Origin of the sequence: Litorilinea aerophila (genome assembly GCF_006569185.2) — a bacterium.
Classification (GTDB): Bacteria; Chloroflexota; Anaerolineae; order Caldilineales; family Caldilineaceae; genus Litorilinea; species Litorilinea aerophila.
Map to the genome: position 1 here is coordinate 1 of NZ_VIGC02000010.1, position 57,671 is coordinate 57,671.

Annotated in this window: 45 protein-coding genes (1 of these 45 running past the window's edge); 17 read left to right on the forward strand and 28 right to left on the reverse strand. The window is 66.4% G+C overall.

All coding sequences use genetic code 11. The features are described 5' to 3' along the window. Positions 1-714: 714 nt before the first annotated feature. The 3 genes from FKZ61_RS09255 to FKZ61_RS09265 form a co-directional block, all read right to left on the reverse strand. A complete protein-coding gene (locus FKZ61_RS09255) occupies positions 715-1,740 on the reverse strand; it encodes a carbon-nitrogen hydrolase family protein (RefSeq protein WP_141609822.1) in 1,026 nt (341 codons plus the stop codon). Between the two features lie 18 nt (positions 1,741-1,758). Continuing rightward, positions 1,759-3,180 (reverse strand): FAD-binding oxidoreductase, encoded by a 1,422-nt coding sequence (locus FKZ61_RS09260; RefSeq protein ID WP_141609823.1) that lies wholly within the window; start codon positions 3,178-3,180, stop codon positions 1,759-1,761. Between the two features lie 165 nt (positions 3,181-3,345). Next, on the reverse strand, positions 3,346-5,844 hold the full coding sequence (locus FKZ61_RS09265; RefSeq protein WP_141609825.1) for a tetratricopeptide repeat protein: 2,499 nt from the start codon (positions 5,842-5,844) through the stop codon (positions 3,346-3,348). Between the two features lie 322 nt (positions 5,845-6,166). Between FKZ61_RS09265 and FKZ61_RS09270 the strand changes: the two genes are divergently transcribed. The 4 genes from FKZ61_RS09270 to FKZ61_RS09285 all read left to right on the forward strand — a co-directional run bounded on the left by FKZ61_RS09270 (position 6,167) and on the right by FKZ61_RS09285 (position 10,523). Next, positions 6,167-7,534, forward strand: coding sequence for an extracellular solute-binding protein (locus FKZ61_RS09270; RefSeq protein WP_141609826.1), 1,368 nt, complete (start codon positions 6,167-6,169; stop codon positions 7,532-7,534). Between the two features lie 92 nt (positions 7,535-7,626). Then, a complete protein-coding gene (locus FKZ61_RS09275; protein ID WP_141609827.1) occupies positions 7,627-8,601 on the forward strand; it encodes a carbohydrate ABC transporter permease in 975 nt (324 codons plus the stop codon). A gap of 1 nt (position 8,602) precedes the next feature. Continuing rightward, complete coding sequence (locus FKZ61_RS09280) at positions 8,603-9,481, forward strand: carbohydrate ABC transporter permease (protein ID WP_141609828.1); 879 nt, start codon at positions 8,603-8,605, stop codon at positions 9,479-9,481. A gap of 250 nt (positions 9,482-9,731) precedes the next feature. Further along, positions 9,732-10,523 carry a DeoR/GlpR family DNA-binding transcription regulator gene (locus FKZ61_RS09285; protein ID WP_141609830.1) on the forward strand — a complete coding sequence of 264 codons (792 nt, stop codon included), beginning with the start codon at positions 9,732-9,734 and terminating at the stop codon, positions 10,521-10,523. A 69-nt stretch (positions 10,524-10,592) separates the two neighbouring features. On the opposite strand, the gene FKZ61_RS09290 is transcribed toward FKZ61_RS09285, so the two are convergent. After that, complete coding sequence (locus tag FKZ61_RS09290; protein ID WP_170199492.1) at positions 10,593-12,923, reverse strand: aminotransferase class III-fold pyridoxal phosphate-dependent enzyme; 2,331 nt, start codon at positions 12,921-12,923, stop codon at positions 10,593-10,595. 442 nt (positions 12,924-13,365) lie between these two features. Here FKZ61_RS09290 and FKZ61_RS09295 point away from each other — a divergent pair, with 442 nt between their 5' ends. Further along, complete coding sequence (locus tag FKZ61_RS09295) at positions 13,366-14,418, forward strand: zinc-binding dehydrogenase (protein WP_141609834.1); 1,053 nt, start codon at positions 13,366-13,368, stop codon at positions 14,416-14,418. Positions 14,419-14,448: 30 nt separating this feature from the next. Here FKZ61_RS09295 and FKZ61_RS09300 read toward each other — a convergent pair whose 3' ends face one another. From FKZ61_RS09300 to FKZ61_RS23930, 16 genes are all read right to left on the reverse strand, one after another. Beyond that, positions 14,449-14,814 carry a glyoxalase superfamily protein gene (locus FKZ61_RS09300; protein WP_141609835.1) on the reverse strand — a complete coding sequence of 122 codons (366 nt, stop codon included), beginning with the start codon at positions 14,812-14,814 and terminating at the stop codon, positions 14,449-14,451. A gap of 16 nt (positions 14,815-14,830) precedes the next feature. Beyond that, the gene (locus tag FKZ61_RS09305; protein ID WP_141609836.1) at positions 14,831-16,279 is read right to left on the reverse strand and encodes a tetratricopeptide repeat protein; all 1,449 of its coding nucleotides are present in this window, start codon (positions 16,277-16,279) and stop codon (positions 14,831-14,833) included. A gap of 8 nt (positions 16,280-16,287) precedes the next feature. Continuing rightward, positions 16,288-17,811 carry a CHAT domain-containing protein gene (locus tag FKZ61_RS09310; protein WP_141609838.1) on the reverse strand — a complete coding sequence of 508 codons (1,524 nt, stop codon included), beginning with the start codon at positions 17,809-17,811 and terminating at the stop codon, positions 16,288-16,290. Positions 17,812-17,820: 9 nt separating this feature from the next. After that, positions 17,821-18,531: a hypothetical protein gene (locus FKZ61_RS09315; protein ID WP_141609839.1), complete on the reverse strand. Its 711-nt coding sequence runs from the start codon at positions 18,529-18,531 to the stop codon at positions 17,821-17,823. Positions 18,532-18,585: 54 nt separating this feature from the next. Continuing rightward, positions 18,586-19,074 (reverse strand): tetratricopeptide repeat protein, encoded by a 489-nt coding sequence (locus FKZ61_RS09320; protein WP_141609840.1) that lies wholly within the window; start codon positions 19,072-19,074, stop codon positions 18,586-18,588. Positions 19,075-19,375: 301 nt separating this feature from the next. Continuing rightward, the gene (locus FKZ61_RS09325) at positions 19,376-20,119 is read right to left on the reverse strand and encodes a phosphatase PAP2 family protein (protein WP_141609841.1); all 744 of its coding nucleotides are present in this window, start codon (positions 20,117-20,119) and stop codon (positions 19,376-19,378) included. 22 nt (positions 20,120-20,141) lie between these two features. Beyond that, positions 20,142-22,889 carry a UxaA family hydrolase gene (locus FKZ61_RS09330; RefSeq protein ID WP_141609843.1) on the reverse strand — a complete coding sequence of 916 codons (2,748 nt, stop codon included), beginning with the start codon at positions 22,887-22,889 and terminating at the stop codon, positions 20,142-20,144. Positions 22,890-22,909: 20 nt separating this feature from the next. Next, on the reverse strand, positions 22,910-23,860 hold the full coding sequence (locus FKZ61_RS09335) for a sugar phosphate nucleotidyltransferase (protein WP_170199494.1): 951 nt from the start codon (positions 23,858-23,860) through the stop codon (positions 22,910-22,912). Position 23,861: 1 nt separating this feature from the next. Continuing rightward, on the reverse strand, positions 23,862-25,166 hold the full coding sequence (locus tag FKZ61_RS09340; RefSeq protein WP_170199496.1) for a GHMP family kinase ATP-binding protein: 1,305 nt from the start codon (positions 25,164-25,166) through the stop codon (positions 23,862-23,864). Between the two features lie 149 nt (positions 25,167-25,315). After that, positions 25,316-26,863, reverse strand: a complete 1,548-nt coding sequence (locus FKZ61_RS09345; RefSeq protein ID WP_141609846.1) for a DUF4129 domain-containing protein — start codon at positions 26,861-26,863, stop codon at positions 25,316-25,318. After that, on the reverse strand, positions 26,832-28,052 hold the full coding sequence (locus FKZ61_RS09350) for a DUF58 domain-containing protein (protein WP_141609847.1): 1,221 nt from the start codon (positions 28,050-28,052) through the stop codon (positions 26,832-26,834). The genes FKZ61_RS09345 and FKZ61_RS09350 overlap by 32 nt, the downstream gene beginning before the upstream one ends. Further along, entirely contained in the window at positions 28,049-29,026 is a 978-nt protein-coding gene (locus FKZ61_RS23925) for an AAA family ATPase (RefSeq protein WP_268251939.1), read from the reverse strand. The genes FKZ61_RS09350 and FKZ61_RS23925 overlap by 4 nt, the downstream gene beginning before the upstream one ends. A 213-nt stretch (positions 29,027-29,239) precedes the next feature. Then, positions 29,240-30,202 carry an ABC transporter ATP-binding protein gene (locus FKZ61_RS09375; RefSeq protein ID WP_211358493.1) on the reverse strand — a complete coding sequence of 321 codons (963 nt, stop codon included), beginning with the start codon at positions 30,200-30,202 and terminating at the stop codon, positions 29,240-29,242. Beyond that, the gene (locus tag FKZ61_RS09380) at positions 30,199-31,335 is read right to left on the reverse strand and encodes an ABC transporter permease (protein WP_141609849.1); all 1,137 of its coding nucleotides are present in this window, start codon (positions 31,333-31,335) and stop codon (positions 30,199-30,201) included. The genes FKZ61_RS09375 and FKZ61_RS09380 overlap by 4 nt, the downstream gene beginning before the upstream one ends. 12 nt (positions 31,336-31,347) lie before the next feature. Beyond that, entirely contained in the window at positions 31,348-32,199 is an 852-nt protein-coding gene (locus tag FKZ61_RS09385) for an efflux RND transporter periplasmic adaptor subunit (RefSeq protein ID WP_141609851.1), read from the reverse strand. Positions 32,200-32,201: 2 nt separating this feature from the next. Next, positions 32,202-32,336, reverse strand: coding sequence for a hypothetical protein (locus FKZ61_RS23930; protein ID WP_268251940.1), 135 nt, complete (start codon positions 32,334-32,336; stop codon positions 32,202-32,204). 531 nt (positions 32,337-32,867) lie between these two features. On the opposite strand from FKZ61_RS23930, the gene FKZ61_RS09390 reads away from it, so the two are divergent. Next, positions 32,868-34,076, forward strand: coding sequence for an NAD(P)/FAD-dependent oxidoreductase (locus FKZ61_RS09390; RefSeq protein ID WP_170199498.1), 1,209 nt, complete (start codon positions 32,868-32,870; stop codon positions 34,074-34,076). A gap of 13 nt (positions 34,077-34,089) precedes the next feature. On the opposite strand, the gene FKZ61_RS09395 is transcribed toward FKZ61_RS09390, so the two are convergent. From FKZ61_RS09395 to FKZ61_RS09420, 6 genes are all read right to left on the reverse strand, one after another. Then, complete coding sequence (locus FKZ61_RS09395; RefSeq protein WP_170199500.1) at positions 34,090-35,349, reverse strand: glycosyltransferase; 1,260 nt, start codon at positions 35,347-35,349, stop codon at positions 34,090-34,092. A 7-nt stretch (positions 35,350-35,356) separates the two neighbouring features. Continuing rightward, on the reverse strand, positions 35,357-36,031 hold the full coding sequence (locus FKZ61_RS09400; protein ID WP_170199502.1) for a DedA family protein: 675 nt from the start codon (positions 36,029-36,031) through the stop codon (positions 35,357-35,359). A gap of 302 nt (positions 36,032-36,333) precedes the next feature. Further along, complete coding sequence (locus tag FKZ61_RS09405; protein ID WP_211358494.1) at positions 36,334-37,452, reverse strand: Gfo/Idh/MocA family protein; 1,119 nt, start codon at positions 37,450-37,452, stop codon at positions 36,334-36,336. Positions 37,453-37,764: 312 nt separating this feature from the next. Continuing rightward, a complete protein-coding gene (locus tag FKZ61_RS09410; RefSeq protein ID WP_141609858.1) occupies positions 37,765-38,922 on the reverse strand; it encodes a universal stress protein in 1,158 nt (385 codons plus the stop codon). 353 nt (positions 38,923-39,275) lie between these two features. Continuing rightward, positions 39,276-40,793, reverse strand: coding sequence for a glycosyltransferase family 39 protein (locus FKZ61_RS09415; RefSeq protein WP_229964201.1), 1,518 nt, complete (start codon positions 40,791-40,793; stop codon positions 39,276-39,278). 50 nt (positions 40,794-40,843) lie between these two features. After that, positions 40,844-41,779, reverse strand: coding sequence for a TIGR03560 family F420-dependent LLM class oxidoreductase (locus FKZ61_RS09420; RefSeq protein WP_170199506.1), 936 nt, complete (start codon positions 41,777-41,779; stop codon positions 40,844-40,846). A gap of 221 nt (positions 41,780-42,000) precedes the next feature. Here FKZ61_RS09420 and FKZ61_RS09425 point away from each other — a divergent pair, with 221 nt between their 5' ends. The 8 genes from FKZ61_RS09425 (at position 42,001) to FKZ61_RS09460 (ending at position 50,816) form a co-directional block, all read left to right on the forward strand. Beyond that, positions 42,001-42,774 carry a sugar isomerase domain-containing protein gene (locus FKZ61_RS09425; protein WP_141609861.1) on the forward strand — a complete coding sequence of 258 codons (774 nt, stop codon included), beginning with the start codon at positions 42,001-42,003 and terminating at the stop codon, positions 42,772-42,774. Beyond that, entirely contained in the window at positions 42,758-43,744 is a 987-nt protein-coding gene (locus FKZ61_RS09430) for a shikimate dehydrogenase (RefSeq protein WP_211358495.1), read from the forward strand. Before FKZ61_RS09425 ends, FKZ61_RS09430 begins: the two co-directional genes overlap by 17 nt. A gap of 42 nt (positions 43,745-43,786) precedes the next feature. Then, positions 43,787-44,821, forward strand: coding sequence for a methionine synthase (locus FKZ61_RS09435; RefSeq protein WP_141609863.1), 1,035 nt, complete (start codon positions 43,787-43,789; stop codon positions 44,819-44,821). Between the two features lie 5 nt (positions 44,822-44,826). Further along, a complete protein-coding gene (locus FKZ61_RS09440; RefSeq protein ID WP_229964205.1) occupies positions 44,827-45,798 on the forward strand; it encodes a carbohydrate kinase family protein in 972 nt (323 codons plus the stop codon). 206 nt (positions 45,799-46,004) lie between these two features. Continuing rightward, positions 46,005-46,889 carry an SMP-30/gluconolactonase/LRE family protein gene (locus FKZ61_RS09445; protein WP_141609865.1) on the forward strand — a complete coding sequence of 295 codons (885 nt, stop codon included), beginning with the start codon at positions 46,005-46,007 and terminating at the stop codon, positions 46,887-46,889. A 19-nt stretch (positions 46,890-46,908) separates the two neighbouring features. Next, positions 46,909-48,510, forward strand: coding sequence for an apiosidase-like domain-containing protein (locus tag FKZ61_RS09450; protein WP_141609866.1), 1,602 nt, complete (start codon positions 46,909-46,911; stop codon positions 48,508-48,510). Positions 48,511-48,521: 11 nt separating this feature from the next. Next, entirely contained in the window at positions 48,522-49,592 is a 1,071-nt protein-coding gene (locus tag FKZ61_RS09455) for an NAD(P)-dependent oxidoreductase (protein WP_141609867.1), read from the forward strand. A gap of 51 nt (positions 49,593-49,643) precedes the next feature. Next, complete coding sequence (locus FKZ61_RS09460; RefSeq protein ID WP_141609868.1) at positions 49,644-50,816, forward strand: enolase C-terminal domain-like protein; 1,173 nt, start codon at positions 49,644-49,646, stop codon at positions 50,814-50,816. A 727-nt stretch (positions 50,817-51,543) separates the two neighbouring features. On the opposite strand, the gene selD is transcribed toward FKZ61_RS09460, so the two are convergent. After that, positions 51,544-52,656 carry a selenide, water dikinase SelD gene (selD, locus tag FKZ61_RS09465; RefSeq protein WP_141609869.1) on the reverse strand — a complete coding sequence of 371 codons (1,113 nt, stop codon included), beginning with the start codon at positions 52,654-52,656 and terminating at the stop codon, positions 51,544-51,546. Positions 52,657-53,130: 474 nt separating this feature from the next. On the opposite strand from selD, the gene FKZ61_RS09470 reads away from it, so the two are divergent. The 3 genes from FKZ61_RS09470 (at position 53,131) to FKZ61_RS09480 (ending at position 57,125) form a co-directional block, all read left to right on the forward strand. Next, positions 53,131-54,000 carry an SDR family oxidoreductase gene (locus FKZ61_RS09470; RefSeq protein ID WP_141609870.1) on the forward strand — a complete coding sequence of 290 codons (870 nt, stop codon included), beginning with the start codon at positions 53,131-53,133 and terminating at the stop codon, positions 53,998-54,000. Positions 54,001-54,443: 443 nt separating this feature from the next. After that, complete coding sequence (locus FKZ61_RS09475; RefSeq protein ID WP_141609871.1) at positions 54,444-55,214, forward strand: YceI family protein; 771 nt, start codon at positions 54,444-54,446, stop codon at positions 55,212-55,214. A 411-nt stretch (positions 55,215-55,625) separates the two neighbouring features. After that, positions 55,626-57,125, forward strand: coding sequence for a methyltransferase domain-containing protein (locus FKZ61_RS09480; protein WP_170199508.1), 1,500 nt, complete (start codon positions 55,626-55,628; stop codon positions 57,123-57,125). A gap of 301 nt (positions 57,126-57,426) precedes the next feature. Here the strand turns inward: FKZ61_RS09480 and FKZ61_RS09485 are convergent, their stop codons facing one another. Beyond that, positions 57,427-57,671, reverse strand: the 3' end of a protein-coding gene (locus tag FKZ61_RS09485) for an acyl-CoA dehydrogenase family protein (protein ID WP_211358497.1). 946 nt of this gene lie beyond the right edge of the window; the window shows 245 of its 1,191 coding nt (coding positions 947-1,191); its start codon lies off the right edge, out of view — the gene reads right to left on this strand; it ends in the stop codon at positions 57,427-57,429.

A 57,671-nucleotide genomic window follows, 5' to 3' on the forward strand; every position in this document is an offset into this window, starting at 1 on the left:
AGTGGCTGCAGGACAAAGCGTGGCGAGAGGATGAAGAACTGGCCCCGCTCCTGCAGCAATTCCTGGATGAGTACAACGACCGCCCACATCAGGGCTTGGCCATCCCTGGCTTGTCGCCCAATGAGTTTGCCAAGCGTATTTGGCTCATGTAGTCAGTTGTCAATGTCCAGAGTGTCGTTGACTATTACAGTATTTTTGAATTTTTGAACCACAGATTCCACAGATAGCGCTAAAGTAACCATCCCCCCCTCACCCCCAGCCCTTCTCCCCCGCCGGGGGAAGGGGGTTAGGGGGATGGGGGCAGAGTCATCGCAGAACAAAATCATTGTAAATCATTTCCCGATGAAAGGGAAGTGGCATTTGTCGCATTTTGTCGCATGGGAACTTGCCGGGGAGGGGTGGCCACCCTGGGAGGCCGGTGCAGCCGTTCACGCCCTGCCGATTGTCTGACCAGGAGACATCGTAGGTCCGGTTTCCATACCGGACAAGCGGTCACGTATGGAAACCGGACCTACGGAATCATGAACGTCACTTCGTCAAACAATCGGTACGGCTCTACTGCACAAAGGTCAAATGAGGACGCTGACCCACGCAGATGAACGCTGATTCGGGCGATTCTCTCCTGCGTTTCTTGGCGCCTTTGCACCTTGGCGCCTTTGCGTTCAAAAATGCCCTTTTGCAGGGGAGTCAGCGGTAGCAGGGGAGTCAGCGGTATCAATCCGGGACTGAGGCGGCATTGGCATCGAGCTGGGGCTGGATGGCCACGGGCGCGGCGGCCGGCTCCTCTGTGTCCCGGCCCGGCGCGCGATGGCGGAGCAGGGGGTGGGGCGCGGTGTCCAGGGTGAGCTGGAAGACGTCGGGCCGGGCGTAGTGGCCGGCCACGTCCAGATGCCAGCGGGCCCGCTGGACTCGCTCGGGCTGGATTTCGCCGTACAGGATGCCCTGCTCGTTGTGGAGGGGGCCGGCGATGACCCGGCCGAAGGGATCGACGATGGCGCTGTCCCCGCCGTTGATCCATTCGGGCATCTCCTCCCCATAGTGGCGCTTGAAGGCGAGGTCGTCCGGGATGTCCTCCCGGCGCAGGGCGATGGAACAGCCCGCCACGTAGACGCCTCCCTCCCGGGCAATGTGACGCAGGCTGGAAAGCCAGGGCTCCCCCCGGTCCCAGGTAGGGGCCAGGTAGAGCTGGACGCCCCAGGCGTAGAGGCAGTAGCGGGCCAGGGGCATGTAGTTCTCCCAGCAGATAAGGCCGCTGACCCGGGCGAAGGGCGTGTCGTAGGCCGCCAGGGTGCTGCCGTCCCCGGGCGTCCAGACCATGCGCTCCGGGCCGGTGGGGACCAGCTTGCGGTGTCGGCCCAGGATCTCCCCCTGGGCGTCGATGTAGAGCAGGGTGTTGTAGAGGCTGCTGTTGCTGGCGTCCTGGTTGCGTTCGTTGACCCCGATGGCCACGTAGACGCCGGCGTGGCGGGCTGCCTGGCAGATCTGCCCCACCGCCGGCCCGGGGATGGTGACCGATTGGGCCAGGAGGTGGGCGTAGAGCTCGCCCAACAGCCCCCCTTCGCCCGGCGGTACGGCCCAGACCCAGTCGGGGTAGGCGGGGATGAAAGCCTCTGGGAAAAGGACCATCCGGGCGCCCTGGCGGGCCGCTTCCGCGATCAGGTCGCAGGCTCTGGCCACCGTGGCGCTGCGATCCAGGAACACCGGGGCCGCCTGCACGACGGCCAGGGTAAAGGTGGACATGAGGGCTCTCCTTTCCGGTCAAGGTGCAATATTCTGGTTCAGACGGAACAGATTCTGGGGATCGTAGCGCCGTTTGACCTGGACCAGCCGCTCCCACACCGGGGGCGTGTAGGCATCCCGCACCCGGTTGGCCCCTTCGTCGCTCAGGAAATTGACGTAGACGCCCCGGGCAAAGGGGCGGGTGGCCTGGTGGAAGGCCTGCACCCAGGCCAGACAGCGTTCGTCCTCTTCCGGCCGCTGCCAGCGGGTGTGGATGTTCAGGACAAAGGGCGTGCGGCGATGGGCATAGGCCGTGGCCTCCTCCGGCACCCGGGCCGGTGCACCTTCCATGTGGGGAATGAAGATTTCGCATTCGTCGCTGGGCAACTGGGCCCCATAGCGCAGGATTTCCTGAATGCAAGGGTCGGAGAGCTCGGCCAGATGGTGGGACTTCCAATAGTTGCGGGCGCCGTGGCCGACCAGGCCATCGAAGCCGGACTGCCACTCCACCCAGCGGTTCATGCCCACGGCTTCGCCCAGGGAGGGGGTGGCCTGGCGCATGGGCTCGATCAGCCGGGCGCCTTCGGCCTCGGCTCCCAGCCAGACGAAGGGCACCACCAGCACCCGCTGGCCGTGGACCTCGGGCGGCAGGAAGGGCAGGGGCGGCGCATGGCGGATCACCATCCAGGCGGTCATCTCGTCCGGCAGGGTGCGCACATAGTCCCGGTGGAAGCGCATGTAGTTGCCGGCGTCCTCGAAGCGCTTCACCATCAGGCCCGAGTAGACCTCCGGCCCCAGGGGGACACAGCGGAAGGTGAAGCGGGTGACCACGCCGAAGTTGCCGCCGCCGCCCCGCAGGGCCCAGAAGAGATCCGGGTGTCCGTCCGGGCTGGCGTGGCGGACCTGCCCGTCGGCCGTCACCACCTGGGCGGCCAGCAGATTGTCCACGGCCAGCCCGTGCTTCCGGCTGATCCAGCCGAAGCCGCCGCCCAGGGCCAGGCCACCCACCCCCGTGTGGGAGATGATGCCGCCCCCGGAGACGGCCAGCCCGTGGCGTTGGGTTTCCTGGTCCATGTGGGCCAGCAGCGCGCCGCCCTCCACCTGGGCCGTCCGGGCCTGGGGATCCACCTGAACCCGGTTCATGGGCGAGAGGTCGATCATGAGGCCGCCGTCGCAGGAGCCGTTGCCGGCGGAATTGTGGCCGCCGCCCTTGACGGCCAGCAGCACGCCATGTTCCCGGGCAAAGTTCACCCCGTGGACCACATCCTCGGTGGTGGTGCAGCGGGCGATCAGGCCGGGGTGCCGGTCGAAGATGCCGTTCCAGATCTGCCGGGCCTCCTCGTATCCGTCCATGTCCGGCCGCAAGAGTGGGCCGGACAGGTTGGCCGCCAGGGCATCCACCGCGGCGGCAGGTACCAGGCGGCTTTCGCCCGAGAGGCCAGTCAACGTCAGGGTACGCATGCCAATTCTCCTTTCCTTTGCATGGGCCGAACCAGAGGCTGATCCGGTGACAGCGTGGGGTAGACCTGGCCGGCTTCACCCGCCTGCCATCGACCGGGTGTCACCAGTATGGCCCATGGGGCCGCCGCTGTCGTCTAGCAAAGGTTTATGGGGAGGGTTTATGGTTCAAATGAGATGGCGATTGCGGGCCTGCATCACCGCCTCGGTGCGGCTGCGGACGTCCAGCTTGCCGTAGATGTGGTGGGTGTGGGCCTTGACGGTGCCCAGCGAGATGCCCAGGCGGGCGGCAATTTCAGCGTTGGTACAGCCGCCGGCCATCAGCCGCAGGACTTCCAGCTCCCGGGGGGTGAGGGCTTCCAGGGGGGCGGTCGGTGTTGGCGCCGGGGGGTGGGTCGCCGCGGCCAGATCGGCCAGCGCCGTGTGGACCAGCGAGGTCGGCGGCTTCCCCGCCACCGCTTCGGCCGGAGGCGGGTCCTTGCCCACCAGCGCCGCCGCGGCTGCCCGGGTGGAGAGGGGGCTTTGGGGGTGGTGGGCTGCCCAGGCTATCAGGTGCCTGCCCTGGCGGGGCTGGCCGGTCTGGAGCTGGAACTGGCCCACCACCAGCAGAACGGCCAGCATCAGGGGCGTAGATGCCAGGGCTGTGGCTTCCTGGAGGGCCTGGTGAAGCAGCCGGGCGGCATCCGGATGGTCGCCGGCCACCACGGACACCTGCCCCAGCCCGGCCAGCGCCGTGGCCAGCCCGCCCCGGTCGCCCAGGCCCTGGTACAGCTCCAGGCTTTGGTGATAGCAGCGCCGGGCTTCGGCCACGTCCCCGCTTTGCAGGGCCAGCTGGCCCAGGTGCGTGAGGGCCACGGCCATGCCTTGCGGGTCGTTGAACCGTTGGCGGAGGGCATAGCCGGCCTGGAAGTGCTGCCGGGCACCGGCCAGATCGCCTGTGGCCTGGGCGATCTGACCCAGGTCGTTGTGGCAGTAGGCCAGGAACCACTGGTTGCCCGTCTGGCTGGCGATGGCGAAGGCTTCCTGGGCACAGCGCCGGGCGGTGACCAGATCGCCCTGCCCCAGGGCGGCGTTGCATAACACATACCAGGCAAACATCAGGTTCCCCGTATCCTGGCGGGCTGCGCTATCGGCGCGGGCCTGGAGGCCCAGCAGGCGGGCCTCGCCGTACTTGCCCTGGACCAGGGCCAGGACACCCAGGGCCGGGAGGGGATCCGCCTGTCTGTTCCGGATGAGGTCTGCGTCCAGGTCCTCCAGCAGGGTCCGGCTGCGGGTGAGTGCGGCCTGGGCATCGGCCAGCCGGCCCAGGCGGATCAGGAGCCAGCCCTGGTGGGTCAGGAGCTCCGCCAGCAGGCGGGTCGCCTGGGAGGAAGGCGGCCCGTTGTCCAGGGCCTGGATCGCCTGGCCGAAGGCTTCAGCGCCTTCCTGGTAGCGGCCCTGGAACTGGCAGAACAGGGAGAGGGCCACCGCGGCCTGATCCAGGACGTCCACGTCGGCCTGGGCAGCGGCCCATCGCCAGGCGTGGCGCACGTTCTCCCGCTCAGCCGCGATGGCCCGGGTAGCGCCGGGCTGATCGCCACCCCGCATGGCCGCCGCGTGGTTGGCCAGGAGCTGGCAGTAGAAGCGGGCGTGGGCGGTCTGGGCTTCCCGCACCGCGTGGGGCTGGGCTGCCAGTTTTTCGGCTGCGTACTGTTGCACCAGCAGGTGGAGCTGGCACCGGCCCTGGCCATCGGCGGCCAGTAGGGACTTGTCCACCAGCGCGGCCAGGTGTTGGGGCGTGGCGTGGGCCACCTGTTGGGCTGCCTGGAAGTCGAAGGAGGCGGGAAAGACCGAGAGGCGGGCCAGGACGGCCTGGAGATGGGGGGAGAGGTGGCGCCAGCTCTGGTCGAAGAGGGCCTGCATGCTGCGGTGTCGGGGCGGCAGCTCCTGCCGGGTGGTGCTGAGGAAGTGGAGGCTGCGCTGGATTTCCGCCAGGATGGCGGCGCAGGGGAGCATGTGGGTCCAGCCGGCGGCCAGCTCCAGGGCCAGGGGGTTGCCCTCCAGCAGGCGACAGATGCGCACCACGTCGGCCCCTTCCCGCGCCAGGGAGAAGTCCCAGCGCATGCGCCGGGCCCGCTCTACAAAGAGCTGCACCGCGCTGAAGGTTTCTGGGCGGGGGGTGTGGTCGTGGGGTGGGTAGTCCAGCCCGTGGACCGGGAACCGCCATTCTGCCTGGCTGTGGAGCGGCTCCCGGGCCGTTACCAGGAGCTGGAGGCGAGGGGCATGGCGGAGGAGGTCCAGGAGCGCGGGGCCGCTCTCCGCCAGGTGTTCCATGTTGTCCAGCACCAGGAGCATCTGTCGGTGTTGCAGGTATTCCTGGAGTTGTTGCCAGGGGGTATCGTGGTGGCTGGTGGGCGGCAGGCCCAGGGCATCCACCAGGGCATGGCCCAGGGCCTGGGGCGTCTGGATGGACTGGGCTGCCACAAAGGCGAGCCCCTGGGCGAAGCGGGGCGCGACCCGCCGGGCGGCCTCCAGGGCCAGCCGGGTCTTGCCGATGCCGCCGGGCCCGACCAGGGTGAGGAGACGGCAGCCTGGCTCGGCCAGCCGGGCCTCCAGCTCATCCAGTTCCTGGTGGCGACCGACCAGGGGTGTGGGTTGCCGGGGGAAGGTGGGTGGTAGCCTGTCCACGGCAGAGGGATCCTGGTGAAACGGTGGGCCGATACCGGGGAGCTTTTCTGGGGATACTATACCCCATCGGCCCGTCTATGACAAGGGGGAAGATGGGTAAAACCCAAAAATTGGGCGTTGACAATCCATCATAAAGGCGCTATATTGGCAGAGTAATCCGTCAAATTTTCCTCGAAAACCTGCAAAATCCTGCAGAAAACGTTCGTTTTTCCTGTCTGATTCATCGATCTGGCCGAGAAAGGACCGGGATTTCGCCACCGCTTTGGACAGATCCGGCAACGGTCCTCATCCATTCCTCTGTAGCCCTGAAGGAGAAAGGCATATGCGACTTCGATTCTGGCTTTCCACCCTGGTGATCCTGAGCTGGCTGCTCGGCGCCTGTGCCGGCGGCGCCACGCCGGCAGCCCCGACCGGTGGCGGTGAAACGGCCGGGTCCGAGGCCCCGAGCAGCGGTACCGAGAAGATCACCCTGCGCTTCTGGTCCCACCAGAACCCGGCCTTCATTGCCGCCAACGAGACCCTGATCCAGCTCTTCGAGGAAGCCCACCCGGACGTGGACATCGTCTATGAACAGTTCCCCTACGATGTCTTCATCCAGACCCTGCAGACCTCCATGCCGGCCGGCACCGAGGCCGACGTCATCGAAATGTTCGGCACCTGGGTCTGTACCTACGCCAACGGAGGGCGCCTGGCCCAGCTCCCGGAGGACATCGTGGCGGCCGCGGAACTGCGCGACCTGATGTACGAAGCGCCCCTGGGCGGATATACCTGCAACGGCAATCTGTATGGCCTGCCCAACGAGTTCAATCTGGAAGTGGGCGGGGCCCTGGTCAACCCCAAGTTGTTCGAAGAAGCCGGGCTGCCCTATCCGCCCCAGTGGCAGACCATGGACGACCTGATCGCGGATGCCGTGGCGCTGACCAAGGTGGAGAACGGCCAGATGACCCAGGCCGGCTTCCACTTTGTCACAGGCGATGGCATCCCCTTCCTCCTCTTTGAGGGGATCCTGGAGCAGGGCGGGCAGTATATCAACGGGCCGGAAACGCCCGGCGACTACTTCAACCTGGACAGCCCGGAAGCGCTGGATACCGTCCGCTGGATGGTCAACGTGGTGCAGGACCGGGGGGTGATCGACCCGGTCCTCTTCAACGGGGAATCCAACTGGGTGGGGGACGCCTTCTTCAACGGCCAGGTGGCCATCGGCTTCGTGGGCTCTTGGGCCGCGGCGGAAGGGCTGATCAACTACCCGGACATGGAGTTCGACTATGTGCGGGTGCCACCCCTCTTCGGCGACACCTACCACTTTGCCGCCGACTCGGGCTGGGGCAAGGTGGTCTCGGTCAACACCCAACACCCGGATCTGGCCTGGGAATTCGCCCGCTTCATGACCCTGGAGCGGGACAACGCGGAGACCTGGAACAAGATGACCGGCACCATCCCTGCCCTGAAGGCGCCGGTGGAGGAGCGGACCATCCTGGACAAGGTGCCCTGGATCGAGGCGGTGCTGCCCATCCTGGGCGGCGGCGAATTCCTGGGGCCGGTGCTGGATCGGGATCAGCTCTTTGGCGACATCATCTATCCCCACGTGCTCTCCGCCCTCCAGGGCGTGGAGACGGCGGAGGAGGCCGTGCAGGCCATTGACGACGAAGCCGACGAGATGGCCGAGCAAATCCTGAGTACGCAGCAGTAACGGCTGCGCCCTGGGGAGACGCGGCCATGGCACGGCGTCTCCCCAGGGCGGGCACCGAAAGATAGGCCTGGCAGATCCAGAGGAGATGCGGCATGGGTACGTGGAATCTGGGGCGAAGGGGTGGAAGAGGGGCCGTGCGCCGCTACCAGAATCGGTTTGTGGCAGCCACCCTGACCCCCATCATGCTGTACATGATGGTGTTTACCCTCTTCCCCATGGCCTGGGGAATCATCCTGAGTTTCTTCAACTACAGCGCCACCCGACAGGGCAGTGGCTTCCTGGACCTGGGCGGCGCCAATCCCTTTGTGGGGCTGGCCAATTTTCAGGCCATGTTCGCCGAGACCAAACAGGCCACCCAATTCCGCACCAGCGTGATCAACACCCTGATCTTTGCCTTTGTGGTGCTGCCGGTGAACCTGTCCATCACCCTGCCCCTGGCCGCCCTGATTGAATCGGTCGCCCCACGCCTGAAGAGCGTCTTTCGCGGCATCTATTTCCTGCCCACGGTCACGGCCTCGGTGGCGGTGGCCCTCATGTGGGGCTTTCTCTACCATCCCACCCAGGGGCTCTTCAACACCATCCTGCGGGCCCTGGGGGGTACGCCCATCGCCTGGCTGACCGACCCGCGCCTGACGGTGGTGGGCATCCCCATCGCCATGTGGGCTGTCATTTTCGCCTATGTCTGGCAGGACATGGGCTACAACCTCATCATCTTCATCGCCGCCCTGCAGGGTATCCCGGCCTCGCTGAAGGAGGCAGCCCGGGTGGATGGTGCCAATGCCCTCCAGGTCTTCTGGCACATCGTCCTGCCCCTCCTGCGGCCGACCCTGCTCTTTGTCTGTGTCATGACCATGATCTCCTCTTTCCAGGTCTTCGAGATCTTCCAGATCATGACCGGTGGAGGCCCCCGGGATCAGACGTTGACCATGGTTTTGAACATCTACGAAAATGCCTTCCGCTTTCAGCGCATGGGCTGGGCCTCGGCCATGTCCCTGGTGCTCTTCTTTCTGATCATGGCCGTGACCCTGATCCAGCTGCGCCTCCTGCGCACCCAGTGGGAGTACTGAGATGGCCAGCATCACCGTTCCCAAGCCCCGGGCACAGGGCCGTGTGGCCTCCGTCCAATTTCGCTGGATCGGGAAGACCCTGGTCTATCTCTTCCTGATCCTGGGGTGCATGGCCACCCTGGTTCCCTTCCTGTGGATGGTGTTCAACTCCCTGAAGACCTCCTCGGAGATCATTCGGGTGCCGCCCACCTTTTTCCCTGAGCATCCGACCCTGGAGAGCTTTCGCACCATCTTCACCGACCCCAAGGTGCCGTTGGCCCGTTTCTATTTCAACAGCACCTTCGTGGCCGTGACCAATGTGGCCATCCAGTTGTTTACCAGCTCCCTGGCCGGCTACGTCTTCGCCAAATACCGTTTTCGGGGGAAGAACCTCCTCTTCGGCTTCATCCTGGCCAGCATGATGATCCCCTTCCAGGTCACCATCATCCCGGCCTATCTCCTCATCGTCAAGCTGGGGCTGGTGGACACCCTCTGGGGGCTCATCGTGCCCAGCGCCGTCAATGCCTTCGGCATCTTCCTGATGAAGCAGTTCATCGAGGGGCTGCCCGGCGAACTGCTGGATGCCGCGCGCATCGACGGCGCCGGCGAGTTCGGCATCTACTGGCGTATCGTGCTGCCCCAGGTGGGGCCGGCCCTGGCCACGCTGGGGGTGCTCAATTTCATGGGGGTATGGAATTCGTACCTCTGGCCTCTGATTGTCATCACCACCCACGAGCGGCGGACCCTGCCCATCATGTTGACGTGGTACAACTCCCAGCACGGCACCCGCTACGACCTGACCATGGCCGCGTCCATCCTGGTGGTGCTGCCCATCATCGTCGTCTACCTCCTGGCCCAGCGCTGGGTGGTGCAGGGGATTGCGTTGACGGGCATGAAGTGAGGGAGCCGCCCCCGTGGCGGTCCATCCCGCCGTTCGGCCTTGCTCGCAGGGACAGGGGGCCAGAGGCGCGCCCCTGGACACCGCCCTGTCCGTGGCGGGCGCAGCAAGCAGCGCCCCTCCAGGGGTGGCCGGTGGGCGAACCCGACGATCTGGGCGGATATCCCTGGCATCACCAAAATTGACAGGTGGGCCCGCCCATTTCATAATAGGTTATCGTTTCTGCCCAAATCATTTGAGGTCGGTCGAATTCATGGTTGCATCTACCAACAACGCCAAATCCTCCCTCTCCCTGGTGGAACGCCAGGATGCGCTGCGGCGCCTGATCAACCAGCAGAGCCGGATCACCGTGGCCCAAATCTGCGAGCTCTTCTCGGTGAGCGAAGCCACGGCCCGGCGAGACCTGGACGCGCTGGCCGAATTGGGCGAGATCCAGCGGGTCCACGGCGGCGCGGTGGCCGTGCGCAAGGCGCCGCCCGAGCCGCCCGTCCTGCAGCGCGCGGCGGAGCAGGCAGAGTTCAAGCAGCGCATCGGGCGCCGGGCGGCGGAGCTGGTGGCGGATGGGGAGACCATCTTCCTGAGCAGCGGCACCACGGCCCACGAGGTGGCCCGGCATCTGCGGGGGCGGCAGCTCACTGTCATCACCAACTCGCTGCTGGTCATCAACGAGCTGAGCAACGCCCGGGGCATTTCCCTCATTGCGCTGGGCGGCAGTTTCCGGCGCAGCGAACTCTCCTTCATCGGCCACATCACCGAACAGGCCCTGACCGAACTGCGGGCCGACAAGGTGATCATGGGCATGCGGGCGGTGGATCCGGACGAAGGGCTGACCAACGACTACCTGGCAGAGACCCAAACGGACCGGGCCATCCTGCGCATCGGCCGCCAGGTCATCCTCGTGGCGGACCACACCAAGATCGGCCGGGTGGCCACCGCCTTCGTCGCACCCCTGGATGCCGTCCACACCCTGGTCACCAACCGGGAGGTTCCCCCCGAGATCGTGGAGGCGTTCGAGGCGAAAGGAATCCAGGTGCTGCTGGCCTGATCCTGCCGACGGGCCTGCATGCTCATCCCGGCGGTGATCCAGCCGGGCCTATCGCTGCCCGGCCGAGATTCACGCCGGTTGTTCCACCTCCTGTAGCACCCCTTCCAGCTCCTCCACCAGCCGGTCCGCATCCTCCTGGTTGAACACCAGGGGCGGCTTAATCTTGAGCACGTTGTGAAACGGACCATCGGTGCTGAGCAGGATCCCCCGCTCCCGCATGGCTTCCACGATGGCCTGGGCTTCCCCGGCGGCCGGCGCCAACGTCTCCCGATCCCGCACCAGTTCCACGCCCAGGAAGAGGCCGCTGCCCCGCACATCCCCGATGAGGGGATGGCGTTCCTGCAGGGTTTTCAGCCGGGCCTTGAGATGCTCCCCCACCCGGCGGGCGTGCTCCTGTAGATTTTGCTCCTCGATGACATCCAGCACGGCCAGCCCCACGGCACAGGAGACCGGGTTGCCGCCGAAGGTGTTGAAGTATTCCATGCCGGTGACGAAGGATGCCGCGATTTCCGGCGTGGTCACCACCGCGGCCAGGGGGTGGCCGTTGCCCATGGGCTTGCCCATGGTGACGATGTCCGGCACCACGCCGTGGGTCTCAAAGCCCCAGAAGTGGGTTCCCACCCGTCCGAAGCCAATCTGGACTTCGTCGGCGATGCACAGGCCGCCCGCCGCCCGCACCAGGGCATACATCTGCGCCAGATAGCCGGGCGGGAAGACCACCTGCCCGCCGGTGCCCATGAGCGCCTCGGCGATGAAGGCCGCCACGCCCCGACCGGCCTCCTCCACCTGGCGGATGATCCCGGCGGCTTCCTCCACATAGGCGGCCACGGGGTCCTCTGCATGGCGGAAGCGCCCCCGGTAGGTGCAGGGCATGGAGAGGGTGTGCACCCAGGGCGGCGCCCCGGCACCGCCGGGCCCGTCGAACTTGTAGGGTGAAATGTCGATCAGGCTGCTCAGGTTGCCGTGGTAAGCACCCGCCAGGACCAGCATATCCTGGCGACCGGTGTAGGCCCGCACCAGGCGCAGGGCCAGGTCGTTGGCCTCGCTGCCCGAGTTGACGAAGAACCAGACGGACAAGTCCCCAGGCATGTGGGCCGTGAGCCGTTCGGCCAGGGTGATGATGTGCTCGTGGAGATAGCGGGTGTTGGTGTTGAGCAGGGCGGCCTGGTGGGCCAGGGCGGCTACCACGGCCGGATGGCTGTGGCCCACGTGGCAGACGTTGTTCACGCAGTCCAGGTAGGCCCGGCCTTCCGCATCGTACAGGTACTGGCCCTGCCCGCGGACCATGTGGAGCGGCCGGCGGTAGGAGACGCTGAGGGTGGGGTTCAGGTATCGGCGCCGCGCGGCCAGGATGGTCTGCTCATCCCGGCCAGGCTGGGCCGGCGCAGCAGCCAGGGACGGAAACGCGGGCAGGCCACAGGCCTGGCGGAAGACGCCGTGGGCCACTTCTGCCGGGACAGGGTCCAGCCGTTCCAGGGCCGCCCAGACGGGCCCCGCGCTGATCTGGTGGTACGGGTTTTCCGGCTCGATGAGGGCCCGTTCGGCGGAGAGGGCGGCACTGACGGCCAGCCGGGCCCGGATCAGGCCGTCGAGGAGGGCGACCTCGGTGGTGGTCAGGGGAATGACCTGGTGATAGCCGGCCACCAGGTGCGCGGCTGCCTGGAGCGGCTCCGGGCTGGCCAGGAGCGCGTAGGTGGCGGCGATGGCCACCTCGCAGATCAGGGGCGCATGGAGCATGTCGCCGAAGTCCAGCAGGCCAACCACCTGCCCCTGGGCCACCAGCACGTTGTGGTCGTTGGCGTCGTTGTGGATCACCTGGGCCCGCAGGGTGGGCAGGTAGGGGCGCACCTGCTGCTCAAAGCGCTCCAGGGCCCGTTCCACCCACCGGCGTCGCACCGGGTCTGGGATGGCGTGGAGGCGGGGGCGGATAACCCGGTGGGCGTGGGCCAGGTTCCAGGGGATGTCCCGCTCCATGGCCGGGTGTTGGAAGTCGGCCAGGGCCTGGTCCAGCCGGGCCAGGAAGGCGCCCAGCCCCCGCAGGAGCTCGGGCGAACGGTCCGGGCAGCGTACCAGTGGTTCGCCGGGCAGATAGGAGAGCAGGCGGATGAAATGGCGCTGCCCATCATGCTCGACGATGGGCATCTCCTCCCCAGAGCGGGCGGGGATCAGCCGGGGCACCCCGGGAAGGGCGGTCAGGTGTGCCAGGGCGCGGTTCTGGAAGTCCAGTTCGGCCGGGTCGTGGTCGGCGTTTCCCACCTTGAGGATGTAGCGCTCCTCTCCGGCGCTGAGGAGGAAATTGGCATCCAGCTCGCCGGGCAGGCGTTGGGCCTGGACCTGCAACCCGTAGTGCTGGGCGGCGATCTGCCGGGCATGCGCTTCGGTCAACGGTGGTAGGGGCATGGGATAGTTCCTCCTTGGCCATTTGGACGGGGAGTAGGCATCTGCAGATTTGTGGCGCCGCGGGGGATAAAGAAGGTTGAATCTGCGTTCATCCGCGTGATCTGCGTCCTTTTTCTGGGCAGGGTACCCATTCCGCATCAGATGCCAAATATTTCCCCAGAGAAATCTGGCAAAATCTGTGTCCATCTGGAGAACCTGTGGTTCCTCCAGTGGACGCACCTGTCGTTGTGGTTTCGATGATTCTATAAGGGAGATTCTATAGCGGAGCCATGGAAAAGGAAAAATGGGCAGGGTAAAAGCCGTATGTTCGCGTCGGGAGTGTCGTGGCAGGATCGGCTTTTGCAGGGGGCTGTGCTTTCGTTGCCCTCTGGGGTAAAATAATCGAAGGTCAGGAACGAATCTACCTTTTCTTCCCACATCTCCACATCCAAGGAGGCTTCCCATGACACGGATCGGACGCATGGTCGTCACCCTGGGCCAGGACTTTGTCATCCGGGAGGAGGCGGTGCCGGACCCCGCGCCGGGGACGGTGCTCCTGCGCCAGGAACTGGCCGGGATCTGCGGCACGGATTTACATAACTGGCAAAAGGGGCTGAAGCAGCCCACCCTGCTGGGGCACGAGGCGGTGGGTATCGTGGAGGCCCTGGGCCCGGGCGTCACCACCGACTACCTGGGTAACCCCATTCGGGAGGGCGACCGGGTGATCTTTCACCCCCGCAACAGCGGCGTGGCCTACGGATTTCGAGGGCTGGACGACCCCTTCACCGGCGGTTTTGCGGATTACATCTACCTGTCGGACCAGCAGAATTGTTTCATCAAGACCCAGGCGCCGCCGGAGGTGGCGGTGCTGGCTGAGCCCTTCGCGGTGGGCGTCCACGCGGCCATGCGGGCCCGGGTTCAGATTGGGGACACGGTGATCATTCAGGGTTCGGGTGCCATTGGCCTCATGTGTCTGGTGGCGGCCAAGATCAGCGGCGCGGCCCGGCTGATCGTGGTGGGCGGGCCGGCCGGTCGCCTGGCCCTGGCCCGCCGGCTGGGCGCGCACGTGACCATCGACATCGAGGAGGTGCCCGATGTGGCCGAGCGCAAGGCGCTGGTCCTGAGCCACACCCCGCGCGGGGCCGGGGCCAATGTGGTCTTCGAGTGTGCTGGCTTCCTGCCGGCCTTCCCAGAGGGGCTGGAGTATGTGGCCGAGGATGGCACCTTCGTGGAGGTGGGCCACTTTGTGGACGTGGGCACGGTGGCCGTGAACCCCAACCGCCACTTCCTGCGGCCCAATCTGCGCCTGGAGGGGATCTGGGGGAGCCGCTATCACCACTTCGTGCGGGGCGCGGCCATCCTGGAGAACCAGGAGTTTCCGTTTGGCGAGATGGTGAGCCACGTGCTGCCCCTGGAGCGGATTCGGGATGGCTTCGCTGCGCTGGACGGCTCCTACCGGCTGGGTGACGAGACGGTGGTCAAGGTGGCGGTGAGCGGTGGCGAGCATGCGCCATGACGAAACCGGTGGATGAGGAGCGGGCTGAGCTCACTCCTTGGATTGTGAGAACGTCAGGCGATTGCCGAATGGATCGGTGAGGGTCATGACCCGGCTTCCCCATTCCGTATCCTCAATGGCAGGCTTCAGGTACCGGTAGCCGCGCTCGTTCAGCTCCCTGTGGAAATCTTCGATCCCCGAGATGGCTATGATGACCCGGGAGCCCGGCGTGGTGTCCCCATGGTGTTCAGAGAGGTGGAGCACACAATCATCCCGGGAGACCTGCAGATACACGGGGAAGTTCTCACCGAATCGATGCTCCCAATCGATGGTGAAACCCAGGAAATCGACGTAAAATTCCTTCGCCTTTGCCAGGTCGAAGATTCGCAGGATGGGTGTCGTATGGCCTAGTTTCATAACTGACTCCTGTGGTCTAACGCCCAGAATCTCCCGGAAACGATGCCGGGCTATCGGCCTGGCTGTTTGCCCAGTCCAGCAGAGCCTGGGCTTCGTCCCAGCCCGGCTGGCGGCGTAGGGCCTCCATGGCCCAGCGCCGCGCCTCCTGACGGTCGCCCCGGGCTTTGGCCAGCTCGGCGTAGCGCAGGGGGAGATAGGGGGCGTCTGGCTCCAGTTGGGCGGCTACGGCCAGTTGGGCGGCGGCATCCTCCAGGCGATTCAGCGCAATGAGGGTATTGACATAGTTGCGGCGCAGCATGGCGTTCTGCCCGTCCAGCTCTACGGCCCGGGCGTAGGCCTCGGCCGCAGCCATCTCATCACCCAAACGAGAACGGGCATCGGCCAGCATGGCCCAGATGGAGCCATCGCTCGCACCCAGGGCAACCAGCTCCTCTGCAGCCTCGACCACCCCTGCCCAGTCTTCCCGGTCATGGCGCCATGCTACCAGAAGAGCCAGGACCTGGGCCAACCGGTGGATCTCCCCGGCGCGCCGAAGCTCCTCCAGAGCATTTTCTAGGTGGACAATCAGCTCGTGCGGGGAGGACGGTAAACCGGCTGCGTTTCGAAGCTGGGCAGCGTAGTGCGGAAGGCCGATCTGCTCGAAGAGATCCGCAGCCTGGTGTAAGAGGGGGCTGGCCTCATGAGCATGTCCCAGACCCAGTAGGGTCAGGCCGAAATTCCCCAGCGTCGCAGCCATACTATAGCGATCGTTGATCTCCTGATAGAAGTGCAGGGCACGCTCCAGCAAGGCCGATGCCTTTTCCCCATTGCCTTCCAACAGCTCGAGACGCGCCAGTGCTGCGTGCACGTTGGCTTCGCCCAGGCGGGCGCCGATTTGGGGGTAGATGGCCAGGGCGGCCTGATAGTGTTGGCGAGCGGCGGGGAGGTTGTCCTGGCGCAGTTCCAGGTCGCCCAAGGCCTTTTGCACGTTGGCTTCGCCCAGGCGGTCCTTGCCTTTGCGCGCTGCGGTCAGCGCAGTGGCCAGCAGCCCGCGGCGCCGGCGCAACAGGTCGCTCATTATGTAAATGTTTTGGAGCGCAGCCGCCAGCCGTGGCGCCCGCAATCGGCCGCTGTCGGAGGCTTCGTGCTCGATCCCCCATGCCACCCATGCTTCCAGGCTAGGCAACTCGGCCAGGAAACGTTTCACGGCCAAGCCCATGGCTTCACCGCTACTCCTCAGGGCATCGTCCAGTACATGGACCCAACCCAGATGTTGTTCTTCTTCGAAGTCGAGATAGCAGGCCAGCGCGACCGGCCCCAGTCGGTCCCGGGCACCCTCAACGCCGTCTTCCAGCTGGCGTTGGGCAAAGGAGCGGAAGGGGGCCGGCAGGTAGAAGAGATCCGGAAATGGTCGCTCCAACAGGGATTGCTCTTCCACCATGCGTAGCAGGGCAGGTGCCGATTCGCCCCAGATGAATAATGCCACCCTATCGCTTACGCCGCCGGGAGCTCAGCGAAGAGGCGGGCGGCATCCAGGCTCCGCTCCCGCAGGCGTACGTAGCCGAGTTGCACCCCCAGGGTGACGCTCTTGACCTCATCGGGATAATCCGGATCGCGCAGGATGCGATCCTGGTATTGATGCAACTGGGTCAGCAGCCTGGTGAAGTCCGGATCCCCTTCTCTGCGCCAGACCTTGGCGAGCAGGTCAATGGCCCGGGGCACCCGGTCGACAAAGTTGAGCACCTCGGCCAGGTGTTCTCGGTCCAGGCGCCGCCATGCGCCGGGGTCCAAATGGGCGGAACGGGCAAAAAGTTCTATGGCTTCCTGCTCGTCCATGCGCGGCAGTGGGTAAATCGGGATGCCAGGGCTGGCCATGTCCCGCTGGGACGTGATGAGGAGAAAGGGACGGCCGGGCGCCTGGAGGAGCCGCTCCAACAGGTCGCGCACCCCACGACCGCCATACTGGATGACATTTTCCGCCTCATCCACCAGCAGCAAGCTGCGCCGGGGTATCAGGCTGGCAAGATGGTCATTGGCCTGCCGTTCATCCCCGGGCAGTTGGTCGGCCGGGATGCCAAGGGCTGCTGCCAGCAGGGCACGCACCTCCTCTGCGCTGCGGGCCTGGTCCACGGGGATAAAATAGGCTCGCTGGGGGTCGATCCACCCCCGTTGAGCCAACCAGCGGCCCACTTCGCGTGCCAGTTCGCTCTTGCCAATGCCGCTCACACCCCTGATGAGCACAGCCCGATGGCGGTCCAGGCGGCGCAGTACCTCCAATTTTTCGGTAGCGCGGCCAATGAAGCCGACGGCCGGTTGCTGGAAGTGGGAGGAGGAAATGGCCGGCAACTCCTGGATCCGCACCGGCGAAGAGGTTGGCGGTGCTTTCAAGGTGGTGGTATGGTGGTCTGCCTCTGTGGGGAGGAGGCGAAACTTGGCCGCTTCAGTCTGTGCGCTCTCTCCCAGCCGGTCGTCGGCCAATACGGCGCTGCGGCCGGCCCGGAACGCCTGGGCCACGCTGGCGCCGGTGAAGAGCGCCCGGTAGAAGTGTTCATAAAAGCGGACAGCGGCAATTTCGTAGACAGCGGCGTCGGCTTCAATGGCGACCACGTGTTTCACACCCAGTTTGATCAGGGCCTGGGCCACTTGTTCCGAGTGACAGGCCGAAAGTACGGCCAGCTCGAATTCCGGCCTACCTGTCGGGCTCAGCACCGGTGCTAATCTGGCACCGTCCAGCAGATGAAGGCTACCCAGCCGATCTTCAAAGGCCAGCTGTGCGCCCATCTTTTCATGGGCAGATGCACCGTGGCCGATGAAATGCAGCACACGAAAGGGCGGGCGGTCCTGGCGGTTGAGGACACGCTGGACGGCGTTGGGCTCTGCCACACAGGTGACGAATTCGACATCGTAGTCGAGGTCCCTAACGGCATCGTGCAGGGCGGCCAGGTCCTCCTGTACGCTGACCGGTGCCTCATGGGGACTGCTGACGAGGAGCAGAATCGAGAGGGGGGAGCTGTCCATGTTCCATCCTTATCGTTGAGTACCCGGTTCCTGTTCAGGGTCGGTCTTGTTGCCGTCCTTTTTAATTTTGTATTGCGCTACTTCTTTGCGCTTGCCCTCGGTGATATCCTTCATCACATCCTGAAGCACATCTCGGCCAAAGTTGTTAATGATGAAGGCGGCCAGGTAGGCCTTCTTGATCTCCTCACTCCACTTCTCTTCGTTGAGGATACGGTCGATGTAGTCGCTTGCGGGTATGCCGTGGGTATCCTGTATCACGGAGGCGATGCGGGCGATGCGGGCGTGGCGCTCCAGGGTGGAGAGGTCGAGGGTGGCCGCCCTGGTGATCAGCTCCAGCCGCTGGCGCACCAGTTCGCCGTTGATCAGCTGCATGGCCAGGTCCTGGACCCGGCTGTAGATTTCTTCAAAGCGGACTGCCGCAGTCTGCTGGGCTTCGGCCGGGTCCAGGGGCTGGGCCAGCTTGATGGCGCTGTTGCGGATTACCGTGGGCCAGGCCAGTCCCACCAGAATGGCGGCGGTCCAGGTAGCGGCGGCCGGCACCAGCGCAGCCACCAGCAGGTAGATGAGGAGGGCCGCCAGGAAGTTGACACCTAGCAGTAGCCAGGCGCCTGCCATGCGCAAAGAGCGCAACGTCTCGTTCTTGAACATACCCACCAGTTCGCCCAGCCCCCACACGGCACCGATGAGGCCGGCCAGTAGCGCATTCCAGAGCTCGATCATGGGAAACCTTCCTGTCGGGGAGCACGGCACAGACGTTGAAGCGGGGTGACTGCTTTAGGACGAGCCGGTCAGGCTGCGGGTCAGATCCAGGGCCTTCTTGTAATATTCTTCGGCTGAGGCATCGTCTCCCCGTTTGGCGGCCAGGTCGCCCAGCCGTCGCAGCAGGTCGATCTCGGCCTGGCGTGGGTCGAATGGCGGTGCTGCGGAGCGGGCAGGGGCTACCTCTTCCGCCGGCTCCCGCAGTTGCTCCATGAACTCGGGGTCCCGCAGCAGGCGCACCACTTGCTCACCCTCTCGGGTCAAGGAATAGATCTCGGCACCCAGGCTGCTGCCGGTGAAAGGGCGGGCCTGGACCAGCCCCAGCTCCTGGAGGGTATGCAGGGGGGCGGCGATCTCGTCGGGGAAGAGCAGCACCCGCACCGCAATGTCCATGGCCAGGCCAGGGCCTCGATCCCGCAGGCTCTCCAGGATGGCCCGCTGGGTTCCATCCAGGCGGCGGATCAGGTCAATATAGCGCCTGTAGTCAATGGGTGGAACAGACATGGCAGTTTCTCCTCAAAGGGGCGTGGCCCATCTGCACAGGAGGCGCATCGTCATAGCACCACAGAAACGTGAAGGTTGGGGCTTTGCAGATCCGGTTTCCATACCGGGCCGGCGGTCATGTTGGAAACGTGGTCTACGATGCCTCTTGAGCAGGCAATCGGTAGAACGTGATGGCTGCAGTATAACACAGCGCCGCGCCGAGGTAAACGGCCTGCGCGCCGCCCCCAGTGCAGGCATTTTCCTCCACTGGGGACGTCTTCCATCACCCTTCACCTGTCAGGGCCCGCATCCCATCCGCCTTCTAACTCGTCCCATTCCTGCCCACATCGGTCGGTCTCCCCCCGCCATTCTGCCCCCGTCTCCCCGCCCCCGGCGTCGATTGGCGCCAGCGATAGAGAAACCAGACCGCCGTCAGCCAGACGATCCCCAGGCCAAGGGCGCCCAGCACATCGCTGGGGTAGTGAACCCCCAGGTAGATACGGCTGAACGCGACCAGCGGGATGGCCAGCATGACCAACAGCGCGGACAGACGATGACCCCGTTCCCACAGCAGCAACCCGATGAAGCCGTAAAACGTCGTGGCGGCAAGGGTGTGGCCGCTGGGGAAGCTGTAGCTCCGCTCCAGGGTCAAAGGGGGAAAGACTTCCGGGCGAGGACGAGCAAAGAGGAGTTTCAAGGCTGTGTTGAGAAGGACGCCGCCGCCAAAGCTGGTCCACAAAGCCCAAAAGCGCCACCAGGCGCGGCGGCGCCAGAGGGAGAAGGACACCCCCAGCGCCCCAGCCGCAGCGCCATAGGTCCCCAGTTGGGTGACGCCCAGCATCACCAGGTCCAGCCAGGGAGCGCTGTGTCGGTGTACCGCCAGCATCAGGGGCGCATCCCAGGGAAACACTTCCTGGACCCAGACATCCCCCGCCAGGGTCGCAAAGACGACGGCCGCCACCAGCACACCCAGCAGGGCTGGCAGCCAGGCCCGCCAAAGGAAACGCACCGGTGCGATGGGGTTTTCGGCTTGGGCCGGCAAGCGGGTGGAACGATCAGGACTCATGGTTCAGCCCGGCACCGCCCCACTACAGCGAAATCCCCAGCAGCCCCCGGGTCAACTGGAAGTCCACGTTGCCCAGCCGGTAGAGCCGGGGCGCGTAGCGGCCTGCGGCCACCGCCGCCACCTGCGTCAGGATCGCCCCGGGCCAGCCATCCATCGCGGACGAACTGTCGCCGGCCAGCACCAGATCCAGGTCCTCCTGGAAGCGGGTAGCCACGGCCGGGTCGGCAGTCACCTGCAACACCGGTACCAGGGGATGGGTCTGCACCGGGTGTTCCCCCACGTAGGCCACCATGATCTCCACGCCCGTGGCCCCCAGGCCGGTCAGGGTCTCCACCCAGTGCTCGGTGGGCGTCTCCATGATGTGGAAGCCCGGCACCGCCATGGGCTGGCCGTAGAAGAGGGTGGGCACGGGCGGGTGATCGCCCAGGGTCTCCTCCAGGTAGGCCAGGTGGGAGAGGAGGCCAGCGTTCTGGGGGACCACCACCGAACCGCCGGCGTGGACCACCAGGCGGGTCAGCCGGGCCAGCTGTTGGGCCACCGCTTCTGGCACCGGGCCCATGCTGGCCAGCCCCAACCGCAGGGACTCCAGGCCGGCTTCGCCCACCGTGGGCGCCCCCGCCTGCTGGATGGCCTGGGCAAACCACGCCTCCACCTTTGCCAGCACCCGCTCGATGCCGCCGTCCAGCTGGATGCTGGCCCAGCCCACCTGCGCCGGATCCAGGCCCATCCGTTCCATCTGGTGGCGCATGTAGTCATTGTGGGTCTTCTCGCAGCCGTGCTCCAGCAACAGGCAGTGGCGGACCATGGGATGGGTCAGATAGCCCAGCATGGTGCGCACGTAGAGCTCTTCGGAGGTGCCGCCGGAGTTGCCGCACCCTTCCGTGTGGGCCAGGGCCACAAAGCGGGAGAGGTGATGCTCCCGCCCCAGCCCCCGGCGATTGAGCCGCTGCGCAGCCATCTGGGCCACCTGCCCGGCACACAGGCTGGTGGGCAGGATCAGGCCCACCTGGTCGATGGCTTGCACCTCGTGGTGGCGGTAGGTGGTGAAGCGGATGCTCGACACCGAGGCGTCCGCAGGGCGGGGCGCCAGGGGGCGGATGGGCAGGCTCTGGCCAGCCTGGACCGGGGGCTGGCGCTGGAGCACCTCCTCCAGGCGGCTCCCCTCATCCAGCCGCCAGTCCCGCCAGATCTGGACCTGGGCATGGCCGGCCAGCTCGCCCACCGTCCGCCGGCCGGACGCCACCTCCACGGTGAGCTCCAGGGTCTGGGCGCCCAGCTCGTCCATGGGTGTGCCGTCCAGGTAGGCGCCGGCGTTGACGTCCATCTCCCGGCTCAGGAGCTGGTAGCGCCGGGTGGTGGTGACGATCTTGATGGTGGGCACGAAGGGGAAGTTGGTGATGGAGCCGTTGCCGGTGATGAAGAAGATCAGGTTGCAGCCGGAGGCCACCTGGCCGGCGATGCTCTCCAGATCGTTGCCGGGGCTGTCCATGAAGTAGAAGCCCGGGCCGGGCATGGGTTCACCGTACTCCAGCACGCCGTCCAGGCGCACGTCCGGGTGTTTTTTCATGGCCGCGCCGATGGACTTGAGGACGATGTTGTAGAGTCCCCGGAATTTGTTGCCGCCGGAGGGGTTGCCCTCGGCCGAGTGGCCATGGCGGGCGGCCCGGGCCTGGAAGCGTTCCACCGTGGCCAGGAAGCGGCGGGCCGTCTCCAGATCCCGCACCTTCTGCAGGACGTAGGGTTCGGCGCCGATGAGCTCGTCGGTTTCGGCCAGGTTGGCCGCGCCGCCGTAGCGGATCACCTCCCGGGCCACCCAGGAGGCCAGGGGGTTGCCCGAGATGCCGGAGAAGGCGTCGGAGCCGCCACACTGGAGCGCGATCTTCAGGTGGGCCAGGGATTCGGGCGTGCGCCGCGCGGCGTTGACTTCCTCCAGCCAGCCGGCGACGATGGCCTCGCCCCGGGCCAGGTTTTCCTGGAAGCTGCCGGTGAGGGAAAGGAAGTGATGGGGCACCTGGTCCAGGGGGTAGCCGTGGGCCTCCATGAAGTGTCGCAGACGTTCGTTGGTCACGGGCTCCACGCCGAAGTCCACGGCCAACACCGCGCCCACGTTGGGATGCACCATGAAGCCGGCCAGGGTGCGCAGGAGCAGCTCCAGGTTGTTGGGCGCCCGGCCGTCGGGCGCGGTGCCGCCTTCGGTGTGGGCCACGGCCACGATGCCGTCGATGTTCGGGTAGTCCACGGCCAGGTGCTTTACCCGGGCTTCCAGCTGTTTCACGAAGCTGCCAGTGCGGGAGCTGGTCCCCAGCAGGACGATGTAGTTCCGGGTGCCCACGCCCCGCCCGGGACCCCGACGGTAGCCCAGGAAGGTGCGGGTTTCCGGATAGGGGGGCACCTGGGGGGCGGGTTGGAAGGTGGCTTCGTCCAGCTCGAAGGGGACGATGCGGTCCTGGAAATTGCCCACGTCGGGCAGGTGGACATCCACGTCGCGCACCCGCAGGGCCTCCAGGATGCTCTCGTTGCAGATATAGTCGCCCGGCTGAATGGGACGGGTGGCGATGCCAAAGGGCAGCTGCCAGGAAAGGAGAGGCTGGCCTGGCTCGATGGGCTGCACGGCAAACCGGTGGCCTTCCAGCACGGTATGGGGCAGCACCAGGGTCCGCTCCCCATCCTGGATGCGGGTGCCAGCTTCCAGCCGCTGGGTGGCGACGGCCACATTGTCCCCGGGCAGGGGCAGCCGGGCAATCTCGTGCAGGGCATAGGTCTGGGACATGGTTCCTCCAGAGAAGATCTCTACGACACCACTTCGCCCACGATCTGGCGACCGTCTTCGATCACCGTGTCTCGCAGGATGACCGCATCCTTGATGAGGACGTCGGCGCCGATGCGGCAGTTGCGTTCGATGTAGACTCGGGGGCCGATGACGCAGCCCGGGCCGATTACCGTGCCCTCCTCGATGCGCAGGGGGGTGATCAGGTGGGTGTGCCGGCCCACGCTCTGGGGCGCGAGCTGGGGACTGTCGCCCCCGTGGGTCAGGTAGTGGCGGTTGATGGCCAGCAGGTCGGCCGCGTTGGTGAGCTGCAGGCGGTCCCGGGTGAAGACCCCCGTGACCCGTCCCTGGCGCTCGATGAGCATCTGGATGGCGTCCTGCAGCTCGTACTCGCCCCGGGGGGAAGGTTTCACCTCGGGCAGGTAGGCCAGCAGGTCCGGTGCGAAGACGTAGAGGGGCAGGCTGGAGATGTTGGAGGGCGCCTCTTCGGGCCGGGGCTTTTCCACGATGCGGCGCACCTGGCCGTCGCACCATTCCACCACCCCGGTGCGGCTGACCAGGGAGCGGTCGATCTCCATCAGGCTGAGGGTGGCCAGGGCGCCGGTCCGACGGTGGGTCTCCAGCAGCTCGGCCACGTGCTCCGGCGGCGTCAGGTTGTCGCAGGCCGAGAGGATGAAGGTGTCCCGGATGTGGGGTGCGGCCAGGCTCAGGGCGTTGGCCATCCCCAGCCGCTCGGGCTGCACCACGAAGCGGATGGAGACGTTCGGCCGGGCGTAGTGCTGGAAGTGCTGCTGGATCTCCCCGTCGTGCTGGCTCACCACCATGACCACCTCGTCGATGCCGTTTTGGACCAGGGTCTCCAGCACCCGCTCCACGATGGGCTTGCCCAGGATGGGGATCATGGCCTTGCTGCGGTTCAGGGTGAGGGGATGGAGGCGGGAGCCCTTGCCCGCTGCCAGGATCACGGCCTGCATTTCACGCCCTCCCCAGGCCACGCTCAGCGACCCCCTGCAGCAGCCGGGCGTGGCCATCCGGCCGGCAGAAGTGGATGCTATAGCGGGGCGCTTCCTCGGGGTGGGCGGCGGGATAGCGGGCGTGGATGGCCGCCGCGATCTCTTCCCGGCGGGCCGGGTCGATCAGGGCGATGCAGTTGCCCCGGAAGCCGGCGCCGCTGAAGCGGGTGCCGTAGACGCCGGGCGTCTCCCGCAACACTTCGTACAGGGTGATGAGCTGGGGGCTGCCGCATTCGTAGTAGCGGATGGAGCTCTCGCCCGACCGGTTCATCAGTTCGCCGAAGCGGGCCAGGTCGCCGGCCTGCCAGGCGGCCACGCCGGCCTCCACCCGTTCCATCTCGCCGAAGAAGTGGAGCGCGCGGCGATGGAGCGGCGGGGACAGCCGGTGGCCCTCGGCGTGGAAGATGGCCGGGTCCACCTGGCGCAGGCGGGGATCCGGCCCGGCCTCCTGGCCCACAAAGCCCAACAGCTGGCGGGTGGCTTCCTGGCACTCGGCCACCCGGCTGTTGTAGTCGGTGCCCACCAGCACGTGGGTCACGCCCGAGTAGACGGCCAGGATCTCGAAGGCGGGCGTCGGCCCATCCACCGGCAGGGGCGTGGCCACCCGGTCGATGGCCAGATCCCGGCAATCGATGCGGGTCAGGTGGCGCTCCTGGCTGAAGAGGATCACCGACTGGTCCAGGATGCCGTTGTTGAGGCCGATGTAGCGGTTCTCGGTGTAGCGGACCAGCTCCACGTTATCGCCGGGAGAGAGCTGGAGGCCATTGAGGGCTTCCAGGGCCAGCAGGTAGGCGATGGTCACCGCCGCCGAGGAGCTCAGGCCGCCGATGGGCATGGCGCCGCCCACCACGCCCACAAATCCCCGGTCCAGCCGGAAGCGCTGTTGCAGGGCCAGCACTGCCCCCCGCAGGTAGTTGCCCCAGTCGCCCCGGCGATAGGGGGGCACCTGGGCGGCCGGGAAGGTGACGGCTTCGGGGAAGTTGAGGCTTTCCACGTGGAAAGTGGCGTCGGCTGCCGGCGCGAAGGCCAGCAGGATGGCCTGGTCGATGGTCATGCCGGTGACGATGCCCAACTGGTGGTCGATGTGCGCGCCCAGGGGGCAGATGCGCAGGGGCGCCCGCACCACCTGGATCGTCGCCGGATCCACCGGGTGAATCTGCTGCAGCCGGGCCACCAGCCGGGCCACCTGTTCCTCCTCCGGCGGGTTGACCCGCACAGGGGGGACCTCGGGCCGCTGGGATGCTGTGAAACGGGTTGATGAGTTCATGAAAATGAAACCTCGATCAGTAGAATGGACCAGACGCATGGACAGAGCCGGGTCTGGAATAGACATTTCCATTTATTCTACTCCATGGCCGCAGGCGATGGAAATCTGTTGGGCCAGTCTGGGGAAGACCAGGATGGCGGGGGGCTGACCTACTCCTGGCCGGCGGGCTGGTCGCCAGGCGCGGACTGCTCCAGGTCGGCCCAGGCGGCCTGCACCTCGGCCACAGCATCGCCAGCGGGGGGATCCTGGGCGTAGCGGGCGTGGATGTAGTGCCGGGTGATCACGGCCGCGGGCCGGTTGGCATCCCCCAGGCTGGCATCCAGGGTGGCCTGGTACTCGGCGGGGGTTTGGGGCGGGCGACGGGGCAGGCCTTCTGCCCGCCGCCGCTGGAGGAACTGCTGGTAGATCTGGCGGATGACACGCCGGGTTTCCGCCTCCCCGTCCAGGGCCAGGAAGGGGCTGATGGCCCGGGCGCCGGTGCGCAGGCGGCCCAGCCAGTTGCGCAGCAGCCCGGCCAGCTGCTCCTGCAACAGGTCGCTGCTCAGGATGGACTCCCGCACCTCGTCCGGCTCTTCGCTGGCCACGGCCCGCATCCGGCGCAGGGCCAGGGCAAAGGCCAGGAGCAGCAGCGCCACGGCCACGAAGAGGCCTGTCCAGCGATAGGCGTCGGGGATGGGCGCCGGCTCGGCCATGAGGGGCTCGGGGGTAGGCGTGACCATCTCTTCCAGGGTGTCGCCCAGTTCCGACTCGCCCAGCAAGTTCAGCAGCCGGGAGATGAGGGGGCTCAGCAGCCTGAAGATGTGGTAGAGGACGACGAAGATGACGTAGCCGATGGCCAGCAGCACGCTGCCCACGGCCCGGCCGATGTAGCCCAGCACGGTGCTTCCCCAGGCCATGACCTGCGCGATCTGCTCCGGCGCGATGATCCAGCCCAGGAGCAGCCCCAGCCCCAACAGCAGCGCAATCACCGTACCCACGCTGATGAGCCAGTAGCGGTTGAGGGAGGGCATGCGGGCGGCGCTGCCCCGTCGGTTGCCCAGGGCCCGGGCCAGGCCCACGGTGATCTTCAGGCTGGTCAGGGCCAGCATGGCCATGGCCACGGCAAAGAAGGTCATCACCACCCGGGTCATGTCCACCAGGGTGCCCAGGGCTGTGCCCGCGGTCAGGAGGAGGTAGAGGACGATGAGGGCAGCACCTGCCACCACCGTGCCCCACACGTCGTCGTGGGCGATGGGGCGGCTGGCGTCCTGGGTGCCCCGCAGCCACAGGTAGGCGCCCACCATGCCCAAGACCACCGGGGCCGGCGCCTCGGCTCCCCAGTGGATGAGCTCGTCCCCCAGGTGGGCCAGCCAGGCCGTGCCCCACAGCGGCCCGTCGGCCCGGTAGAGCTGCCACCAGAGGAGGAGCAACAGGGCCAGCAGGCCGGCCACGGCGGCAGCCATTCGGGCGCGCCAGGGCACATCCGGCTTCTGGCCCTCGGCTTCCGGGTCCGGCGGGGGCACCAGCAGGCGCACCGTGAGCACGCCGGCCAGGGGCAGGCCCACCAGCCAGGGGAGGGGCACCACGGCCTGGGGCGTGGACGGCATGAGGAGGGCCTGGAGCAGGCGAAGCCACGGCCACAGCCAGCAGGCCCGCAACACGGCCAGGCCCGCCGGCAGCAGGCCGTCATCCAGCCAGTGCCAGCGTTTCCAGTTCATCCCACTTCTTCTCCGTACCCACATGAAAATGGCGGACGTTGACCAGGGGCCGACTGGGGCGTGCCCGGCCCAGGGTGATCAGCGCCACCCCCAGCTCTCGCCGGGGCAGGTCCAGCAGGAGGCGCTCCAGCCGGTCGTCCAGGAGGGCGGTGACCAGGACCACGGTACTGCCGTAGGGCAGGCTGGCTGTCTCCGTCTGGAGGACGTTGGCGATGGGCCAGCGCCCCCGGCTGTCGATGCGGGCCAGGGCCTCCAGCAGGATGGGGAGCTGGCGGGGGCCGGTGCGAGGGCGGATGCGCACGTGGCGGGCGCCGATGAGGGCGTTGCTGTAGAGTCCCACCGGATAGCCGGCCTCCCACGCCTCCCGGCCGACGGAGGCTGCCACCGTGATGGCCAGCTCCAACAGGTCCCAGTCCTGGCCCAGGCCGAAGAGGTTCTCCGCGGCGGTGTCGGCGTTGAGGAAGAGGGCCAGGGGGTGGGTGGTGGAAGGCTCGAAAAGCTTGGTCTGCAGGCGCTGGCGGTGGGCGGTGGCCTTCCAGTGGATATGGCGAAAGTTGTCGCCCTGGGTATAGTCCCGCGCGCCCATCAGGCGGATGGGATCTTCGAAAAGGGGGCGGGGGCTGCGGTGGGCACCCAGGGGGTGGTGGGCAGGCAGCCCCAGCTGGGTGACGGGCACCATGCGCGGGTAGACCACAACCCGGTCGATGGTGTCCAGGCTCTTGCGCCGGATCTCAAAGCCGAAGATGTCGCCCGAGCGGAGCTGAGCCGGTCCGAAGTGCCAGACGCCCCGCCGGGTTCCCCGGATGCGGTAGCGACGGGTCACCCGTTCGTACCAGCGCAGGGAGAGGGTGGTGACCATGCGTCGCCGCTCGGTGGGCTCCTCTTCGTCCCGGGTGATCTGGGCCACATCCAGCGCGGCCGGGATCTCGTCGTCGATGCGCAGCCAGGGCAGGGGAAGGATCTTGGCGTTGACCACCTCCAGGTAGAAGTACGTCTCCTCGCCGAAGAAGAGGCGGGTGTGGTCGAAGTGGCGCCGGTAAGAGACGGCGTGCAGGCAGTAGCGGGCCCACAGGGCAGAGGTGGCGGCCAGCAGGGCCAGGATGACGGTGATCAGGAAGAGGAGCTCGTGGCGCAGGAGGATGCTCACCACCCCCAGGGCGCCGATGGTGATCCATCCCAGCCGGCTCATGATGGCTCTGTTTCTGCCTGCCAGACTTCTTCCACGGGCACGGGGGTCCGTTCCAGGATGCCCTGGAGCACCGCTTCCACCCGTTGCTCGTGGAGGCGGGTTTCCAGCGCGGGCACCAGGCGGTGGGCCCAGACGGGCATGGCCAGCTGCTTGATGTCGTCCGGGATCACGTAGTTGCGGCCCTGGAGGGCGGCGGCTGCCTGGCTGGCCCGGTAGAGGGCCAGGGTGCCCCGGGGGCTGACGCCCAGGCTGAGGCTCTCCGCCGTGCGGGTGGCCTGGGCCAGGTCCAGCAGGTAGTCCTCCAGCACCGGGTGGACGAAGACCTCCCGGCAGAGGCGGTTGGCGGCCTGGATCTGGTCGGTGGTGACCACCGGCTGGAGCTCGTTCAAAGGGTTTTGGGTGCGGAAGCGGCGCAGGATCTGGCGTTCCTCCTCCCGTTCCGGGTAACCCAGGTCCAGGCGCATGAGGAAGCGGTCCACCTGGGCTTCGGGCAGGGGGAAGGTCCCCTCCAGCTCTATCGGGTTCTGGGTGGCCAGGACCAGGAAGGGATAGGGGAGGGGGCGGGTGACGCCGTCCACGGTGATCTGACGTTCCTCCATGGCTTCCAGCAGGGCGGACTGGGTGCGGGGGCCGGCCCGGTTGATCTCGTCGGCCAGGACGATCTGGGCCATGACCGGGCCGGGGCGAAACTCGAAATCGCCGGTCTTCTGGTTGTAGACGCTCACGCCGGTGATGTCGGAAGGCAGCAGGTCCGGCGTGAACTGGATGCGTTGGAAGGAGCCGCCCACGGAGCGGGCCAGGGTTTTGGCCAGGGTGGTTTTGCCGATGCCGGGCACGTCTTCCAGCAGCACGTGCCCTTCGCATAGTAGTGCGATGAGCAACAGGTCGACCACTGTTTCCTTGCCCACGATGACTCGGGAGACATTCTGGTGGACGGCCTGGGCCAGTTGTTGGACAGGGCTGACGTCGATCAAGATGGATTCCTTGGCTGGTTCATGGGTACTACGTGGGGTGGGACAGAAACGGCCGGCTGTCAGTCAATCCCGGCAGAAATTCGTTCGTGGCTTCCAGCCGAAGGAGAGCCACCGAATTTTGCCGTGGAATGTACGCCGACTGTACTGGATGAAAGGATAGCAGAGGAGGGCCCATTTGCCAAAGATGAACCCCATTCGTGTCCTGGCACAAAATCACCCATTCTCTCGGGATCTGGCGCTGCCGATGAGGCTGATGAAGACATCCTCCAGGGACGGCGGAATGGCCTGGATCTCGTGGACGGTGATGCCGGCCTCTTCCAGGGCCCCACGGATCTGCTCCATGACGCCGTCCGCGCCGTCCACCAGCGCGTGGATGTCGTTGCCGTGGAGCGCAACGTCGTGGACGCCCGGCAGGCTCTCCAGCAGCGTCGCCGCAGCGAAGGGCGCGTCGCAGCGTACGTTGAGCAACTGGCCCTGCAGTGCACTTCGCTTGAGCTCCGCCGGCGAGGCCAGGGCCCGCAAGACGCCGTTGTAGATCATGGCTACCCGGTTGGCATGCTCGGCCTCGTCCAGGTAGTGGGTGGTGACGAAGACGGTCACCCCCTGATGGGCCAGGCCGTGGATCATCATCCAGAAGTGGCGTCGGGATACCGGATCCACGCCCGCGGTGGGTTCGTCCAGGAAGAGCAGGGGGGGACGGTGGACGATGGCGCACCCCAGGGCCAGCCGCTGCTTCCAGCCGCCGGAAAGCTGGCCGGCCAGTTGGCGCTTCCGCCCCTCCAGCCCGGCCATGGCAACAAGCTCCTCCAGGCGGGCCCGCCGCTGGCCCCGGGGCACGTTGTACACCCCCGCGTAGAACTCCAGGTTCTCCCACACGGAGAGGTCTTCGTATAGCGCAAAGCGCTGGCTCATGTAGCCGATGTGCTGCTTGATCTGTTCGCTATGGCGCACAATGTCGAAGCCCAGCACATGGCCCTCTCCGCTGGTGGGCAAGAGGATGCCACAGAGCATGCGGATGGTGGTGCTCTTGCCTGAGCCGTTGGGGCCCAGGAAGGCGAAGACTTCCCCCCGACGCACCGAGAAGCTGACGCCGTTGACGGCAATCTGATCGCCAAAGCGCCGGGTCAGGCGGCGGACCTCGATCACGTTCTCCGGCACGTTCTCTGGGGCCATCATCCGATCCGTTTCTGGAAGCGCCAGGCGCTGAGGGTGAAGACGATGATGCCAAAGACGGTGAGGGGCCAGACGTTGGGCCACAACACCTCCAACCCCACCCCCTTGAGCATGATGCCCCGCAGGATCTGCAGGTAGTAGGTCATGGGAATGAGCAGCCCCAGCTTTTGGACCACGAAGGGCATGGTCTCCCGGGGGTAGAGGAAGCCCGAAAGCAGGATGGAGGGCAGGACGATGAACATGGCTGTCTGCAGGGCCTGGGCCTGGGTGCGGGAGACGGTGGAGACCAGCAGGCCGGTGCCCAGGGAGCCCAACAGGAAGATGACCGAGAGGAGGGCCAGCAGGAGCAGGCTGCCCGCTACGGTTACCCCAAAGAGCACCCGGGCCGCAAGGAGGGCCATGGCCGTGGCGATGGATGCGGTAGCTGTGTAAGGCAAAATCTTGCCCAGCATCAGCTCCCAGGGCTTGATGGGCGTGACGATGAGCTGCTCCAGGGTGCCCCGTTCCCGCTCGCCCACGATGGCGAAGGCGGTCAGCAGCAGGGTCTGAAACTGGAGGATCAGGGCGATGATGCCGGGCACCATGAAGTTGACACTCAACATGCGGGGGTTGTAGAGCACCACCGGCCGCAGATCAATGCCGCCCACCGGGCCGGCCGCCAGGGGAAGGCCCCCGGCCCGCGCGGCCCGGCCCGGGAGCTGGGGCACCACAGCCTGGGCCACCATGCCGGCGGCAAAGAGGGCCGTCTGCGCGGTGTTGGGATCCGAACCGTCGATAATCAGTTGGGCCACGCCCGCCTCCCCCCGCAACAGCTGGCGACCGAAGTCCGGCGGGATGTGCAGGCCCACGTGGGCCTCCCCCCGGTCGATGGCGGCGGCCAGCTCGGCCCGGGAGCGGGCGCTGGCTACCACGTCGAAGTAGACGCTGTTCTCCAGGGCCGCGATAAAGGCCCGGCTGTCGGGATCCTCTGCCTCGTCCAGGACGATGGTGGCGATGTGGTCCACCACGGTGTTGATGGCGTAGCCGAAGATGAGCAGCTGCATCACCGGCAGCACCACAATCATGGCCAGGGTGCGCCGGTCGTGGCGGATCTGGATGAATTCCTTGCGGATGATGGCGAGGAGCCTGGAGCCCATGGCCGCTCCTGTTCAGGGTTCCAGGAAGGTGGCGTCGGCCGGCATGCCCGGCTTGAGCAGGCCTTCGGGGTTTTCCACCCGAATTCGAACGCCGAAGACCAGGTTTAGCCGGTCGCTGCGGGTCTGGACATTGCGGGGGGTGAACTCGGCCCGCTGGTTGATGCCGGTGACCACGCCGGGGAAGGTGCGGTCGGGGAAGGGATCCACCGTGACTGCGACGGGCTGGCCGACCCGCACCTGGCCCAGGTCCCGCTCCAGGACGTACGCCGTGAGCTTGAGGCTGCTCAAGTCCGCGACCGCAGCCACCGTCTGCCCGGGCGATACCACCTCCCCCACGTGCATGGGCACCCGCATGACCACGCCGTCGATGGGCGAGCGCAGGCGGTAGTGCTCCAGCTGCACCTCCAACTGCTGTCGAGCGGCCACGTTGGCCTGGCGAATCTGGATTTGGATCAGGGAGTCGTCCAGTTGGGCCAGTATCTGGTCCGCCTGGACGGGCTGCCCCTCCTGGACCAGGCTGACGATGCGTCCAGCGATTTCGGAACCCACCAGGATCTCATCCGCCTCCAGGGTGCCCGAGGCCACCAGGGGGCCGGCCGGTTCCTGCCAGGGCCAGGGCAACAGCTGCGTGGGCGCAGGGCGACCGGCCCCGATCCACCATGCGGCGGTGGCCAGCAGGAGCACCAGGAGGATGGCCAGGATCGCCGGCGATCTGCCGTGGCGGCGTCGGGATGGCTCCGCCGGTGCGACCGCTGTCGGGGCCGGTGGCGGAGCCAGGGGGCCGGTGGGCTGGCCGTTCTGTTTGCCCGGCGGCGATTCCGGCGTGGCTGGAGGCGCAGGTTTGGTGCGGGGCTGTTGGGCCATGCTCAAGTGCCTTCCGGCGCGGCCAGCACGCCGCGCAGCAGAATCTGAATATATTCCCGGGCGGTGGCCTCTGCGTCCGGTTCCAGCAGGTGGGCACAGGCTGGCCGCAGCAGGGCCAGGGTCACAAACATGCCCATGAACGCCTGGGCCCGGACCCGGGCCGGCCCCGGTCGGAGGGTGCCCCGCCGGGCATGCCCTTCAAACAGGCGGGTCCGCAGGGGAAGCCCCGGCCGAAGGTGTGGGTCTCGGCCATCCGGGCCACCTCGGGGTAGAGTTCGGCCTCGAACAGGATGAAGCGGAGAATGCCGTGATATTGCTCCATCATCCATGTTGCCATTCTAGGTTACAGGTGCAGGGCTGTCAATACGGGAATGTCTCAACCCAATGTCGTAGGGGCGGGCCGCCGTGCCCGCCCGATGGTGCCAGCCCCAGGCGGGTGAAGGGGTGGCAACGGATGCGCAGCTACGAGCTGCGCCTACTGTGGGGCAGCCATGTCCCGTAGGGGTGGACCCCCGTGCCCGCCCGTCGTCGCTTTTCCGCAGATGGGCCAGGGCTCCCTGCCGATGTATAATGGCGGCGCGGGCCGGTCGGCTCCCCTGCCGGGTGCAGCCGACGCCCGCCATTTTCAACATCCATCCAGACGGCAGAAAGCAGAGCGAGAATTGCCCATGTCCAACACCACCACCTACGAGGTCGCCGTGGTCGGCAACGGCCTGATCGGCTCGGCCGCCGCCCGCTACCTGAGCGCCACAGGGGCGAAGGTCCTGGCCATCGGCCCCGATGAACCGGCCAACTGGCAGGAACACACCGGCGTCTTTGCCAGCCACTACGACCAGGGACGCATCACCCGCATCATCGACCCGGACTCTGTCTGGTCCCTGCTGGGGGCCCGTTCCATCGCCGCCTACGCCGAGATCGAAGCGGCCAGCGGCGTCCGTTTTCATCACCCGGTGGGCTGTCTGCGGGTGAGCCCCTTCTACAGCCAGCCGGATGACACCCTGGCCCAGGCCCAGGACCACGGGACGGCCAACGGTGCGGACTTCGCCGTCCAACCGGCCGACGAGTTGGCCGCCCATTTCCCCTTCCTCCGCTTCGCACCCGGCTCCACCGGCCTCTGGGAGCAGGGCGGGGCAGGCTACATCAACCCCCGCTCCCTGGTGCAGGCCCAACTCACCCTGGCCAGGCAACAGGGGGCTACCATCGTGCGGGAGACGGTGACGGCCATCCGCCAGCAGGGGCGTGTGGTTGCCTTGACCACCGACGCCGGCCAGACTTACACGGCCCAAAAGGTACTGATCGCGGCCGGCGCCTATACCAACCACCTCTTGCCCCGGGCCCTGGACCTGCGGCCCAGGGCGGTGTCGATTTTGTTGGCCGAATTGGACGAGGAGGAAGCCCGACGGCTGGCGGCCATGCCCGCCCTGATCTACCGCCTGGCCGGCCATCCCATCCTCTACTCCATCTACGCGCTGCCGCCCATCCCCTACCCGGACGGCAAGGTCTACCTGAAGATCGGCGGAACCCTCTTCCAGCCGGTCTATCGTCAGGGCCACGACGAGCTGGTGGACTGGTTCCACGGCCCCGGCAATCCCCAGGAGACCGATGCCCTGAAGAAGGTGCTCCAGGCGTTGATCCCGGGGCTGCGGGCCCGCTCCTGGCAGACCCGCCCCTGTGTGGTCACCTACACGGCCCACGACCATCCCTACATCGACGTCCTGGCCCGGGACGAGGCCGGGGATGGGCAAATTTTTGTGGCGGCCGGTGGCTGCGGCGCGGCGGCCAAGTCTTCCAACGAGCTCGGCCGGGTGGCGGCGCTGCTGGTGACGGAGGGCCGATGGACCTATGACGTGCCGGCGGAGGTGTTCCAGGCGCGCTGAGGGAACTGCCTCCTTAATGGCGGAACTGGGTGAGCAGCTCCTGGACCTTGCGGGGGAAGATGGGGCGGCTCGGCCGCCGGGCGGACACATACGGCGACGGCATGTCCGAGACCAGGCTCCCGTAGATCTGTTCATAGATCTCCACCGTCTTCCCCACATGGTGGAATTCCGCCTTGGTACGGTTGGCCTGCCCCATCTGCGCCCAGGCGTCCCGCATCTGCACCAGGCGCGCCATCTGTCGGGCGGCGTCGGCCGGGTCGCCGGGCCGGAAGAGGAGGCCGTTGACCCCCTCGGTGATGAGCTCGGGCAGGGCCTGGCCCCGGGCGGCCAGCACCGGCCGGCCGCAGGCCATGGCCTCCAGGGTGGCGATGCTGAGCAGTTCCGCGTCGCTGGGCATGGCGAAGATATCCACGCTGTTGAGGAGGGCCGGGAGTTCTTCCTGGGGGACGAAACCCAGAAAACGGACCCGGTCGCCCAGCCCGAGTTTCTGGGCCAGACGCTGGAGCTCGTCCTGCGCGGCTCCCCGGCCGGCGATGGCCAGTTGGATCGGTGTGTCCTGCAGCCTCTGGCAGGCGTGGAGCAAAATATCCAGGCGCTTTTCACCATCCACCCGCCCCACATAGAGGAAAACGGTGCGGTCGGGGGCGAGTTGAAAATGGCGGCGCCAGGCCAGGGGATCCAGGTGGGGCAGGGGGCGGAAGAACTCCACGTCCACCCCACAGGAGACGGGAAAGGCCGGCGTGGTCAACCCTACCCGTTGGAGGATGGCCACCGCCGTGCGGGAGGGCGCCGTCACAAAATCGAGCTGGTTGTACAGGTGCAGCATCCAGTGCCAGAGGAGCCAGTCCAGCGCGTCGCCGCCGACCTGGGCCAGCCAGCCCAGGTACGGTTTCAGGTTCTGGGGCATGAAGTGGTTGGTTCCAAGGGTCTTGATGCCCTGCAGCCGGGCCAGGCGAACGGCGCTGCGGCTGATGGGGTAGTGGTCCTGGATGTGAACGATGTGGGGGCGGAATTCCCGCAGGATCTTGCCCAAGGCCCGATCGGGGAATGGGGTGAGGGCTGCATCCCGATGCCAGCGGCTCAAGGAGATGGCCCCCAACCGCCGGATCTGGACGCCGTTGCGTGTCTGACAATAGGGGCGCTTGCAGTCTGAGCTGGCCACAACCATCACCTCATGGCCCCGGGCCGCCAGCCCTTCCGCCAGGTTGACGGTGAAAACAGCCTGTCCGTTGAAGGCTGGGTGATAGCTCTGGCCGGTAATCAATACACGCATAGGCATCTTATCCTTCCTTGAATGTGGGAGTTCGTTGTTCTTCGGCCCCATCTTCTTCTGTTTCGTCTTTCTGTTCGGTTTCGTTTTCCAGTTCAGCCCGGGTGCGTTGGGTCAGCGTGTGGCGGATGTACCACAGGGCGACTGCAACAAAGACCAGGGACGCGATCCAGCCAAAGGTCTCCAGGTTGGCCTCGATGCGCTGGAGGGACTGGGTGGCATGGTAGCCCAGCCAAGTCAGCGCGCCGGTCCAGATCATCTCGCCTACCACGATGGGCAGGAACCACTTGCGCCAGGAGACCCGGGCCAGGCCGGCGGCGATCAGGGTCGGGATCATGAACCCGGCAGTCAGTTTGGCCATCAACACCAGCTTGGTGGCGTGATCGTGCATTCCCTGGACCAGCCGGTCGATATGGCGCTTTTGAATGCCCAGCCAGCGGCCATGGCGGTAGAGCCGCTCCACGGTGCCCAGGTATCCCAGCCCATACCACAGGATGTCGGCGGTCAGGTTGCCCGCCGCGGCCGCCAGGAAGACCAGATCCAGCCGCATGAAGCCGGCGGAGGCAGCCGCTGCACCCAACAGGGTGGCGATGGGGCCTTCCACCGCAACCAACAGAGCCAGCAAGACATACGTCCATGCGCCCAGGTCGGGCAGGGCGCCATTCTGCAGTGTTGAACGGATCAAATCAATTAATTGTGTCAAAAATTGCATGACGGGCGTTGTCGTTTTGTTTTCATTTTGTTAACATCCCGCGCCACAGCCACCATGGCCCTGTTTTGCTCCATGGCGCCCATGTCTGAAATCACTTCCCCTTATGATATGTCATGATTCAGAAAGGGGCCAAGATAAAGGAGTGCTAACCGGGGAGAAACGCGCTGCTGGACCGGTTGCCGAGGAGAACCGCAAAAGCACAGGGGCGGGGATCCCCAACGTCCATCCCCGCCCCAATCTTCAATCTTCAATCTTCAATCTTCAGTCTTCTCTCCTCACACCATCACCGCGGTGGACACCGACGCCTCTCGCACCTCATCGGCGGTCACCTCCCGGCCCAGCTGATTCGACAGGTAGATGCCTTCAGAGATGAGCATGGTGTTGAGGGCCAGTTGGGCTGTAGGCAGCAGCTCCACCCGGCCCTGCAGGGCCGCGATCCAATGCTGCTGAGGCCCATCGTAGGCGTCGCCGTGGCCCCGGACCGTGTGCAGCCGGAACTGGAAGCGGTCCAGGTCGGCGGTGGAGACCAGGTCCAGGTCGCCGATGGTGTGGAAGTAGCCGAAGGGCTTCAGGCGCACGCCGCCCCGAGTCCCCACCACGCTGGAGCCCTCGATGGTGTCCAGCTGAATGGCCCAGGCTTCGATGATGTCCAGGGTGATACCGTCGGCCATGCGCACAAAGCCCAGCCCCAGCTCCTCCACGTTGTAGCCGCTAAGTTCACGCCGGGCTTCGTCCATCTCCAGTTCCTGGTAGGTCTTGCCCGAGATGCGTTCCACCGCAGGGTTGCCCAGGAGGTAGAGGATGGTGGAGATGTGATAGACGCCCATGTCATAGAGCGCGCCGCCGGCCGCGTTCTGCTTCTGGACGAAGGTGGGGCTGCCGTAGCCGTCCACAAAGGGGCGCCCCCGGCGCCGATGGCCGGTGGAGCGGGCATGGTAGAGCCGGCCCAGGTGGCCGCCGTCGATGAGGGCCTTGGCTGCCTTGGTCTCCCTGTCAAAGAGGTTCTGGATCTGGATGCTGAGCTTGCGCCCGGTGCGCTCGGCCGTCTCCAGCATGCGGGCCGCGTCCACGTAGGAGCCCGCCATGGGTTTCTCGCAGAAGACATGCTTGCCCGCCTCCAGCGCGGCCACGGTGACGGGCATGTGGAAGTTGTTGTGGAGGCAGACATCCACCGCGTCGATGTCGTCTCGCGCCAGAAGCTGGCGGAAGTCGGTGTAGACGTTGGGGATGCCAAAGAGCGCACCTACCCGTTTGGCTTCGGCCTCGTTGATGTCCGCGATGGCCACCACCTCCGCCCCTTCGATGCCGCTGTAGTTCTGCAGATGCCGTTTGCCGATCTGGCCCACGCCGATGACCCCAACCCGGATCCGGGGCAGCGCTGTACTTTCGCTCATGAGATTCTCCTGAGTGGCTGGCTGGCGCTGTGCCTGGGAGCTTGCCGCTGGCAGCACAGCAAGGATGGATGGCGGGCCGCCGTCCGGCCCAAAGGAAGCCGCCCGGCCCATGGGCTCACCGGGCCAGGCGTGTCACCTTCAGTCTACTCAAGATGGGGTCTGGCGTCAACGCGCGGAAATAACAGGGGTATGGTTCACAATCGTCGGGGGGCGCCCATCGGATGCCACTGTAGGGGCGCTGCTTGCTGCGTCCGTCACTGTGCTGCGCCACAACGCGGCGCAGCACAGCACAAAAACGCCCTCATTCCCCGTTTAGCTCAGCACTTCCAGATGTTGCAGGATGTCGCCGGCAAGGGCAGGGCCACCTGCCTGGCGCTCGCCTTGAGCGCCAAAGGAGCGGTCGGCCGGCGCCTGCTCCACGGCGGCCTGCTCGGCCTGGGTCAGGATTTCCTGGTCCCGGGGCAGATCCTGGACGAAGAGGAGTGGGGTGGTGCCGTGGAGGATGAAGCTGGCCGCGATGCTGCCGAAGGGCCAGCGGGTTTCCCCCGAATAGCCGTGGGCACACATCACCACCAGGTCCACCTGCTCCGACTCCACCAGCTCGTGCAGGTAGGTGGCCACGCCAGACGCCACGGCCAGCCGGGTCTGGATCTTTGTGCCTGCGCCCATGTGGCTGCGCAGGCTTTCCAGGTACTCCTGGGCAGCCTGCCGGTTGAGGGCCACCAGCCGGTCCACCAGCTCCTGCTCTTCCGGCGATAGCGGCGTCCGTCGGGGCACTTCCGGCTTCCGTACCACGTGGGCCAGGAGCAGCTCCGCCTGAAAGTGGCGGGCCAGGGAAGAGGCTGGCGCCAGGGCACATTCTGCCCGCCGTGAGCCATCCAACGGGGCCAGGATCTTGCGATAGGCCAGGGTGTCCAGTTCCGCCGAACCGGTGCGATAGGCCCGGATCAGCATGACGCCGGTGTTGGCCCGGACGATCACCTTCTGGGCCACGCTGCTCAGGTTCCAACCGCTCAGTCCGCTATAGCCATGGCTGCTCAACAGGATGAGGTCGGCCTCCTCCCGATGGGCACAGTCCAAAATACAGTTCGCTGCCCGCCCTTCACAGAGGAGGGGAACCGCCTGCACCTGGAGGGCATCCAGCCGTCTGGCCACCTGTTCCAGGTAGCGCTTCGCTTCCTGTCGACGCATCTGCCATTCCAGTGGATCTGGACAACGGCCTTGCTCGCCGTTGGAGGTGATTTCCAACACGTGTACCAGGGTACACGTGGCGCCAAAGGTACGGGCAAATGCCACTGCATGGGGTAAGACACATTCCGCCAGGGGGGACCCATCGAGTGGGATAAGAATGTGCTTGAACATGACAGGGCTCCTTTCGGGAAAATAACTGGGGACACAGTGCGCTCTCGAGGCCATTTCCAGAGGACGCCTGGTCTGGCGAACTGGAATGGCCGCTGGGAGGGATATCATCCACACCCAATCCAGGAAAGAAGGAAAGGATGAGACCAGATGAGGCCTTCCATCAGGCCGGCGGCGATGAGGCAAGCGATGAGGGCCTACAACGATGACTACATCATGAGTCGCACAACGTGTACCCTACAATATCTAGTATACCCCAAAAATGGTGCCGTGGGCATGTGAATTTTGCACAATTTTTCTTCTTCCAGCGATCTGCTGGCAGACACAAACCAGTCGTGGAGGGCACGTTTGACCCTCACTTGCCCCGTGGCTCAAGGCAGGTGAAATCAGTGTAGTGGAGATGGAACGAAGAAACAACGGTAGGGGCGCCAGTCTTTTCCTGGCGATTTCGCCAGGATGGGCGGTTACGGGGAGCACGGTTCGAAGCGGTAGACGGCCAGACCGACGAACGTCTGTTTGTCCGCCAGGCAGAAGTGTTCGTGTAGTCGTTGCAGGGTCAGGCGTTCCGGATCGGTGTACCACTCATGGGAGTAGATCAGCCAGACCCGCTCCCGCCCGGCCACCAGCCGATCCAGCCGGGGCAGATCCGCCTGACTCATTTTGGGCTCCAACACGCCCCGGTCGAAGAGATCCACCGGCAGGCCCCGGCGCTCCGGCAGGGGTGCCTGCGGGTCAGCGTGATACCGCCGGAGGTAGTAGTCGAAGGGGAGCTGGACCCAGCTGGCGTGGAAGAGGAGGAGATCGCCCGGTCGGCTTTCCCGGGCCACGTAAGCCGCGGCGGCATCCCATTCTTCTTTCTGAAAATAGAGGTAATAGCTGCCCAGCCCCAGCAGATCCAGGGCGAGGAGGAAGGCCAGCGCGGCGCCCGCCAGCCGGATTCGGCCTGCCCGGGCCAGCTTCCCCAGCCCCAGGGCCACCAGCAGGTAGTAGGCCAGGGCGGTCCAGATCAGGGTGCGGTCCGAGAAGATGGGGCGCCGCAGGCTGACGGCCAGCTCGCCCAGGGCCGGCACCAGGAAGAGGCTCGCCAGGAGCAGCCCCAGCCCACCACGTTGCCTGGACAGGCCGTACAGGGCCAGCAGCCCCCCCACCGTCGCGCCCAGGGCGGCCAGGGGCAAGCCCGCCGGAGCGCCCAGGTGGGCCACGTTGAAGTCCCGAAAGGCCGCCCAGACGGTGCCCAGGGTGGGGGGCAGGATCCAGAATTCCTGGTCCACCAGTCGCGCCTGTTCCACAAAGGCCCAGCTCCACGGCGACCAGAGGAGCAGGGCCAGGGCCTGGCAGCCCAGCCAGCGCCTTAGAAACCCGGGATGATCCAGGCCGGGCAAGTGGGTAGCGGACGGCTGGCGACGCTCCACGGCCCACAGGGCCAGCACGCCGAGATTGAGCGCCAGGGGAAAGAAGGCGGCCGCGGTGTTGTGGGTCAGCATGGTCGCAGCCTGGGCCACAGCCAGCCCCACCCCCCAGCGCCACCGCCCCGGCTCCTGGAGGAAGCGGGCCAGCAGGTAGAGCGCGGCCCCGGCCGTGAGGGTGAGCAGGGCGTACATGCGGGCCTCCTGGGCGTAGCGCACGTGGAACGGCGCCAGCGCCAGCAGGGTCGCTGCCATCAGCCCCACCCGGGCATCGGCCAGGCGGCGACCGGCCCCGTAGAGGAACAGGATGCTCCCCCCGCTGCAGAGGGCCGACAGGCTGCGCACCCCGGCTTCGCTGTCCCCCCACAGGTTCATCCAGCCGTGGAGCAGCGCGTAGTACAGGGGGGGATGTTGGTCGATGCGGATGAGCCAGCCCACCAGATCGGGCAGGCTCTGGCGGGCCATCCAGAGGCTGAAGGCTTCATCCAGCCAGAGGGTCTTGTGGCCCAAGGCCAGGAAGCGCAGGCCAGTACCCAGCACGGCCACCCCCAGGGCCAGCCAGGTCCAGCGGTCCATCGTGGCAAGGCCCAGGCGGAGGGTTGCCGTCCTGGGGTGAGCGGCTTGTCTCATTGGAACTGGGGAATCACCCTTTCGGCGAAGAGCCGGACCCCCTCGGTCCGGGGGAAGTCGGCGAAGCGGGCGATGAAGTAACTGCAGCCCAGCTCCGTGAAGGCCCGGAGCTGCTCGGCCACCTGGTCCGGCGTACCCACCAGCCCCGCGCCGCTGTAGAAGGGGGACGCCTCGGCCATGCGCCGGGCCTCGGCCTCGGTTTCGGCCACGGCCACCACTTCCACGGCCCACGTCTTGCGAATTTCATCGTAGTCCCGCCCTTCCGCGTCGCAGTGGCGGCGGAGCACCTCCAGCTTGTGGCGGTAGTTCTCCAACGTGCCGCCGGGGATGTTCCACCAGTCGGCGTGGCGGGCCACCACCCGCAGGGTGAGCTGTTCGCCGCCGCCGCCGATGAGGATGGGCGGCCGGGGATTCGGCTTGGGCTCACAGTAGGCATGCTCGATGTGGTAATGTCGGCCGTGGAAGGTGGCCGGCGTCTCTGTCCACAGGCGGCGGACGATCTGGACAGCCTCCTCTAGCTGGCGGATGCGGGTGGCGGGCTTGGGGAAGTCGTAGCCGTAGGCCCGGTATTCGTCTTCCTTCCAGCCTGCGCCGATGCCCAGGATGAAGCGTCCGCTGCTCAGGAGCTGGAGGGTGGCGCCCATCTTGGCCAGGAGGGCCGGGTTGCGGTAGGACTGGCAGAGGACGATGGTGCCGAATTTCAGGCGAGGGAAGGCGCCCGCCAGGTAGCAGATGGTGGACAGACATTCCAGGGTGGGGATGTCGTCGGCGGCAAAGCGGGCCCAGGGGATGAAGTGATCCGCCACCCAGGCCGAGTCAAAGGCGTCGCCCAGGGCCTCCAGGTTGCGGACGATCTGTTGGACGAAGTCCGGGCCGCTGCTTCCGTCCACCGGGAAGGCCGGGACTCGCCAGCCAAATTGAACAGTGCTCATCGTTGCGCTCCTTTGTGCTCTTTTTGATCCTCTTGCGGTCTTTGCGTTCATCCACAGACAGGAACTCTTCTGCTCCCATCCCCTTCCCCTGGCGGGAGGGCTGGGGGCGAGGGGGTGTGTCGCTTCCCGCCTCCCCAATATACTTGCCCCGGCCCCTTTCGTCCATTATACTGGTATCCATACGGCTGCGCCATCACCCGACACGCCCGGAAAGGAACCCCATGAATCCCGCATTGGCCTATCTGGATGCCGCCCAGGCTATCCTTCAGCGCATCCGCGAGACCCAGATGGACGCGTTGGAACGGGCGGCCGACATCTGCACCCATACCATCGCCAACGAGGGGCTGGTGCACCTCTTCGGCACCGGCCATTCCCGCATGTTCATCGAGGAAATGTTCCCCCGGCACGGCAGCTTTCCCGGCTTTCACCCCCTGGTGGAACTCTCCCTCACCTACCACAACCAGGTGGTGGGCTCCAATGGCCAGCGCCAGGCCATGTTCCTGGAGCACGTGGAGGGCCTGGGCAAGGTGATCCTGCGCAATTTCGTGCTGGCTCCGCCAGACAGCTTCATCATCTTCTCCAACAGTGGCGTCAACGAAGTGGTGGTGGAGGTGGCCCTGGAGGCCAAGAAGCGAGACCTCCCCGTGATCGTGGTGGTCTCCCTGGAGCATTGCCTGGCCTCTGCGCCCAAACACAGCTCCGGCAAACGGCTGCCGGACATCGCGGACGTGACCATCGACAACTGCACCCCAGGGGGCGACGCCATGGTGACCATCGACGGGCTGCCGGACCCCGTGGGCCCCGGCTCCACCATCGGTGCGGCCGCGGTGACCAATGCCCTCAAGTGCCTGATCGCGGATCGCCTGACCCGCCTGGGCAAGCCCCCCATCGTGCTGACCAGCAGCTACTTCATCGGCAGCGAGGCCTCGGCTCGCCAGTTCGATGCCTGCTACGATGACTATCGGAGGCGTGTCCGTCGTGTCTACGGCTGCTGAATGGCCTGTGCCCCAGGCGCCCACCTTCTACTTCATCGGCGTGACCACCGGCCACTCCTCTGCCATGGTCCTCTTCCCCCGCTGGATGGAAGCCCTGGGCCGGCCCGAGGTCACCATCCAGGGTGTGGACTTCGTACCCCACGACCGGCCCGCCCGCTATCGCAGCCTGGTGGAACACATCAAGCGGGAACCCCTGGCCCTGGGAGGGCTGGTCACCACCCACAAGATCGACCTGTTGGAGGCATCCCGGGATCTTTTTAACCGCCTGGGACCCTACGCCGCCCTGCTGGGGGAGGTTTCCAGCATTGCCAAGGAGGATGGCCAGCTGGTGGGCCGGGCCACCGACCCGGTGGCCGGCGGGATCGCGCTGCGGGCGGTGCTGGGCGACGGCTACTTCGGCCGTACCGGCGGCCATCTCCTTTGCTTCGGCGCAGGGGGCTCGGCCGCGGCCCTGGCCCTCTACCTCATCCGGCAGGAAAAGCCCGAGGACCGTCCCCGGCGCTTCGTGGTGGTCAACCGTTCCCAGCCTCGGCTGGACCGCCTGCGCAGCCTGGTGGAGCGGCTGCAGACCGACATCCAGTTCGAATACATTTGCAACCAGGATCCCCGGCGCAACGACGAGATCATGGCGGCCCTGCCCGACGGCTCGGTGGTGATCAACGCCACGGGCATGGGCAAGGACCGCCCCGGCTCGCCCATCACCGATGCCGGCCGCTTCCCCTTTCGAGGCGTCGCCTGGGAGCTGAACTATCGGGGCGAGCTGAACTTCCTGCACCAGGCCCTGGCCCAGCAGAAGGCCCGCCAGCTCACCGTGGAGGACGGCTGGCTCTACTTTCTCCACGGCTGGAGCCTGGTCATCGGCCACGTGCTCCATCGGGAGATCGATCCGGCAACCTTCGACCGCCTGGCCGCCATCGCCGGGGCGGTGGCCCCACGGACGGGCCTGGGGGCCAGAACGGAGCGTTCCTGACCCTGCAGGGACGCCCCTCTCCAAACCAGTGAGGAACGAGCCATGCAACCCATTCCATTGCGTACCACCGTGATCGGCAGTTATCCCTTCCCCGCCTGGCTGGAATTCGCCAGCCAGCACCTCTCGGCCTTCGGCCCGGCCGACGTGGCCGAAATGGTCGACGACGCCGTCGTGGCCGCCATCCACGACCAGGTCCAGGCCGGGCTGGACGTCATCACCGACGGCGAGCAGACCCGGCTGGACTTCAACCTCTCCTTCTACGGCTATTTGGATGGGATCGAGCAGGAACAGCAGCCGGCCCGTCGCTTTGGCCCGCCTGCCCACGACCAGCGGGGCAAGCACCGCATCGTGGGCGAGCTGCGGGCACCCAGGGGCCTGGGCGTAGTGGAGGAATTCCAGCGCCTGCAGCGCCTGGCGCCATCGGGGCCCACCCTCAAGGCCAGCGTCCCCGGCCCGTACACCCTCAGCGGCCGCCTCATCCCCAACGAGCGCTACCCGGACCGCTATGCGATCACCGAGGCGCTGCTGCCCATCGTGCGTCGCGAGCTGGAAGCCCTGGTGGAGGCCGGCTGCCAGGAAATCTGCGTGGACGAGCCGTCCATGAGCTGTTACGCCTACCGGGAGGATCCGGAGCGTTTCGTGGACATCTTCAACCGCACGGTGGCGCCGGTGGTGGGGCGCTGTCGCCTCTCCACCCACCTCTGCTTCGGCAACTACAAGGGCCGGGCCGTGGGGCCCCGCCGCTACGCCCCCATGTTCCCCGCCTTCCTGAAGATGGCGGTGGATGAAATCCACGTGGAGATGGCCAGCCGGGAATTCGCCGAGATCGAGCTCATCGGCCAAATTGCCGCCGAGCGGGATGTGGCCGTGGGGATTGTGGACGTCAAGAGCTACTACATCGAGACACCCGAGGACGTGGCCGAGCGGGTTCGCCTTTGCCTGCGCCATGCCCCGCCGGAGCGGCTGGCCTTTGCGCCGGACTGCGGCCTGAGCCAGACCGCGCGCTGGGCGGCCCGGCTGAAGCTCCAGAACCTGGTGGCCGGCGTCCATCAAGTTCGCCAGGAGTTAGGAGTGTGACTTCCATGTTTGTCACCGTGGGCAACATCACCCTGGATCTCTTCATCTCCGGCCTGGAAAAGGTGCCTGCCTTCGGCGGCGACGAATTCACGGCAGACAATCTGACCTTTTGCGACGAGCCCCTCACCATGGTGCTGGGTGGCAACGGCGCCATCAGCGCCTATGTGCTGGCCCGGCTGGGGGCCCTGGCCACCCCCTGTGGCGCCATCGGCCAGGACCAGGCCGGGGACATTGTGGCCGCCTGGCTGACCGCGGCCGGGGTGGACATGGAGGGGCTCCGGCGGACCGACGAGGTCGCCACGGCCACCACCACCGTCATCACCGACCGGGCCCTGAACCGGGTTGCCTTTCACCATCCCGGCGCCTCCCACTGGTACGCGCCGGAGGCGCTCCCCATGCGTCTGGTGGCCCAGGCCGATGTGCTGCTGGTTTCCAGTTATCCCCTGCTGCCTCGCTGGCGGCCGGATGGCTTCGCCCAGATTTTGCGCCAGGCCCGGCGCACGGGCACCATCACCGCGCTGGACATCGGGCCTGCCATCGGCCAGGCCGCACAACTGGAGGAGCTGCGCCCGCTGCTGCCCCACGTGAACTACCTGCTCTGCAATGGCCACGAGCTGGCCGTCTGTACCGGCGCCAAAACCCTGAAGGAGGGAGTGATGGCCCTGCTGGAGGCCGGGGCCCAGCACGTGGTGGTGAAGCGGGGCGCCCAGGGCGCGGTGTTGGTGGATCGCAGCGGCTCCCATCTGGTTTCCCCGGGCTTTGCCGTGGAGGCCCGGTTCACCGTGGGCGCAGGGGATGCCTTCAACGCCGGCCTGCTCTACGGCGTCGACAAGGGGTGGACCCCGGCCCGCGCCCTGCGCTTTGCCAACGCCGTGGCAGCCCTGGTGGTGGCCGGTGCCCGGGGCGCCCTGGGCGCGCCGTCCTTGCTCCAGGTGGAGAGCTTCCTGGCCAGACACGCCCAGGGCAGCGATAGGTGACACCAGCAGGGGGCGGACGTGGCTACAAATTCGCGAACACCAGTCGTCACCCCCGCCCCCACCCGCCGCCTACCACCGACTCCCGACTCCTGTCTACCGTCTACCGTCTACCGTCTACCGTCTACTGCCTACCGTCTACTGCCTACCGTCTACCGACTACCATCTACCCCCTACCCTTCCAACCCATTCAACCCAGGAGGAACACAATGAGCTGGCAATTTGAAGTGCTGGCCGAACCCATGGGCCTCACCGAGGGGCCGGCTTGGGACGGCAGCGGCCTGCTGTTCACCAACATCCCCAACAGCCGCATCATGCGCTACGACGGCGAGACCGGCCAGATCTCGGTCTTCCGCACGGGAACGAACCAGGCCAATGGCCTGATGTTCGACCGGGATGGCCGCCTCTATGCCTGCGAAGGCGGGGGCCGCCGTATCGTGCGCTACGAACCGGATGGCGGCACCACCGTCATCTGCGACAACTACCAGGGAAAGCGGCTCAACAGCCCCAACGACCTGGCCATCGACAACCAGGGGCGCATCTGGTTCACCGATCCCCGTTACGGCGACTACCGCGACGACATGGAACTGGACCATGAGTCGGTCTACCGGCTGGATCCCCAGCCCGACGGCACCTGGTCCATCACCCGCATGACCTACGACACCACCGCGCCCAACGGCATCCTCCTCTCGCCGGACAACCGCACCCTCTATGTGGCCCAGAGCAAATACGGCGAGGGTGAAAAGCGAGAACTCCGGGCCTATCCCATCCGCGAAGACGGGACCCTGGGGCCATATGAGGTGTTGCACAACTTCTACCCCCACCGGGGCATCGACGGCATGTGCCTGGATACCGAGGGCAACATCATCGCCACCGCCGGCTGGGAGCTGAGCGGCCCCGGCGGCATGATCTACGTCTTCGCGCCCAACGGCCGGGTGTTGGAAACCCACCCGCTGCCCTGCAACCGGCCCACCAATTGCACCTTCGGCGACGCAGATCTGCGCACCCTCTACGTCACCTCCATCGAGGGCCATCTGATCCGGGCCCGCACCCCGCGCCAGGGGCTGTTGCTCTATCCGCCCCTCGCCAGGTAGCCGTCGGGAGGCGCAGGCTATGACCTCAACGAACCATCCACCGGTCCGCCGCTGGGCGCCCCTGGAGCTCACCGTGGACGCCGGCGTGGCCCTGGAAAATCCGCTGCAGGCGGGGCGGCTGGAGGCAACCTTCACCGGACCCTCGGGCCAGATCCGCCGGATCGATGGCTTCTGGGATGGCGGCACCACGTGGCGGGTGCGCTTTGCCCCGGACGAAGAAGGGCGCTGGCACTACCGCCTCCAGTGGCAGGGCCGCCCGGATGTGGCCTTCACGCCGGACCAGGGCCACTTCGACTGTGTGGCGCCCGCGGGCCAGGGCCTCTTCCAGCGCCACGGCCCGGTGCGCCTGGCCGCGCACAAGCGCCACCTGGAGCACGCGGACGGCACGCCCTTCTTCTGGCTGGCAGATACAGCCTGGAACGGGCCCCTGCGGGCCACCGACGACGAGTGGGCCTACTATCTCCAGGTGCGCACCCGCCAGCGTTTCACCGCGGTCCAGTGGGTTGCGACCCAGTGGCGGGCTGCGCCGGACGGGGACAGGGATGGCCGCCTGGCCTTCACCGGCCGGGAGCGCATCGCCGTCAATCCTGAGTTCTTCCAGCGGCTGGATCGCCGGGTGGCGGCCATGGCCCAGGCCGGCCTGTTGAGCGTGCCCGTGCTGCTCTGGGCCGTGGGGGGCGGTACCAATCCCGAGGTGGATCCCGGCTACGGCCTGCCGGAAGATCAGGCCATCCTGCTGGCGCGCTACATGGTGGCCCGCTGGGGCGCGTGGCCGGTGGTCTGGATTCTGGCAGGCGACGGCAAGTACTTCGGCGACTACGCGGCCCGCTGGCGGCGCATCGGCCGCGCCGTCTTCGGCGACGGACCCCGCGCGCCCGTGGCCATGCACTGTGGCGGCCAGCAGTGGCCCGCCGATGAGCTGCGGGGCGAGCCGTGGCTGGACATCCTGGGCTACCAGAGCGGCCACGGCGACAGCGCCGAGACCTGGCGGTGGCTGGTGGAAGGCCCGCCTGCCCGGGAATGGGGCAGGGAGCCCCGCCTCTTCCAGTTGAACCTGGAGCCGGCCTACGAGAATCATGTGGCCTACCACTCCGGGCAGCCCCACTCCGCCCAGTCGGTGCGCCAGGCCATCTACTGGAGCCTGCTCAACGCCCCCACGGCCGGCGTCAGCTACGGCGGCCACGGCGTCTGGGGGTGGGATGACGGCAGCGGCCCGCCGGTGGATCATCCCCGCTCGGGCACGCCCCTGCCCTGGCGGGAGGCGCTGGAGATGCCCGCCGCAACTCAGATGGCCCACCTGGCCGATTGCTTTACCGGCCTGGCGTGGACGGCGCTCCGGCCCCGGCCCGACCTGCTGGTGGAACAACCGGGGCGGGAAGATGTGACCCGTACCGTCCTGGTCTCCGCTTCGGATGCTGGGGACCTGGTGGTGGCGTACACGCCCCAGCCGGTTACGCTGCGACTGCGTACCGCGGAGCTGGCAGCCGGCCTCGCGGGCACCTGGTGGGATCCGCGTACGGGCACGCAGCATCCCCTGGATTTCCTGCCCGCCGGGGAGGAGGTCGCCTTGACCACACCCGGTGCGGGCGACTGGTTGTTGATCCTGCAACCACGGGAGTGAAAGGAGTCTCCATGCCCACTCCATTCCGCATCGGCATTTCCGCCGACTTCAAGACAGCGGCGCCCGGCCGACTGGAGCCGGCGCTGCGCACCCTCATCGAGCCCCTGCCCCACGTGAGCTACGGTGAATTCGCCCCAACCGGCCAGGATGACGCGGGTCCGTACGTCACCCCCGCGGACATCGCCGACTTCGACGCGGTCCTGGTCCTGGGGCCGCGCTTCACTGCAGCCTCCTTTTCAGGCCAGGATCGGCTGGCGGTCATCGCCCGCTGGGGCGTCGGCTACGACATGATCGACGTGGCCGCGTGCACAGCCAACGACGTGCTCCTGGCCATCACCGTGGACGCGGTGCGCCGGCCGGTGGCCGAAGCCATCCTGACCCTGATGTTGGCCCTGGCCAAACAGTTGCCGGCCAAGGACCGCCTGGTGCGCACCGGCCGTTGGGATCTCCGGGGTGAGTTGCCGGCCCTGGGCCTGCGGGACAAGACCGTGGGGTCCGTGGGGCTGGGCAACATCGGCGCGGAGATGTTCCGGCTGCTGGCGCCCTTTGGCCTGGGCCGTCGTCTGGCCGCGGACCCCTACGCCCGTCCCGAGGTGGTCGCCGAACTGGGGGTGGAACTGGTGGACCTGGAGACCCTGTTCCAGGAATCGGACTTTATCGCGGTGAACTGCCCCCTCACTCCGGAGACCCGGGGGCTGGTCAACGCCCGCCTCCTCTCCCGAATGAAGCCCACTGCCTACCTGATCAACACGGCCCGGGGACCCATTGTCAACCAGGATGACCTGGTGGCCGCGCTGGAGGCCGGCCAGATTGCCGGCGCAGGCCTGGATGTCTTCGACCCGGAGCCGCTGCCGGTGGACCATCCCCTCACCCGCATGGAGAACGTGATCCTTTCGCCCCACTCCCTGGCCTGGACCGACGAGCTCTACCGGGACAACAGCCTGGGCGCCTGTGAGAACATTCTCCAGGTTTTCCAGGGGCAGCTCCCCCGGTACACGGTCAACCGGGAGGTGGTGCAACGGCCGGGTTTCCAGGCCAAGCTCCAGGTCCTGAAGGCGGCCTGGCAGGCTGCGGTTGGCTGATGGCTTGCTACAACGACTTACCACATCCATATCTACCAGGGGAATCAATCGATGCAGATCACAGATATCATCCTCTTTCAAGTCTCGGGGCGCTACACCGGCCCCACCTTCCCGCCCGGTGACCGCCAGGCCCAGCAACTGGACATCTACCCGGAGTTCAACCAGCGTCCTGCCGCCGAACCCGGGGACACCCTCAGTGCCATCTACGTGGAAGTGCAGACCGACCAGGGGATCTCCGGCCTGTGGGGCCCCATTCAGGAGCATCAGGCCTACCACATCCACCGCTCCCTTCGCCCCTTTCTCATGGGCCGGGACCCTCTGGCCACGGAGCTCCTCTACGACCAGATGATTCGCCTGGACCGCCACGGTCGCTCTGGCCTCTTCATGACCGCGGTGAGCGCGGTGGACAACGCCCTGTGGGACCTCAAGGGGAAGGCGTGGGGTCAGCCAGTCTACCGCCTGCTGGGCGGCCCTACCCGGCCGGCGGTGCCCGCCTATGCCAGCATGTTGGGCTTTTCCGTGGAGCCGGAGCAGGCCGCGGCCACAGCCCGGGAATACAAGGCCAAAGGGTTCACGGCCCAGAAGTGGTTTTTCCGCTACGGGCCCGGCGACGGCGAGGCGGGCAAAGCCCGCAATCTGGCCATGGCCCAGGCGGTGCGGGACGCAGTGGGGCCGGCGTACACCCTCATGTTTGACGCGTTCATGGGTTGGACGGTGAGCTACGCGGTGGAGATGGTGCGGGCCCTGGAGCCCATTCGCCCTTTCTGGATGGAAGAGCCCATCCCGCCTGAACGGGTGGGCGGGCTGCGCAAGATCCGCCAGGCGGCCCGGGTGCCCATTGCCACGGGTGAGCACGTCTACACCCGCTGGCAGACCAAGGAGCTGCTGGTCAACCAGGCGGTGGATGTGCTGCAGAACGACCCCGACTGGACCGGCGGCATCACCGAGCTGGTGAAGGTGTGTGCCCTGGCCTCCGCCTTCGAGACGCCTGTGGTGGCCCACGGCCATTCGCTGCTGGCGGCCCTCCATGTGGCCGGTGCCCAATCGCCCGCGGCGGTGCCCTTCGTGGAATACCTGATCCGGGCGCAGGAATCCAAGCAGTTCTTTCACAAGCCCATCTACCGACCCCAGGATGGCGTGGTGGCACTGCCGGAGCTGCCCGGCCTGGGGCTGGTGCTGGATGAGGAGAAGGTGGAAGAGCGAACGCCTCTTTCTTGGGGGTGAGCGCCTTTCTTGGCTCAGAATTTATTGTTGACCAGGCCAATAGCTGGCAGGCCCCGTTATCTTTTCCGGCCGACCGTTGTCAAAATCCCCACAATGACAAGGGCGGCAATCACATGCATCAGCTCTAGAGTGATTATGGCATCCCAGGTGATGGGCAGACTGAAGGGTGTAATAAACGAGAGACGGATTACACAGACAGCGCCGCATGGGGCGAGTGCGCATCCTCAGATGCGCACTCCTCGAAAGGATCACCACCGCCACGCGGAGTCGGCATCTGAGGATGCCGACCCAGCCGCTGCGCAGCCGTTGCCGTCCCTGCACCTGTCCGGATTGGGTGCAACACGTGCGTAGGGCGGGTCTCTGGCCCGCCGTGGGTGGCTGGTTCGACCGCGACAGCGGGCGGGCACGGAGGCCCGCCCCGACGGGGACGGGCGCCTTTCCGGGCACCACCGTGCGGCCGGAGACCGCACCTACGACAGGAGCCGCCATCCGCGCCGATCGGACGCCACGGATATGGGGGGCGGCGTGAAATCGATGGGGCGGGTCTGCAAAGATAGTGGTTGACCTTTGCCTCAAGCCAGGAACAGCCATGACGTAAGGCATCCTGCTCAATCTGCAGGAAAGCACACAGCCCCAGCCCGGTATGATTCATTCGGATGGCATAACCCAGGGGAACCGGGCGCTTCGTCCTTGCGCCCGGCTGTGGCAGGGGAGATGTTGGGGAAAGTCAGACCACGTGGATGCCGTCACCTTCGACCACTTCCCCGATTTCCCAGCAGTCCTGCTCCTGTTCCTGGCAGGCGGCCCGGAAGGTGTCTACCTGACCCTCGGGGACGGCCAGCAGCAGGCCGCCGCTGGTTTCCGCCTCCCACAGGAGGGTTCGCTGGGCAGGGGTGACGCTTTCGGCGAAGCGGACCTGATTCGCAAAGGCCTCCGGGTTGCGGCTGCTGGCCCGGGTCAGGTAGCCGGCCCGAATGTAGTCCCACACGCCAGGCAGGTGGGGCACGTCGGCGGCCCGGATGCGCAGGCCAATCGGGCCGGCGGGACCACCTGCAGCCACCATCTCGCTGGCGTGGCCCAGCAAGCCAAAGCCGGTGACGTCGGTGGCGCAGCGGACGCCCGCGGCCCGGGCCGCCCGAGCCGCAGCCCGATTCAGGCGCAACATGGACTGAATGGCCGCATCCAGGTGGCGCACATCCAGGTCGGGCTTGCCCTGGGCCCGACGGGCCAGCCGTTGCGCGCGACCTTCGCCGGGGCCGGTTAATTTGGCCGCGGTGGTGATGATGCCCGTGCCCAGGGGCTTGGTGAGGAAAAGCCGGTCGCCGGGGCGGGCTCCGCCCTTGCGAAAGACCTGCTCTGGATGGACCAGGCCGGTGACGCTGAGGCCGTAGAAGGGCTCCGGGTTGGTCACCGTGTGCCCCCCGGCGATGGCCGCGCCCGCCTCCCGCACCTTGGCGGCACCGCCGGCAAAGATCTGGGCCACCGTTTCCGGGCTCAGCGCCTCGGGAAAGCCGGCGATATTCAGGCAAAAGATCACCTCGCCGCCCATGGCATAGACGTCGCTCATGGCGTTGGCCGCGGCGATGGCCCCGTAGGTCCAGGGATCATCCACGATGGGCGTGAAGAAATCCGTGGTCTTGATCAGGGCCCGTTCCGCGTCCAGCCGATAGACGGCGGCGTCATCCGGTTCGCCCAGGCCGACCAGGATCTCGGGATATTCAGTTGCCGGGAAGAACCCGGCCAGTTGTCGCACGACCTGCGACAGCGTCTCCGGTGGGAGCTTGGATGCTCAACCGGCGCACGCCACCATCGCGGTCAGGTAAGGTCGTTCCTTGTCCATGGCCTGTTCGTCTTGAAAGCGGGTTTCTCTTTGGGCTCTCTGGGCACGTCTGAATATGCCGTGATGCCTATTGTACACGGAAGGGGCATCCCCGCCAAGTGGCAGGCGGCCAGGGGGGCATTCCAGTTTGGGGGCAGGATTCGGCCCCTGGGGCTTTGGGCAGGCCTTTATCTCGTCGGACAGGGCGGTCTCGTCGGACAGAGCGGCGTCCAAGGGCGCGCCTCTGGGCCGCTGTCCCGACCGGCGCCTGGTGCAGGTCGATCCGGTAGGGGCGGGGCTTGCCCTGTTCCCACCGATTGGGAGATCCAGAAGGTGTCGCGCCGTCGTTCTTATGCATGGTGATGATGCCTGCGCCGTGGCACGCTCTCCCCGGGGTAGCCGGAATCGCAAATTTGAGCCTGGCTGTGATACCCTTTGCAGTACCGCTATGGATCCACGATACAGATACTGCAAAGACCCAGAAAGGCTCCCAGTATGACTGGCAATGGCAGCAAATATGTGGTGGTGACCGGCGTCTCCAGTGGGATCGGCCGGGCAACCCTGGCCGAGCTGGCCGCCCACGGCTATCACGTGTTTGGCAGCGTCCGGACCCAGGAAGTGGCAGATCGGCTCTCCCAGGAGTATGGCGCCGCGTTCACGCCCCTCTTGTTCGACGTGACCGACGAAGACGCGGTGGACGCGGCCGCCGAGCAGGTGGCCGAGGTGGTGGGCGATCGGGGGCTGGTTGGCCTGGTCAACAACGCGGGCATCGCGGTCGGCGGGCCACTCCTGTATCTGCCGATTGAGGAGATGCGTCGGCAGTTCGAGGTCAACCTGTTCGGCGTGATGAACGTGATCCAGGCTTTCGCCCCCCTGTTGGGCGCGGAGGCGGAAGCGCCCCACCCACCGGGCCGCATCATCAACCTGAGTTCGGCCAGCGGCCACACGGCCTATCCCTTCCTGGGGCCCTATGCCGCTTCCAAGTTCGCCCTGGAGGGCTTTTCCGACAGCCTGCGGCGGGAACTGCAGCTCTTCGGCATCGACGTCATCGTGATCATTCCCGGCGCGGTGCGTACGCCCATCTGGGACAAGGCCCTGGCCCTGGCAGAGGAGGACGACTACAGCGACACCGAGTACGCCGAGATCGTCCCCAAGGTACGGGAGACCCTGGCGCGCCTGGAGCAGGAGGGTATGCCGCCGGAACGGGTGAGCCGCACCATCCGCCAGGCCTTGGAGAGCCCCAGGCCCAAGACCCGCTACGTGGTGGCCAACAACTGGCTGTTGGGCTGGATTTTGCCCCGCTGGCTGCCTGATCGCTGGCTGGATCGCCTGGTGGCCCGCCAGTGGGGGTTGGGCCGCGCCTGAAGCCACCCCACGAGGACCAGGCGGTACGCATTCACCCCAGACTGGATCAGGGACCTGAGCCGCAGGGACAGACTCCCCTGCAAAAAGGGCATTTTTGAACGCAAAGGCGTCAAGAAGCGCAGGAGAGAAGCACCCGAATCAGCGTTCATCGGCGTGGGTCAGCGTCCGAATTTCAGCAGTTCACGATTTCGACGCGGAGTCGGCATCCTCAGATGCCGACCCAGGCGGAACAGCGCCGCATCTGAGGATGCTCACTCCACAAATGGGCAACAATCGTGAAGTACTGAATTTGACCTTTTTGCAGTAGAGTCAGTTTGCAGTAGAGCCAGGGACAGGAACGAGAACACGAAAGGGAAAAAGAGATGCAAGCGCTGTGTTCATCTGTGAAATGTATGGTTTCTGCAGTGGGCTCCCGGATCTCTACGCTGAGGGGTGGCTTCATTTTGGCGCTGGTTTCCGGGTTGGTGCTCCTCGCCCTGGCTGCCTGTAACCCGGGTGGCGGTGCCAGCGTGCTTCCGGCAGCGCCCGCCCAGACCCCGGCTGACGGGGCCGCTCCGGCCACTGCCACCCCGGCGTCCAACCCGGCTGATCCTGCGCCGACGCCCACGGCAACGGCTGCACCCACCGAGTCCGCCCCCGAGCCCACCCCGGAGGCCAGGTTGCGGACCTTCCGGCTGGCGCCCGGGCAAAGCGAAGCCCGCTTCATCGTCGACGAGGTGTTGCTGGGGCGCCCCAACACCGTGGTGGGCAGCACCGACCAGGTGACCGGCACCATCCAGGTGGATCTGAACGACTTCCGCCAGACCCAGGTCAGCCCCATCCAGGTGGATGCCCGCTCCCTGGCCACGGACAACCGGTTCCGCAACCGTTCCATCCAGCGGCAGATCCTCCAGTCCCAGCGGGATGAATATCGCTACATCGTCTTCACCCCCACGGCCATCGAGGGGCTGCCGGAGACGGTGAACCTGGGTGAGCCCTTCACCTTCCAGATCGTCGGCGACCTGACCATTCGAGATATCACCAGCCCGGTCACCTTCGAAGTCACGGTGACGCCCGTCTCCGAAACCGAGTTGACCGGCCTGGCCCGCACCACGGTCACCCGTTCCATGTTCGACCTGCGCATCCCCAACGTGCCCGGTGTGGCCGACGTCTCGGAAGATGTGCAGTTGGAGCTGGAATTTGTGGCGGTGGCCGAAGAAGGGACCGGCGGCTAGCCGTTGACCCTTTCTCCACCGCTCCCCACCGACTGTTGCCAAACGCCTGGCCTCTGGCCGGGCGTTTTTGTTGCAGCGGCATGCACCCGGCCGAAACGGCGATTTGTGGGCGCCGATGCAATCTGGTATCATCCGTGCATATGTCAAACGCAACCATGCAGGCTCTGGCCCGGAAGGGGCCAGCAACCTTGCTCTTCCGAACCGGGTCTTCCCGGCACCGTGTGGGAAGTAACACGGGCAGGTCCACGGCCATCTCTGCCTTTTGCCCTGGCCAGGTGGTGAACGGCCAGTCGGTGAACAGCCGTGCTGGCAAAGGGGCTGACGTGGACCGGGCCGGGGGTAGCAGCCAGGGGGATGGCGCCCGGAAGGGCAACCTCATCCCGGCTGATCTCTGTTAGGCCGCCGGTAGCCATGTCTTCGTTGCATCCATCTCAACTGATCCCAGATCCCATCCAACCTCAAGCCCAGGGCCATGCACCCCAGACAGAGATGCGGCTGCTGCTGATCTGTCACGCCGAGGGGATGCATGATCGTTACGCCAACTTTGCCGGCGAAGAGAGCGGCCTGACTGCCCGGGGATGGGAACAGGCCGACATCCTGGCCGGCTGGCTGCAGAATTACTGCACCATCGACACCCTGGTCAGCGACAGCCTCCTCCACAGCCGTCTCACGGCCCAGCGCATTGGCCAGGCCCTGGGATTGCCCGTGGCGGTCAACCGGGAGCTCCCCCTGTGTCCTCGAGGGGAATGGCAGGCGCTGGACGCCCGCCTGGTCGGCGCTCGCTCCCTCCAGGCGCTGGCCCAGCTTCAGGAGGAGGCGCTGCCGCCTCCTTACGCGGACTTCTGCCGCCAGTTGGTGGCTTCGGTGGACCGCCTGGTGGCCGAACATTGGGGATCAACCCTGGCGCTGGTCACCAGCGGCGACAACATCGCCACCTTGCTCCGCTACTTCTTCGGCGCCCATCGCCTGGACATCCAGATCGACCACACCAGCCTCAGCGAAGTCAACTACCAGGGCCGACGCTGGCGCCTGGCCTACACCAACCGGTTGGAACATCTGCCCAGGCCGGTGCCCAGGGTGCAGCAGGTCAACGGAGAATCCAAGTCGGATGGGGAACCCATGGAGGATCTCTCCCTCGTCGTTCAGGTGTACAACCGGCTGGCCCAGGCAGACCTCCAGCGCAAGCGCACCGACGACGAAACCCGGCTGCGCCATCTGCTCCAGTTCGCCAAGATTCCACCGGATGCCCGGGTGCTGGACATCGGGACGGGGTTGGGCGTGCTTCCCCTCATGCTGGCCGAAGCTGGAGCCCGTTCCGTGGTGGGCATCGACATCTGCCCCACCATGTTGGAGCAGGCCGAGTATCTGCGCCTGAGCCGGCTCTCCCCGGCGGCCCAGCGGGTCAGCTTCCGTCTGGCGCCCGCACAGGCCCTCCCCTTCGCCGATGAATCCTTCGACGTGGTCTTCTGCCGCCTGGTGCTCCACCACGCCCGCAAGCCAGAGCGCATCATCCAGGAGGCGGCCCGGGTCTTGCGGCCCGGAGGCATGCTCATCCTGGCCGAGCTCCTCAGCGCCGATAACCCCGTCAAACGGGCCACCCAGAACGCCATTGAAGAGCGGCGCAACCCCGCCCACGTGGCGGCGCGCACGGCCGATCAGTACAACAAGCTGGTGGTCGACCAGGGGTTAACCATCGAAGCCCGGGAAGTGGTCAGCTTCGAGCGGGAGTTGGAGGAGTGGATCGCGGGCATGCAGACGGACCCGGCCGATGTGGCCGTGGTCCGGGAGATGATTGAAGCGGGCCTGGAGACGGACGCCGCGGGCATCAACGCCCGTCGCCAGGGCAACACGCTGGTCTTTGAGCAGCGGATGTACTACGTGAAGGCGGTGAAGCCGCGCCCCTCGGAGTAATCCCGTCGAAGTAATCCCGTCGAAGCAATACGGAGCCGCGCCGGAGGAGGTAGCTCTACATGAAACCGTGGCCGGCCTTGGGTCGATGATTGAAATCATCGGCTGGCAGACTCCAAGTGCGTTGAAACCCACTCCCCGGCGCGGATGGCACCTGGCTTGAATCCGTTTTCAACGGATTTCCTGTCCCCGCAAGGCATTTCCATGCCTCGTCATCGGACTAGTACAGTCTGGCGTAAATACCACGGCAGAAATTCGGCGGCACTACCGCTGGTGGAACCTATCGGCGAATTTCTGCCGGGATTTACTGGCTGCCGCGGCGGGCATCCCGGTACAACTCCCGCACAATGATGGCCTTCTGGATCTGGGTGGTTCCCTCGTAGATCTGGTAGATCTTGGCATCCCGCATGAGTTTCTCCACGGGGTACTCCCGGCTGTAGCCGTTGCCCCCGAACACCTGGACCGCGTCCAGGGTGTTCTGCATGGCGGCATCGGCGCAGAAGGCTTTGGCAATGGCTGCCTCCAGGGTGTTTCGCCGTCCCTGGTCTG

Bases quoted from the DNA above. Each gene is read 5' to 3' on its own strand.
- FKZ61_RS09425 (WP_141609861.1), top strand. From the start codon at position 42,001: ATGAATCCCGCATTGGCCTATCTGGATGCCGCCCAGGCTATCCTTCAG.
- FKZ61_RS09395 (WP_170199500.1), bottom strand. From the start codon at position 35,349: ATGCGTGTATTGATTACCGGCCAGAGCTATCACCCAGCCTTCAACGGA.
- FKZ61_RS09345 (WP_141609846.1), bottom strand. From the start codon at position 26,863: ATGAACTGGAAACGCTGGCACTGGCTGGATGACGGCCTGCTGCCGGCG.
- FKZ61_RS09280 (WP_141609828.1), top strand. From the start codon at position 8,603: ATGGCCAGCATCACCGTTCCCAAGCCCCGGGCACAGGGCCGTGTGGCC.
- FKZ61_RS09405 (WP_211358494.1), bottom strand. From the start codon at position 37,452: ATGAGCGAAAGTACAGCGCTGCCCCGGATCCGGGTTGGGGTCATCGGC.
- FKZ61_RS09480 (WP_170199508.1), top strand. From the start codon at position 55,626: ATGTCTTCGTTGCATCCATCTCAACTGATCCCAGATCCCATCCAACCT.
- FKZ61_RS09385 (WP_141609851.1), bottom strand. From the start codon at position 32,199: ATGGCCCAACAGCCCCGCACCAAACCTGCGCCTCCAGCCACGCCGGAA.
- FKZ61_RS09440 (WP_229964205.1), top strand. From the start codon at position 44,827: ATGTTTGTCACCGTGGGCAACATCACCCTGGATCTCTTCATCTCCGGC.
- FKZ61_RS09455 (WP_141609867.1), top strand. From the start codon at position 48,522: ATGCCCACTCCATTCCGCATCGGCATTTCCGCCGACTTCAAGACAGCG.
- FKZ61_RS09315 (WP_141609839.1), bottom strand. From the start codon at position 18,531: ATGATCGAGCTCTGGAATGCGCTACTGGCCGGCCTCATCGGTGCCGTG.
- FKZ61_RS09415 (WP_229964201.1), bottom strand. From the start codon at position 40,793: ATGGACCGCTGGACCTGGCTGGCCCTGGGGGTGGCCGTGCTGGGTACT.
- FKZ61_RS09435 (WP_141609863.1), top strand. From the start codon at position 43,787: ATGCAACCCATTCCATTGCGTACCACCGTGATCGGCAGTTATCCCTTC.
- FKZ61_RS09300 (WP_141609835.1), bottom strand. From the start codon at position 14,814: ATGAAACTAGGCCATACGACACCCATCCTGCGAATCTTCGACCTGGCA.
- FKZ61_RS23930 (WP_268251940.1), bottom strand. From the start codon at position 32,336: ATGGGCATGTTTGTGACCCTGGCCCTGCTGCGGCCAGCCTGTGCCCAC.
- FKZ61_RS09390 (WP_170199498.1), top strand. From the start codon at position 32,868: ATGTCCAACACCACCACCTACGAGGTCGCCGTGGTCGGCAACGGCCTG.
- FKZ61_RS09325 (WP_141609841.1), bottom strand. From the start codon at position 20,119: ATGAGTCCTGATCGTTCCACCCGCTTGCCGGCCCAAGCCGAAAACCCC.
- FKZ61_RS09445 (WP_141609865.1), top strand. From the start codon at position 46,005: ATGAGCTGGCAATTTGAAGTGCTGGCCGAACCCATGGGCCTCACCGAG.
- FKZ61_RS09410 (WP_141609858.1), bottom strand. From the start codon at position 38,922: ATGATATCCCTCCCAGCGGCCATTCCAGTTCGCCAGACCAGGCGTCCT.
- FKZ61_RS09340 (WP_170199496.1), bottom strand. From the start codon at position 25,166: ATGAACTCATCAACCCGTTTCACAGCATCCCAGCGGCCCGAGGTCCCC.
- FKZ61_RS09470 (WP_141609870.1), top strand. From the start codon at position 53,131: ATGACTGGCAATGGCAGCAAATATGTGGTGGTGACCGGCGTCTCCAGT.
- FKZ61_RS09350 (WP_141609847.1), bottom strand. From the start codon at position 28,052: ATGAGCCGGCTGGGATGGATCACCATCGGCGCCCTGGGGGTGGTGAGC.
- FKZ61_RS09290 (WP_170199492.1), bottom strand. From the start codon at position 12,923: ATGCCCCTACCACCGTTGACCGAAGCGCATGCCCGGCAGATCGCCGCC.
- FKZ61_RS09375 (WP_211358493.1), bottom strand. From the start codon at position 30,202: ATGATGGCCCCAGAGAACGTGCCGGAGAACGTGATCGAGGTCCGCCGC.
- FKZ61_RS09295 (WP_141609834.1), top strand. From the start codon at position 13,366: ATGACACGGATCGGACGCATGGTCGTCACCCTGGGCCAGGACTTTGTC.
- FKZ61_RS09275 (WP_141609827.1), top strand. From the start codon at position 7,627: ATGGGTACGTGGAATCTGGGGCGAAGGGGTGGAAGAGGGGCCGTGCGC.
- FKZ61_RS09335 (WP_170199494.1), bottom strand. From the start codon at position 23,860: ATGCAGGCCGTGATCCTGGCAGCGGGCAAGGGCTCCCGCCTCCATCCC.
- FKZ61_RS09285 (WP_141609830.1), top strand. From the start codon at position 9,732: ATGGTTGCATCTACCAACAACGCCAAATCCTCCCTCTCCCTGGTGGAA.
- FKZ61_RS09260 (WP_141609823.1), bottom strand. From the start codon at position 3,180: ATGCGTACCCTGACGTTGACTGGCCTCTCGGGCGAAAGCCGCCTGGTA.
- FKZ61_RS09450 (WP_141609866.1), top strand. From the start codon at position 46,909: ATGACCTCAACGAACCATCCACCGGTCCGCCGCTGGGCGCCCCTGGAG.
- FKZ61_RS09330 (WP_141609843.1), bottom strand. From the start codon at position 22,889: ATGTCCCAGACCTATGCCCTGCACGAGATTGCCCGGCTGCCCCTGCCC.
- FKZ61_RS09420 (WP_170199506.1), bottom strand. From the start codon at position 41,779: ATGAGCACTGTTCAATTTGGCTGGCGAGTCCCGGCCTTCCCGGTGGAC.
- FKZ61_RS09255 (WP_141609822.1), bottom strand. From the start codon at position 1,740: ATGTCCACCTTTACCCTGGCCGTCGTGCAGGCGGCCCCGGTGTTCCTG.
- FKZ61_RS09310 (WP_141609838.1), bottom strand. From the start codon at position 17,811: ATGGACAGCTCCCCCCTCTCGATTCTGCTCCTCGTCAGCAGTCCCCAT.
- FKZ61_RS09380 (WP_141609849.1), bottom strand. From the start codon at position 31,335: ATGGGCTCCAGGCTCCTCGCCATCATCCGCAAGGAATTCATCCAGATC.
- FKZ61_RS09270 (WP_141609826.1), top strand. From the start codon at position 6,167: ATGCGACTTCGATTCTGGCTTTCCACCCTGGTGATCCTGAGCTGGCTG.
- FKZ61_RS09320 (WP_141609840.1), bottom strand. From the start codon at position 19,074: ATGTCTGTTCCACCCATTGACTACAGGCGCTATATTGACCTGATCCGC.
- FKZ61_RS09460 (WP_141609868.1), top strand. From the start codon at position 49,644: ATGCAGATCACAGATATCATCCTCTTTCAAGTCTCGGGGCGCTACACC.